The sequence below is a fragment of the Aquabacterium sp. A3 genome, from assembly GCF_038069945.1.
GTDB lineage: Bacteria > Pseudomonadota > Gammaproteobacteria > Burkholderiales > Burkholderiaceae_C > Aquabacterium.
This window is the reverse complement of record NZ_JBBPEV010000002.1, coordinates 1-55,933: the sequence shown is the minus strand read 5'-3', so window position 1 is coordinate 55,933 and position 55,933 is coordinate 1. Positions and strand designations below refer to the sequence as shown.

The following is a 55,933-nucleotide window of genomic DNA, read 5'->3' as shown; positions in this document are numbered from 1 at the left end:
GGTCACCACGGTGGGCTTGATCAGGATCACCAGCTCGTACTTGCTGCGGCTTTGCGACTTCTGGCGGAACAGCCCACCCACCAGCGGCGCGTCACTGAGGCCGGGCACGCCACTGCGGTCCATGCTGGAGTCCTGCTGCATCAGGCCGCCGATGGCGACGATCTCACCGTCGCGCACACGCACGATGCTGTCGGTTTCATTGATCGCACTCGATGCCAACGGCAGGGTGTAGCGGCCCAGGGTGCCCAGGTCGATGGGCTTTTGGTTTTCGGTGACCACGCTCACGGTGGGGTGCACGTGCAGCATCACACTGCCGTTGTCATCGATCTGCGGGGTCACGTCCAGCGCGATGCCGCTGAAGAAGGGCTGCAGCGTGACGGTGGGTGAACTGGTGGTGGTGTTGCCGGAGCTGGTCTGGTTGGTGGTGATGTTGGTGACGAAGAGTTCGTCACGCCCCACCTTGAGCACGGCCTTCTGGTTGTTGATGGTGGCGATGCGGGGGCTCGACAGCACGCGCACATCGCCCTGGGTTTCCAGGAAGGTCATGAGCGCGGCGAACGAGGCCGACTGGAACGCCAGGCCATAGAAGCCCTTGCCCAGCGAATCGGCCACCGCCACCGCATTGGGCGAAATGCCGCCCGCGTCGGTGACCAGGTCACCCGAGTTGCGCAAGGTCACGCCCGGGGCCACGCCAAAGGTGCCAATGGAGCCCTTGTGCCCGCCGTTGGACACCTGCCGGAACAGCGACCAGTTCACGCCGGTCTGCGACCCATCGGAGAGCTTGACCTCGATGATCTTGGCCTCCAGCATGACCTGGCGCTCGATGGTGACCTGCACGGCGCGCAGGTAGTCGTTGATCTGCCGCAGCTCGCCCGGCGTGCCGCGCACCACGATCACACCCGCACCGGCGTTGATGGTGACGTTGCGGCCCTCGCGCCCGCCCAGCAGGGATTTGAGGGATTCGGCCACGTCCTGCCAGAAGTTGGTGTCGGTGGTCATGCGCACGGCGGCGGTGTCGTTGCCACCCTCGCCCCCCGAGGCGCTGCCCGCCCCCGAGCTGCCGGCGCCCGCGGCCTGCAGTGAGAAGTTCGAGTTCACCCGCAGATCGGACGCCCCCTGGCGGCGACCGGGCAGGTAGCTGATGCGGAACATGCGTGTCTGCACCGTGTTGGGGTAGACAAAGACGCGGTTGCCCTTGATGCGGAAGTCGTAGCCGTAGAGCTCGCGCAGGGCCTCCAGGGCCTCGGGCACGGTGGTCTGGCGCAGCTTGAGCGTGACATTGCCGGCCACCTCGGGCGAGACCAGCATGTTGTACTGACCCGTCATGCCCATCTGCAGAAACACCTGTGCGGCGGGTGCGTCATTGACCGCGATGTCAAAGCGCTGATCCTGGTAGGGGGCCAGCGCCGGGTGCCCGCGTGAGGGGGTCGCGGTGGGGGTGGGTGATGGCATCACGGCAGGTGCCGTCGGCGCTGCGGGGGTGGCCGATGGCGCGGATGGCTGCCTGAGCTGCGGACCGGCATCCGCCACTTGCAGACGGCGGCGCCAGGCCTCCCAGCCACCCGCACGCTCCACCTCGCTGGCGGTGGCCGTGGTGGCCGTGGTGGTCGCCTCATCAGGCACGGCCGACTGCACGGGCACCGAGGCCAGTGTCAGGCTCATGCGGCCAGCCGCTGCCCACGCGGTGTGGATGCCGGCGCCCATCAGCAGGGCTGCCACGCACGCGAGTGCGGGCAACGAGGGATGACGAACGGGCTTGCTCATGGTTGGTCCTTTCGTGGCGTCGGGGCGCTCACGCCTCGCCACTGTTTCAAGGTCTCGTGTCCGCCCATCAACTGCAGGCGCACGATGCCGGTGGCGCCTTTGAGCACCACACTTTCTGATTCGATGGCCAGCAGCGTCCATGCGCCCAGGCGGTCACCGGTGTGGTGGATCTGGTCGTTCAACATGGCACTGCCGCGTCCGCTGGCACCCACGTGCTGGATGGTCTGCAACCGAGGCAGGCGGCTGGCCTCGTCGGCCGGGTCGTCTGGCGCGGTGCCACCGTTGGCCACCGACACCTGGCCCGGGCCCGGCTTGCGGAAAGCGCCAGGGGGGCGGGTGGGGTCGGCCAGGCTGCTCAGCGGGTCGGCGATCGAGCCGGTGCTCAGCAGCAGGCCCGATGGCAGCAGGGCCACCACCAGCAGGCCCACCAGGCGCCCCCGCCATGGCCGTGAGTGCAGTTCGCGACGGCTCATGGGGCGATCTCCAGGGCATCTCGGTCAGGGCTGTAGGTGTGCACGGACACACTCAACTCGGGCGGCGCGGGCGCCTTCACGTCCAGCTCCAGGCCATCCCACATCAACTTGCGGGGCATGCCTTCGACATCACGCACCCAGCGCAGCAGCTCGATGTAGGGGCCCGCCACGGTCATCTCGATGCGGTGGCGGTACAGCATGGCCGGCAAACCCATGGTCACCGACGAGGGGTTGCTCACCAGCGGCACCTCCTCAGGAGCCTGCGTGCGCATGCGGATGAGGCGCAACTGCCCGTTTTGCTCCAGCAGTCCACGCAAGAGCGCCGCCATTTCGTTGGCGGGCACCAGCAAGGCCTGCTGACGCGTCAGCTCGGCCCGGCCCTCTTCCAGGCGGGCCTGCACCTGAGGAATTTCTTCTTCGGCCTGCTTTTGCTGGTGCAGGTTGTCCATCACGCGGCGCTGCATGTCGGTCTGCAAGGCCTCCACGGCGGCCTGCGCCACCTGCTGACGCTTGCGCACCTCTTGCAGTGCCTTGAAGCCCGGCGTGAGCCACACGGCGTCAAAGATCATCCAGATGCCCGCCAGCAGCGCGACGATGATCAGCCTGCGTTCATTGAGCAGGCGCGCGTCAAACAGGCGCCTGCCCTGACGCCACTTCATGGTCGCCAACGACCACCACTGGGTCCATTCAGGATTCATTGCGCCTCCTCGCGAACCCGTCGCCCCGTCGGGCCTTCAGCGGCCAGTTGCCCGCGCAAGACGAAGTCGGTCAGGCCCAGGGGCGCGTCGGTTTCTTCGGCCACGGCCTTCAATTCCAGCTGGGCAAATCGGCGCCCCTTGAATCGCTCTTCTTCGTTCAAGCGCGCCAGGTAGGGTGGCAGCGTGGCGGGGTCGCTGGTGCGGCCGCGCAACTCCAGCTGACGACCGTCACCCTGGATGCTCAAGCCCGTGATCCACAACTGCGCCTGGGCCTGCCGGCCGAGCGCCATCAGGTAGTCCGAATAGCCGGTGGACGCCTGTGCGCCAGCGCCCTTGAGCACCTCGCGCATCTGGCGCTGGATGGTTTCCTGCTGCTTGAGGCGCTCCAGCCGGGTCACCACGGGTGGCACCTTGAGGGTGCCCAGCTGGGTCTGCAGCTGCGCCAGTTGCGCTTCGCTGGCTTGCGCCTTGCCCAGCGCCTGATGCTGCATCCAGGCCAGCCCGCCACTGGCCAGCACGCACAGCAGCAGGGCCGCGCCCGTGAGCTGCAAGCCCGTGCGCGCGCCCCACGGCACGGTCTGGCTGCCACGCAGCAGGGGGTCGATCAGCATGAGCTGCTGGCGCTCGTGCACCGTGGCCCAGCCGCGCATGGCGGCCCCCACGGCCATCAGCTCGCCGGCCGTGGCCCGTCGCGCCAGCAAGGCGCCGTCGCCTTCTTCGTCCTCATCCAGGGCCGACAAGTCCAGGTGCCGGCCCAGGTCCAGGGCCTGCACAGGCAGGTAAATCAGCTCGGCCAGGATGCCCAGGGTGTCTTCGTCGGTGCCGGGTGGCAAGGCCACCGTCAGGCCCGACAGCGGTGCCTGGCTGTGCACGCGCTCGTGGGTGTCCAGGGTGCGCAGCACCTCCAGCGCGGCCCGGCTGAGCGCCCCCCCACGCGAGTCGTCCTGCGCCGTGACGGCCGACAGCGCCACCTCGATGTGGCGCATCATGATGAGCTCGCCCTGGAAGGTGATCACCAACAAGGCCTGGCGCTCGCCAAAGGCCAGCAGGGCGTGGGATTTGCCCTCTTCTTCGGCCAGCGCGCAAATGTTGCGCAAGGCCGTTTCGGGCACCTCCATGGCCGCCCAGGCCATGCCCTGGTCGTCGGCCGCGAGCATCAGCTCACCGAAGGCCTCCTGCGACATCAGCACCGTCAAGGTCTGATTGGATTGGCGAATCTGCGTTTCGGCGGGCAAGGCCAGCACATCCACCACGGCGTCATCCACCGGGAACTCGACCTGCTCGCGCAGGGACCAGCGGATGGCGTCCTTCCATTCTTCTCGGGGCACGTCCGGGGCCTCGGCGGCCACGATGCGGTAGCGGTCAGGGGCCGCCACGGCCACCAGCGAGGCGTCGCGCACGCCCCGGCCACGGTGCACGGTTTTCAAGGCGGCCGACATGGAGTCGGCGTCGGCGCGCAAGAACCAGTCCACACGGGGTCGTCCGTCGGCCGCCAGGCTGACGCGCGCAGCCGTGGCCACGGCCCCTTCCTGGGCCACCGCCAGCCAATGGCCTTTTACCCGCGATGGACGACGAAACAACATGCAGTGCTCCCGCATTCAGACAGTTGTCATGCTGACAGAGCGCCTTCCACGAGGTGGAAGGAATAACTGCAGGAACGTGTCTTAATTCTCGGAAGTGCGGACGCGCCCGGACGGCTGTGTGCAGCCAGACACAGCGGGTGCTCAGCTGAGCAGGCGGGAGGGATCGGCCTCGAGCTTGGTGAGCGCCTGGCGCGTGGCCCGGGTGGTGAGCGACTCTTCTTCCATGGGCCACAACAGCCCGGCCTGCAAAAAGGCCCCCAGCCGTTGCAGCTGGAACAGCACCGCCGGCCCGGAGGGCCGTGCGAACAAGGTGAGCTGCTTGCGCAGGCCCCGCCACGCCAGTTGCACGGGTTCGTGGCGCCCGCGGTAATCCAGCGTGAACCAGGCCCCCACCTGCAACTCACGGGCCCAACCCTGCATGGCCGGGGTGGGCATGGAGCCCCCCTGCGCCACCACTTCCAGGCCGTCAGAGTCGTGTCCCGAGAGATCGCGCAGCAGGTCGTCGTCCAGTTCGACGTCGTCCAGGTCGGGCAACAGTTCGTCCAGGGCCTCCAGGCTGGCCATGACCTCCTGCAGCACACCGGCCGGCAAGGCGGCCGAACGTGCGGCGAAAGCCGCCGCCAGCGCCGTGTTGAGCGCCTGGATTTCCTGGTCCTGGCGCGGCAGGGCCACGCCGGCCTGCGCCATGCCATCACGCAGGGTCTTGAGCAGCGGGGGCAGGCGGCGCAGCACCTCGGCACGCTCTTCCCGCGAGGTCTTGGCGCTGGCCGACCAGATCAGGTCGCCCGCCGCCTGCTTGAGCGTCTTGGTGGTCTCGCTGGCCGGACCATGCCGCACCGCGCTGTGGGCCATCACATCGGCCCACACCTGGAACAGAAAATGGCGCACGCCGTCGTGCACGGGCAGGCGCTCCAGCATCTTGCGCAATTCGATCGTGTACTGGATGGCCCAGGTCTCGCGCTGCTCCACCTGCTGGGCCAGCGACACGCCTTCGCGGCTGGCCAGGTTGTGCTCGCGGAAGTAGCCGTCCAGAAAACGTTCGAACTCATTGAGCACGGTCTGGAACACACGGCGCCCGGTTTCGGGGTAGGCCTCAACCACCTGCACCACGCGCTTGATCTCTCGGTGCAAGGCATCGTCATCGTGCTGGGCCTGGGCCACAAAGCCCATGACGCAGGCGCCCATGCGGTCGATGAGCACCCGCGCTGGATGGGTGACCGAGGCGAAGAAGTCGGGCTCACTGACGGCCACGCGCAAGACCGGCATCTGCAAGCGCGCGAACCAGACGCGGATGGCGGCCGGCAGCCGCTCTTCGGTGAGGATGGACTGGAACATGAGGGCCACGACTTCGATCGTGGCGCGCTCGGTCGGGCTGGCGGCGGCGCGCTTGAGCACCTGCTTGCCGGCCTGCAGGTGCTGCAAAGCCTGCTGAACACCTTCGCGGTCTTCTGACCAGGGCTGGGCCGGGGTCGGAGCGACGCCCGGCGCGTAAGACACCGGGGCTGGCCCGACGGGCCCTTGAACCCGGCCGCCCATGGCCTGCTGAAGACCGGACGACACGGTGACGGCCGCATGCGGCTCCATGGCCGAGGGGTCGATGGCCGTGGCGGCAAAACCCGGCACATGGCGGGCCACCACCTGGGCCAACTGCCCCAGCACATGCGACGGCGCGCCTTGCGCTGGCCGGCCGAGCCCGGGCGTCTGGGTCAGCAGGCGGGTTTCATCGTGCACTGGCGCGTACCCGGAGGTGGGTTGTGCCGGCACCTGGGGCGCCGCGCTGGCGCCGCTGCGGCTCACCGGGGCGTCAGCCGCCCGCCGGATGAAGGGCCGCAGGTTGATCTCGGGCCGCACACCGCGGGCGTGCAAGACCGTGTTGGCCTGGTGCAGGGCCGCTTGCACCCAGGCCGGTGCCTCGTTGGACAGCACCGGGTGGGCGGTGCGCCAGTGATCCTGGGTGAGGCCCGAGGCCAGCCAGGCGCGCTGCACCAGCCGCCACAGCCAGGCCTGGGCGTAGACCTCACCGGTCGCGGCCGACGGGCCGGCCAACGCACGGGTGTGTGTCAGGCCTTGCAGGCGCGCGCTCAGATCGTGCCACTCGCCCTGCACCGTGTCCTGCACGGTCTGGGCCATCTTGCCGGCCTGCAGATCCTGCTCCACCTGCTGATCGTCCACCAGGGTCAGCGGCAGGTCCATGGTGCGCTCGGGCAGGACCTCGGGTGAGAGGCCACGCTGCACGCGCTGAACCGCCTCGTTCAGGCCCGCCTCCAGGGCCTCGCGCCAGGCCGCCTGCGCCTGAGGCCAGTCCAGCACCAGGTCACGGCGGCTGAGCGCCAGGGCCGGCGGCGCCTTGGCACCCGCCAGCGCGCGAGCGCCCTCCAGGCAAGCCTGCTGAAAGCCGGCCACCCCCTGAATCAAGGATTCAAGGTAGGCCAGCGCAGCCGTCTGCGCCAGAGAGCGATCGGGACCGGAAGCCATTGGCTCCGACTCTACACCACCGCGCCAGCGTTCGGATCGTTGGGATCGCCTTCGTTCTTGGTGGCGGTGACCAGGTCTTCACGCTTGATGCCCAGCCACATGGCGATGGCCGCGGCCACGAACACCGACGAGTAGATGCCAAAGCAGATGCCGATGGTCAGCGCCAGGGCGAAATAGTGCAGCGTGGGCCCACCAAAGATCAGCATGGTCAAGACCATCATCTGGGTGGAGCCGTGGGTGATGATGGTGCGGCTGATGGTGGACGTGATGGCGTGGTCGATGACCTCGGCCGGCGTCATCTTGCGGAACTTGCGGAACGACTCGCGCACGCGGTCGAAGATCACGACCGACTCGTTGACCGAATAGCCCAGCACGGCCAGCACGGCGGCCAGCACCGACAGCGAGAACTCCCACTGGAAGAAGGCAAAGAAGCCCAGGATGATGACCACGTCGTGCAGGTTGGCGATGATGCCGGCCACCGCGAACTTCCATTCGAAGCGGATGGCCAGGTAAATCATGATGCCCACCACGGTGGCCAGCAGGGCGTAAGCACCATCGCGCACCAGCTCGTCACCCACCTGCGGGCCCACGAACTCGCTGCGCTGCAAGGTGATGGGCTGAGCCTCACCGGCCTTGCACTGCAGGCCAGCGGCCTGCTGACCGTCGGGGGTGGCTTCGGCACGCGCCATCTGGCCCTGGGTGGCCTGGCACAGCGCGCCAAACACCCGGTCCACCACCTGGGCCTGGGGCACGTCTTCGCGCAGCGGCACGCGGATCAACACATCGCGCGAGGTGCCGAAGTTCTGCACCTGCACCTCGCCAAAGCCCAGGGGCTCGATCGCGGCACGGGCCTTTTGCAGGTCGGCCGCCTCGGCGTACTGCACTTCGATGAGCGAGCCGCCGGTGAACTCGACCGACAGGTGCAGCCCGCGGGTGGCGATGAAAAAGACGGCCGCCAGGAACGCGATCACCGAGATCGCGTTGAGCAGCAGGGCGTGGCGCATGAAGGGGATGTCGCGCCGGATGCGGAAAAATTCCATGGTGATTACTCCTGCGGCTTCCAGACGTGGCCAATGGACAGGCCCTTGAGCTTCTTCTGTCGGCCGTACCAGAGGTTGACCAGGCCACGCGAGAAGAACACCGCCGAGAACATCGACGTGAGGATGCCCAGGCAGTGCACCACCGCAAACCCACGCACGGGGCCCGAGCCGAAGGTGAGCAGGGCCACGCCGGCGATCAGGGTGGTGACGTTGGAGTCCAGGATGGTGGCCCAGGCGTTGTCATAGCCGGCACGGATGGCCGTCTGCGGGGCTGATCCGTTGCGCAACTCTTCACGGATGCGCTCGTTGATCAGCACGTTGGAGTCGATGGCCATGCCCAGGGTGAGGGCGATGGCCGCGATGCCCGGCAGCGTCAAGGTGGCCTGCAGCATGGACAGCACCGCGATCAGCAGCAGCAGGTTGACCGACAGGGCCACGGTAGAGAACAGGCCGAACAGCATGTAGTAGATGACCATGAACACGGCCACGGCGGCAAAGCCCCACACCAGGCTGTTGAAGCCCTGGGCGATGTTCTCGGCGCCCAGGCTGGGGCCCACGGTGCGCTCTTCGATGATCTCCATGGGCGCGGCCAGCGAGCCGGCACGCAGCAGCAGCGCCGTGTCGGCGGCCTCGGTGGTGGTCATGCGGCCCGAAATCTGCACCCGGCCACCGCTGATCTCGCCGCGGATGACGGGCGCGGTCACGACCTCGCCCCGGCCCTTCTCGAACAGCAAGATCGCCATGCGCTTGCCCACGTTCTCTCGGGTGGCCTCGCGGAAGATGCGCGCGCCACGGCCATCGAGCGTGAGGTGCACGGCAGGCTCCTGGTTCTCGTCAAAACCGGCCTGGGCGTCGGTCAGGTTGTCACCCGTGAGCACCACCTGCCGTTTGACGATGATGGGCGTGCCATCACGCTCCAGAAACCGTTCGGTGCCGAAGGGCACTGGGCCGCCGGTGAGCGCGTTGCGCGCCTCGGCGCCGTCGTCGACCATGCGCACTTCGAGGGTGGCGGTGCGGCCGATGATGTCCTTGGCGCGTGCGGTGTCCTGCACGCCAGGCAGTTGCACCACCACGCGGTCAATGCCTTGCTGCTGGATGACGGGCTCGGCCACCCCCAGTTCGTTGATCCGGTTGTGCAAGGTGGTGATGTTTTGCTTGAGCGCCTGGTCCTGGATGGCCCGCGCCGCCTGGGGCAGCAGGCTGCCCACCACGCTCAGGTCATCGGCCGGGCCGACGTCGTTCCAGCTCAGGTCGCCCAGGGCATCGCGCAAGGCGTTGCGACCGGCCTCACGCGTGGCCTCGTCGCGGAAACGCACCACGATGGTGTCGCCCTCGCGGCGGATGCCGCTGTGGCGGATGTCCTTGTCGCGCATCAGCGAACGCACGTCGCTGGTGACGGTTTCCAGGCGCTGGGTGATGGCGCCCTTCATGTCCACCTGCATGAGGAAGTGCACACCCCCGCGCAAGTCCAGCCCCAGGTACATGGGCCGAGGCTCGACAAAGGCCACCCGGGCCGCACGCAGCCAGTTGGGCGTGCGCGAGACCAGGTTCAACGCCACGATGTAGCCCGGATTGGCTGGATCGGGGTTGAAGGTGCGCTGAATCACGTCGCGCGCCTGGATCTGGGTGTCGGTGTCCTTGAACCGCGCCCGCACCGACGTGCCCTCGAACTCGACGAAGTCGGGCCGGATGCCCGCGGCGTTCAGGGCCGATTCCACCCGGGCCACGTCGTCCGCATGCACCTTGACCGTGGCCTTGCCACTGGAGAGTTGAACGGCGGGCGCCTCACCAAAGAAGTTGGGCAGCGTGTAGACGAAGCCCACCACCAGGGCGATGGCGATGACGAGGTACTTCCACCAGGCGTAACGGTTCATGGCTGCTTACTTGCTGAAAGTGCCCTTGGGCAGAACCTGGACGATGGCGGCACGCTGCACCTGCAGCTCCACGCCGTTGGCCACTTCCAGGTGCACCTGGTTGTCACCCAGCTTGGTGATCTTGCCCAGCACGCCGCCCTGGGTCACCACCTCGTCGCCCTTGGCCAGGGCGTCCAGCATGGCCTTGACCTCTTTCTGGCGCTTCATCTGAGGCCGGATCATCACAAAGTACAGCACCACGAACATCAGCACGAGGGGCAGCATGCTCAACAGGCTGCTGGAGGTGCTGGCGGCCGGCGCGGCGGCCTGGGCAAAAGCGTCAGAGATGAACACGTTGTCTTTCCTTCAAACAAAGGGCCGAGGCCCTGCACAGGGCGCCGGCCAGTCTAGCCACCGGATTGTATGCCCCACGCCGGGGCCGTACCTCAGGGGCTCAGAGCACGTACCTGACCAGCGGATGGCTGGTCAGGGCGCGGTACAGGTTGTCGAGTTGCTCGCGGCTGGTGGCCGTGACGGTGACCGTCAGGCCCAGGTAATTGCCCGAGCTGGATGGCCGCCGCTCCAGGGTGTGCGGCTGGTAGGCCGGGTCGTGGTGCTGGGCAATGGCCACCACCGCCTCGATGAACTCGACCTGATGCACCCCCATCACCTTGATGGGAAAGGCACAGGGGTACTCGATGACGGACTCGTCGGCACGGGACGGGGCGCCGGACGACGGCGGCGTGGAGGATGGGTCTGCGCTCATGGCGGGCTTTCGTGTCACTGGATGCTCAGGCGCAAGGCATCCCAGGCGCGCCCCAGCCATCCGGCCTCGGGCACGGCCTGCAGGGTGTGCAATGGCCAATCCTGCCAAGGTTGTTCCCCCAGGCGAATCTTCAAGGTGCCAACCGCCTGCCCCTGGCTCAGGGGGGCGATCAGCGGGTCATTGCGCGTCACGACGGTGCGCACCTGGCTGGCCTGGCCTCGGGGCACCACGGCCACGATGGGCTGGGTGCGGCCCAGGCCCACGGTGTCGCTGCGCCCTTTCCAGACCGGGGCCTGGGTGACGGCCTGACCGCCATCGAACAGCTTGACCACATCAAAGGCGCTGTAGCCCCAGTTGAGCAGTTTCTGGCTTTCGCTGGCCCGCGCTTCGGTGGACGAGGTGCCCACCACCACGCTGAGCAAGCGGCGCTCGCCGGCCGGGCCGGTGCGGCGTGCCGTGCTGATCAGGCAGTAGCCCGCCGCGTCGGTGTAGCCGGTCTTGAGTCCATCGACCGTGGGGTCGCGGTACAGCAGCAGGTTGCGGTTGGTCTGGCGGATGCCGTTGAAGGTGAACTCCTTCATGCTGTAGTACGGCATGGCCTGCGGGAAGTCGGCGATCAGGCGGGCCGCGATCACCGACAACTCACGCACGGTGCTGACGTGTCCGGGCGCGGGCAGGCCTTCCGGGTTCTTGAAGGTGGTCTGCTTCAGGCCAAACTGCGCGGCCTGGCGGTTCATCATGTCCACGAAGGTTTCCACCGAGCCGGCCACGGCCTCGGCCAGGGCCACGGTGGCGTCGTTGCCGCTTTGCACGATCATGCCCTTGAGCAGGTCGTCCACCTTGACCTGGCTGTTGACCTTGATGAAGCTGCGCGAGGCCCCGGTCATGCCCGTGCGCCAGGCGCGCTCGGACACGCTGATGGGCTGGTCCAGCGACAGCTTGCCCGCCTGCAGGGCCTGAAACACCAGGTAGGCGCTCATCAGTTTGGTGAGCGAGGCCGGCTCGACCACCTGATCGGCATCCCGGCTGGCCAGGGTCTGGCGGGTGGTGAGGTCTTGCAGGATGTAGGCGCGCGCCGCCACCTCGGGCGGGGCGGGCATGCCCACCGGGGCCTGGGCAAATCCGCCCAGGTCCAGGCGCACGGCGGCGGCCGAGGCCTGGGTCGCCGGTGCCGTGGTGGGCGCGCTGGTTTGTGCACCCACACCCGCAGACATCACCCCGCTGAGCGCCAGCGCCAGCGCGGCAGAAGAAAGAAAAGAGGGGGACGACCGCAGGGGTCGTCGGTCAAGGGTCACAGCCATGAGCACAATCAGGTTGAAGCGGGCGACGCTGCCGGTGGCCAGGCCTGGGCGGCCATCAGGTGCCGCAGCACCAATTGACGCAGCAGGGGCAACTGCCCGTGAAAGAAATGACCCACGCCGGGCACCACGGTCACCGGCATGGACTGAGGCCGGGCCCAATCGAGCACGGCAGACAACGGTACAACGTCGTCATGCTCTCCGTGGATGACACAGGCGGACGCCAGATGGGGCGGCACGGGTGGCACATCAAAGCGAGAGGTGGCCGGCCCCACCAGCACCAGCGAGGACGGCGGATGGGTGCTGGCCACCGCCTCAGCGGCGCGGGCCGCCACAAAACCGCCGAACGAGAAGCCCGCCAGGGCCCAGGGCCGACCCGCCAACTCGGGCAGACCCAGGTGGTGATTCAGCACGGTCAGCAGGTCGTCGGTTTCGGCCAGGCCGCCATCGTGTTCGCCGGCTGAGCGCCCCACCCCGCGAAAGTTGAAGCGCACGGCGGCCCACCCGGCCTGCGCGTGGGCACGCACCAGGGTGTGCACCACCTTGTTGTCCATGGTGCCCCCCATCAGGGGATGGGGATGGGCGACCACCGCCACGCCTCGCGGCGTGCCGTCGGGCAGCTCCAGCACACACTCGATCGCGCCGGCGGCGCCGTCGATCAGGAAGGAATCGGGGCGCCCGATCATGGACGGCCTCGGTCAGCGACCCACATCGTCGGGCAGCACCAGGCGCTGCACCACCTCACCGCCCAGCAAATGGCGATCAACGATCTCGTCGATGTCGGCGTTGTCCACGAAGGTGTACCAGGTGCCTTCCGGGTAGACCACGGCCACGGGCCCGCCCGAACAGCGGTCCAGGCAACCGGCCTTGTTGACCCTCACCGCACCGGGGCCGTTGCGGCCAGCGGCCGCGACCCGGGCCTTGCAATGGTCGAACCCGGCCTTGGCGGCGTGGTCGGCACAGCAGGCCTCACCGTTGGGGCGCTGGTTCAGGCAGAAAAAAACGTGGCGTTCGAAGTAGGACATGGTGGGTTCATTCTAGACCGGTGCCACCGTCCGGGCCGCTGGTGGGGACTTGGGTGGGCGCGCCCAGTTCGGCGCGGCGGCGCCACAGGTGGGCCAGCAGCCAGACCATCGCCAGGTACGGCCACAGCAAGCCCACCCAGCGCGCCAGGCCGTGAAACCGGATGAAGCGCCCCTGGGTCCACTGGGCGAGGTTGGCCGCCTGGTAGGGGTCGGTGGGGGCCAGGTGGATGAGCACCACCAGCGCCCCGAGGGCCACGAGCCCCAGCGCCGCACTGAGCCTGCGCGAGCAGCGCAACAACACCACACCGCCCAGCGCCCCCAACAGCAAACCCAGGCAGCTGGGCAAGGTCAGCCAGGTCAGGGCCTGCGGGGGCCCGTAATTGAGCGCGCTCGACAAGGTGCTCACGCCCATGCCGGCCACCACCAAGGCGGCCATCAGCCCCAGACGCCAACTGCGCTGGGCCACGAGCGCACACACCACACACAGTGGCGCCCACTGCCCCAGGCCCACCACCGCCGATTCGAAGACGGTCCGCCAGGGCGTGCCCAGCCAGGCCGCATGGGTCTGGCTCCAGATGAGGATGGGATCGTCGGGCAGCAACCAGCCCTGCCAGCTCACATCCTGCGTCCACTCCAGCCACAGCAGGCGCAAGGGGGGCCAGACCTGCCCCTGCCCCAGCGGCACGGGTGGCGGGTACAGCAGGCCCAGCGGCCAGACCCACAGCAAAGCCGGCCCCCAGCTGGAGCTGGAGCGAAACCAGCGCTGAACCAGGCGGGCCCACGCGTCCACCACCCCCAGGGCCTGCAGGGTGAGCGCCGCCAGCACCCCCCAGGCCGAGCCCAGGGTGTTGAGCACCCAGTCGCTCATGGACGGGATGCGCGAGGGCACGGCAAACTGGATGAGCTCCAGCGCGTACGACAAGGCACTGCAGCCCAGCACCGTGAGCAGCCCGGCCAGCAGCGCCCCCCGGGCGACACGCAGGTGCGCCAGGCACAAAATGAAGCCCAAGGGCACGTAGCCCAGGATGTTGCCAGCCAGGTCGGTGGCGGCCTCGTGCCCCAGTTTGGGCAGCACCCAGCTGAACACCTGCGGGTCAGGCCAGTGCCATCCGCTCAAGGGATACAGCGTGGCGTAGGCCACGAGCGCGATCGCCACCCCGCTGAGGGGCCACGCCACGCTGCGCTGGCCAGCCATGGCGCGATCAGCCCACCGTGGGCTTGAGCACCACGAGGATCACGATCAGTGCAAACAACAGCACCGACACCTCGTTGTACACACGGAACCAGCGGTGGCTGCGCCGGTTGGCCATGCCCTCGAAATCACGCAGCAGGCGCTTGCAGTGGTGGTGGTAGCCGATGACCACGATCACGGCCGTGAGCTTGATGTGCAGCCATATCTGGCCCGGGCCCTTGCCCACGCCAAAGTACAGCCACAGCAGCAGCCCGAACACGAGGGCCGGCACCATCAGCAGGGTGCTGAAACGGTACAACTTGCGCGCCATGAGCAGCAGGCGCTCGCGCTCGGCGTGGCTGTCCGACGGCACCATGGCCAGGTTGACAAACAGGCGAGGCAGGTAGAACAGACCGGCAAACCAGCTGGCCACAAAGATGATGTGCAGGGCCTTGACCCACAGGTATGCGTTGTCCATGGAGAGATTATGGAGCGCAAAAAAAGAGCCCCGGCATACGCCGGGGCCTGCAAGCCTTGACGCTGTCATCACGTAAGGCACCTGCTCAGGGAGGAAAAGCAGGGAATGAGGCCTTGCGGCGTATCATTCAGGATCGATTATAGGCGGGATGCCCCAGGTGGGGTAGCCCTCCCAACCGGAAAAACCCCTTTTCAGGTGGTTTTTTTGCCGGCTTTGCATTCCTTCACAGATTTCGCAACTTTGGAACCTGCATGCCCCCCGCCGTACCCTCTCAGTACCCTGCCCACCGTCCTCGCCGGCTGCGCCGCGATGCTTTTTCACGACGCCTGGTGGCCGAGCACACCCTGTCGTGCGCCGACCTGATCTACCCCGTCTTCATCCTGGACCAGGCCAGCGGCAGCGAGCCGGTGGCGTCCATGCCCGGGGTGTCGCGCCTGGGGCAGACGGCCCTGTTTGAGGTCGCCGAACGGTGTCTGAGCCTGGGGGTGCCGGTGCTGGCGCTGTTTCCGGTGATCGACGGCGCACTCAAGACGCCCGATGGGCGCGAGGCCCTCAACGACGAGGGGCTGGTGCCGCGCACGGTGCGGGCGCTGAAGGAACGGTTTCCTGAGCTGGGCGTGATGACCGACGTGGCCCTGGACCCCTACACCTCCCACGGCCAGGATGGCTTGCTGGACGACACCGGCTACATCCTGAACGACGAGACGGTGGCGGTGCTCACGCAGCAGGCCCTCACGCAAGCCCGCGCCGGGGTGGACATCGTGGCCCCCAGCGACATGATGGACGGTCGCATTGGCGCCATCCGTCAGGCGCTGGAGGGCGCCGGCCAGGTGCACACGCGCATCATGGCCTACAGCGCCAAGTACGCCAGCGCGTTTTACGGCCCCTTCCGTGATGCAGTGGGCTCGGCGGGCAACCTGGGCAAGGCCGACAAAAAGGTCTACCAGATGGACCCGGCCAACAGCGACGAGGCCCTGCGCGAGGTGGCCCTGGACATCGCAGAAGGCGCCGACATGGTCATGGTCAAGCCCGGCATGCCTTACCTGGACATCGTGCGCCGCGTGAAGGACGAATTCCGCGTGCCCACCTTCGCCTACCAGGTCAGCGGCGAGTACGCCATGATCAAGGCGGCGGCGGCCAATGGCTGGCTGGCCCATGATGCGGTGATGATGGAGTCGCTGCTGGCCTTCAAGCGGGCAGGCGCCGACGGCATCCTCACGTACTTTGCGCTGGAAGCCGCCGGGCTGCTGCGCCAGGGTTGAGCCGGTGCGCATCTTCCACATCCACGACCGATTCACCGAACTGCCCGACTGGCCGGCCACGCCGCCCACGCAGGGCTTTTTGTGGGTCACCACCAGCCGCCGGGTGTTCGAGGTGCGGCTGACCGAGATCCAGCAGCAGCTCACGGCGCTGGCCGGCGGCGCCCTGCTGGACCTGCACGTGGCCGACCTGATCAACGCCCAACTGCCCTCTCAGTTTGATTACACCTCGTGGTACGACGTGATGGTGTTTCGGCGACTGGCCGCTGGCGCCGGCACCGAGCGGCTCTTCCTGGATGACGAGCGCGGCACCCCGACCAGTGCGCGGCAGGCCATGGCGTCCATCGACACCAGCCCGGTGGGTTTTGCCCTGTTCGATCGGGTGCTGTTGACGGTGCATCCGGCCGACTGCTCGGTGCGCAGCTTCTTTGAAGCCCGGCTGGCCTCGCTGGCGCAGAACGACAACGCACCGGGCTGGCGCCAGGAAGGGCGCGGCAGCACCAGCCGCCTGCCCCCCAACTCGGCCGACCTGATGCTGCGCATCATCAACCACATGGTGGACGGCTACCTGGACCTGCGCCGCCTGCTGACGCGCCAGTTCGGCTATTTGCAGCAAGAGCTGCTGAGCAACCGCCAGCAGTTCCGACACTGGCAGGCGCTGCTGGACTCGCGCAACACCTTGCACCTGCTGGAAGACATCTGCGAGGACCAGCGCAGCGCGATCCAGGAGTGGCTGGATGCCCTGGCCGACTGGCCCGTGCCGACCGACCCCCACGGCGCGCGTGAACGCGAAGTGCTGGGCGTGCGCTCGCGGGATGTGCAAGAGCACATCGAGCGGGTGCTGGCCCACGTGCGGCGCCTGGAGAGCTCGGCCGAAGGTGCGGTGCAGATGCACTTTTCTGCCCAAGGCTCGCGCACCAACGAAATCATGCGCACGCTGACGGTGCTCACCGCCATCTTCTTGCCGCTCAACCTGATCACCGGGGTGTTCGGCATGAACTTTGACGACATGCCCCTGATCCACGAGCAAGCCGGCTTCTGGCTGGCCGCCGGCCTGATGGGTGTGGTGGTGGCGGTGCTGGTGTGGGTGTTCAGGCGACGCCGCTACATCGGCGAGTGAGGCTGCTCAGCCTGCGGCGGCGTCCACGGACGCCAGCACCTCGCGCGCCAGGCACAGGTCATCCCACACCAGGGCCTTGTCGGCCGGATTGCGCAACAGGTAGGCCGGGTGGTAGGTGACCACCACGGGCACCCCGCTGTCCAGGCGGTGCACCTGCCCACGCAGGCGACCGATCGGTGCATCGGTCTTCAACAGGGTTTGCGCCGCGAACCGGCCCATGGCCAGCACGATGCGGGGCTGGACCAGCGCCAGTTGCCGCGACAGGTAGGGCGCGCACTGCGCCACCTCCTGCGGCTGCGGGTTGCGATTGGCCGGTGGGCGGCACTTGATCACGTTGGCGATGTAGACCTGCTGCTCGGGCCCTGACGCCCCGCGGGTCAGTCCCACGGCCTGCAGCATGCGGTCGAGCAGCTGCCCGGCCCGACCAACGAAGGGCTCGCCTTGCCGGTCCTCCTGCTCGCCCGGGGCCTCGCCCACCAGCATCCAGTGCGCACGTGGATGGCCCACGCCGAACACCGTCTGCGTGCGACTGGCCGACAAGCCACAGGCCTGGCAGGCCTGAACGGCGTCACGCAAGGCAGGCCAGTCCAGGTGGAGGGCCGGGGCGGCCACAGGCACCGCCACCGAGGCCGGGGCTGGCGCCGGTGGCGCAGCGGCCGGGGCTGCAGGCCGTCGGGCGGCGGTGGGTTCGGGCGGCGTGGGAGGCGTGGGCGGCTCGGGCGACGTGGGCGGCGTGGGCTCGGACGCCCTGGCCACCGGTGGCTCGCCCACCGGGGTCTGGGGCCAGAAGGGCGGCACCCCCATCTCGCGCAGCATGGCCAGTTGTTGCTCAGTCCAGCGCATCGGGCCCTCCTGGCAGGACACGGCGCATCACGATGGCGTCTTCACGCCCTTGTTCGGCCGGGTAGTACTGCTTGCGCAGCCCGACAGACTCGTAGCCCAGTTGGGTGTAGAGCGCGCGGGCGCGGACATTGCTGGGCCGCACCTCCAGCCAGATGCGCGCGGCCTGACGGTCATGACAGCGCGCCTCCAGGATGGCCAGCAGCGCCCGGGCCAGGCCCTGCCCGTGCCAGGCTCGCGCCACAGCGATGTTGAGCAGGTGAACCTCGTCGAAGCCGTCCATGGCCACACACACGGCCACGATCTGGCCGGACTCGGCCTCGCAACGCACGCGGGCCCAGTAACCCGCGCGGATGGACGAACGGTAGTTTTCGGGCGTCCAGGCGTGCAGGGCATGGGTGCAGGCGTCCTGCTCCATGGCCACCACCGCCGCGATGTCGGCCTCGACCAGGGGGCGGTCCACCCAGCGCACATTGGAAGGAGCACGGTCCATGGTTCGGGCCCCGGGTCAGGCGGCGGCCTGGCGCGACTGCAGACGCTCGGCCGTGGTTTGGGCCACCTTGTCGCGCACATAACGTGGCAGCAACAAGGCCGCATCGGTGGTCTGGTCGCGGCGCCAGGCCTCGCCGGCCAGCGCGATGAGCGCCGCCCCGGAGGGCACCGCCTGGTCATCCAGGTGGGCACCCCGAGCCAACAACGTGGGGCTGAGGGATTCGGGCCACACCGCCAGGCCGCTGCCCACCAGAACCAGGCCGGGCTCGTCTGCCGTGGCCACCGCCCAGCGCCGGGCCGGCTCGTCTTGTGGCCACAGCGCGGCGGGCACCACCTCGTGCCAGCGCTGGCCGTCCCACTCGTACGCGGCCACGTATAACTCGGCCATGCGGGCATCCTGCAGCACCCACACGCGCTGCCCTGCCGCCACCCTGGCGGGGTGGCGCTGACGCGCGTCTTCGGCCACGGCCATGAGGGTGTCGAGCCCCATCACGGGGCACGCCAGGCCCAAGGCCAGGCCCTGAGCCACCGAGCAGGCGGTGCGCAGGCCCGTGAACGCGCCCGGCCCCAGGCCGCACGCCAGCGCCTGCACCTCGCCCCAGGCACGCCCATGGTCGGCCAGCAATTGCTGCATCGACGGCAACAAGGTGGAGGACGCCTGGGCGCCACCGGGCAGGCTCACGCTGTGCACCTGCGCCCCATCGTGCAGCGCCAGGTGCACCCGATCGGTGGCGGTGTCCATCGCCAACAAAACGGGCCAAGCCTCAGGCACCAGGTCATTTTCCAACATGGGTCGCAGTGTAGCCGCGCTGTCGTCACCGCACGCGCGGGCTGGCGTACGATGACACGATGATGAGTGCTGCGCGCGCCTTGCCTTCCTCGCCTTCTTTGCCTTCCCCGCCATCCTCTGCGTCGGGCCGGCCGATGGCCGGACGGCTCATGCATCCGTTCAGGGGTGCGTTCTTGGGGGGACTCACGGTCTTGCTCATGGGCTGCGGCCTGGGCGGCCCGGCCCGGGCCCAGGCGCCCGCCTTGCCAGCCTTGCCCGCCTTGCCAGCAGGGATCCCGATGTCGGCGGTGTCGGTCTGGGTGGCGCCCGTGGGCGACACGCTGCCGCTGCGCACCGACACCCCGGTGCGGGTGGCCCTGAACGATCAGGCGCCGCGTGCCATGGCCTCGCTGATGAAGCTGTTCACCACCGGCGCGGCCCTGATGCACTGGGGCCCCGCCCGCCGCTGGCGCACCGAGGTGGGCCTGGGGGCCGCACTGCCCACCCAGGGGCCACAAGCTGGTCACCTCCAAGGCCCGCTGTACTGGCGCGCCTCGGGGGATCCCAGCCTGGACGCCACGCGCCTGCTGAGCTGGCTGAGCAGTTGGCGACAGGCCGGGCTGCAACACCTGGAGGGCGACATCGTGGTCGACCGCAGCGTGTTTGCCCGCCCCGAACATGACCCGGCCGCCTTTGACGGCGAGCCCTGGCGGCCCTACAACGCGGGCCCGGACCCCCTGCTGATTGCCCACCAGGCCACCACCCTGGTGCTGCGCCACGACCCCGACCAGGGCTGGCAGGCCCAACTCAGCCCACCGCTGGCCGGGGTGGAGGTGGACACCTCGGGCTTGCGCGCTGAAGCCGCCCCCCGCGCTTGTGGGGCCTGGCGCGGCCGCCTGAGCGTGACGGCAGGCCCGGCCCCACAAGCCACCGCCCCGCAGGCCACGGCCACCACCGCCCTGCCGCCCTGGGTGCTGAAGGTGCAAGGCCCCCTGCCTGTGGCGTGCGAGCAGGTCCAATGGCCTTTGCTGTGGACAGGCCACGGCCCGGGCGACCATGCAGAGCGGGTGATCAGGGCCCTGTGGACACAGTTGGGCGGCACCTGGCAAGGGCGCCTGGTGAGCGGTTCGTGGCCCGCCCAACTGCCGGTGTGGCAGGCCTGGGAGTCGCCCCCGCTGACCGACGTGGTGCGTGACATCAACAAGTACAGCAACAACGTGATGGCCCGGCAGTTGATGCTGAGCCTGCCAGAGCGCCCCGGCCTGGGCCTGAGCGACGCGCGGTTGATGTTGGCGCAGTCGGTGAGCCGCGACGTGGCAGCGTGCGGCCCCGACACCCTGGCGCTGGACAATGGGTCGGGCCTGTCGCGCACCGAGGGCAGCTCCGCCCGGTGCATGGGCTTGTGGTTGAGCCGTCTGTGGCGCAGCCCCGTGATGCCGGAGTTCATGGCCTCGTTGCCGGTGCCCGGGCTGGACGGCACGACGCGACGCTGGTCGGGCGCCGCAGGCCAAGCCCACGTCAAGACAGGATCGCTGGACGGGGTGGCCGGCGTGGCCGGCTACGTGCTGGGCCTGTCAGGGCAGCGTTACGTGGTGGTGGCGGTGGTGAACCACGAACAGTCCAGCAAGGCGCGCCCCTGGCTGGACGCCTTGCTGAACTGGGTGCGCAACGATCAGAACTGGTCGGCGGCCCGGTTGAAGGCCAGTGAGCCGATGTAGCTTTGCGCGCCCGGGCCCAGGTGACGGGGCGTCGCCCAGATGTACGCCGACGGGGTGATGCCGGACTTCAGGGTGAAGGACGTGCACACACGAGGCATGTCGTCCAGGCTGGTCTCAGGCACCAGGGTGTTGGTGGCCGGATCAAACAGCAGCGCTGGGTCACAGGCCGCAACCTCGTTGGTGTAGCCAGAGGTGGTGGTGTCCACCAAGGCGATGTCGTTGGTGTCCACCCCCGCCACCGAGCGGCCCAGGCGGCTGATTTCAGGGTTGACGTACACGGCCTGGTTCAGGGCCTCGCTCAAGTCGTTGAGCACCGACCCACGACCTTCACTGATGGCAAACGGCGAGCGCTTGAGGTTGGGGGTTTTGACCAAGATGACCTTGGCCCCGGTGTCGGTGACCGACTTGATGGCGCTGGCCAGGGCACGCCCGCGCTCGGCCAGGACGGCCTCGGCGGCCTGGATCGAACTGTTGGTGTACCCGGCGGCCTTGACGATCTCGTACTGTTCGATGATGTCGTTCTGGCCGACCATCACGGTCACCAGCACGTCTTCTTTCATCTGACCGCGGCGAGTCTGCAGCGCAGAGATGACATCGGCCACTTTGGCGCCGGCCTCGGCGTAATTGGTGGCGCCAGCACCGTCAGAACTGCAGTCGGTCTGTGCGCCGAAACCCAGGCCAAACGAACGGGCCACGCCCTTGACCCACACCGAACTGGCTGCACAGTCGTAGACCAGGGCAAACACACGCTGGGCCGCACGCGCTGTCCCACCGTCTGGCGTGAATGTGCCCTCCTGGAAGGCCCACACCGTGCGAGGCGCATCCGCATCGGTGCCCACCTCATAGCGCAAGGTCTGAGTCGTGCTGGGCGAGAACGCCCCGACCTCGGTGATCACGTCGGCCGAATCAGGATCGTCACAGGCCGTCGCAGCCTCACACACCCGCAAGATGCCCCCCACCACGGTGTCCACCGCCCAGGTGATGGGCTGTAACGTTTTGTCCGGGCTGCCGCCACCGGCCACCGTGATGGTGGTGAATGCGCTGTGCTCGTCGCCAAACACCAGCATGGCCTTGGGTTGGTACTCTTCGGCACGGTCGCCACCACCGCAGGCGCTCAAGCCCAGAGTGGCTGCGGCCAGGGCGGTCAGCGCCAGGCGGCGCAGGGTTGGGCGGGAAACGGCAGAGGCGGCAAGCAGCATGAGGGCTCCGAACAAACAGGCAGGCCCTGGTGGCGGGCCATCGGTACAGGCTTCGATACAGGGCGTGAGTCTGCCACGACTCGGCTCAGGCCGCCGCCGCCCGACTCAATCGGTCACGGACGCCGTCCCAGGCGGGGTCGGTGGGCGGGGCCTCCACCCAGATGTCACCCACGGCATGGGCGTCCATGTCGCGCAGGTCGGCAAACAACTCGTGGGCCGCCGTGATGGCATCCCCCGGCATGGCCCGGTGCAACACGCCCGGGTGGGGTGCGCGGTGCGCCCACAGGCTGCGTGAATACACCGCCACCACCCAGCGGTGGGACTCTGCCGGCATGCGCGGCAGTTCTGTTTCCAGCACGTCCAGGGCCTCGTTGAGCTCGCCTTCGGTCATCAGTCGCACCTTGGCGCGTGGCGCGTAATGGGCCATCAGGGTGCCTGAGGCCTTGGGGGCGCTGGGATCGGGCGCCTCGGGGCGGGACCACTGCACCGGCTCACCGGCCACCGCCTCGATCTCGGCCAGCGTCAGGCGCCCAGGGCGCAGCAGCACGGGGTGGCCGCGCGAGCAGTCCACGATGGTGGATTCGATGCCCACCTCGCAGGGGCCGCCATCCAGCACCCAGACCTCGTCCAGGCCTGGGCCCGCCTCTTGAAACTCGTCGACCACATGGTCGGCACGGGTGGGACTGATGCGCCCAAAGCGGTTGGCGCTGGGGGCGGCCACGCCCAGCACATCGCGCGCGGCGCAGGCCTCGAGCAACTTCAGCGCCACCGGGTGGTCCGGGCAGCGCAAGCCGATGGTGTCGTGGCCACCGGCCGCCGCCGTGGCCATGTCGGCCGCGCGCGGCACGATCACGGTCAGGGGGCCAGGCCAGAAGGCCTCGACCAGGCGCTGCGCCACCGGCGGGAAAGCCGAGACAAAATGCAAGGCCGCGTGGCGATTGGGCACGTGCACGATCAGCGGGTGGTCGGTCGGGCGCCCCTTGGCGGCAAAGATGCGGGCCACGGCGGCATCGTCATCGGCGCGGGCGCCCAGGCCATACACCGTCTCGGTGGGCAGGGCCAGCAGGCCGCCCTCCACCAGGCGTTGGGCGGCCTGCTCGATGGCGTCGGGCTGCAGCAGGGGGTCGAGCAGGCGCATGGGCGGGGCCTCAGAGGGTCTGACGACTCAGAAGGGCTCGATGCCCAGGATGGCTGCGGCCTTCAGGGCCGTGGCACGGGCCGCCTCAGGCGTGTCGCCGGTGATGGTGAGGTGGCCCATCTTGCGCGCCACGCGGGCTTCGGTCTTGCCGTACAGGTGCAGGTGGGTGCCCGACAGGGCCAGCACCGCCGCCCAGTCCGGCTCACGCTGCTCGGCCACGCGCTGGCCATTCACCACCGGGAACCACAGATCGCCCAGCAGGTTGAGCATCACACAGGGGCTGTGCAGCACGGGCTCGACCAGGGGCAGGCCGGTCATGGCGCGCACCTGCAGCTCGAACTGCGAGACGTCGCACGCATCGATGGTGTGGTGGCCACTGTTGTGTGGGCGCGGGGCCATTTCGTTGGCCACGATGCGGCCATCGGTCAGCACGAAGAACTCGATGCACAGCACGCCCACGTAGTTCAACGACGTAGCGATCTGGTGAGCAAACTGGTAGGCCTGCTGCGACACGGCTGCCGTCACGTTGGGCGCAGGCACCTGGGTGACGGCCAGGATGCCGTCGCGGTGCAGGTTTTGCTGCAGCGGGAAGTGCACCACCTGACCATCGCGGCCACGCGCCACGATGACGCTGACCTCGTAGGCCAGGGGCAGCATTTTTTCGAGCACGCAGGGCACGTGCTTCAGGTCGGCCCAGGCCGCCTCCAGCTCGGCGCGGGTCTTGACGCGCACCTGGCCCTTGCCGTCGTAACCCAGGCGGGCGGTCTTGAGGATGCCGGGCAGCAGGTCGTCGGTGATGGCGGCCAGTTGCTCGGGGGTTTCGATGAGGGCGTGCGGGGCGCAGTCCACGCCGCAGCCCACAAAGTGCGCTTTCTCTCGGGCGCGGTCCTGGCACACGGCCACGGCGCTGCCGGCGGGCGCCACGGGGCGCGTGGCGGCCAGTTGGTCCAGCGCGGCAGCGGGCACGTTCTCGAACTCGGTGGTGATGGCGGCCGACACGCGGGCCAGCTCGGCCAGGCCGGCGTCGTCCAGGTAGGGCGTGCGGATGTGCTCGTGCGACACCAGGCCCGCCGGGCTGGTGGCATCGGCGTCGAGCACGGCGGTGCGGTAGCCCATGCTTTGGGCGGCGTGCACGAACATGCGGCCCAACTGACCACCGCCCATGACGCCCAGCGTGGCGCCCGGCAAGATCAAGTCCTTGGCGGCGCTCATGCCTTGGGCTCCATCGACAGGTCATTCGTCATGGCGCGGGCGACCTCAGTCTGGCGGGCCCGGAAGGCCTCCAGCCGGGCGCGCAGGGCGGGGTCACTGCCGGCCAGCATGGCCACCGCAAACAAGGCCGCATTGCCCGCACCGGCCGTGCCGATGGCGAACGTGGCCACCGGGATGCCCTTGGGCATCTGCACGATGGAGTGCAGCGAGTCAACCCCTTGCAGGTGACGCGAAGGCACGGGTACGCCCAGCACGGGCACCGTGGTCTTGGCCGCCAGCATGCCCGGCAGGTGGGCGGCCCCGCCGGCACCGGCGATGATGGCCACCAGGCCGCGATCGGCAGCGGCTTCGGCGTAGCGGAACATGTCGTCGGGCATGCGGTGGGCCGAGACCACCTGCGCCTCGAAGGACACGCCAAACTCGGTCAGAATGTCGGCGGCGTGGCGCATGACGTCCCAGTCGCTGCTGGAGCCCATGACGACCCCGACCTTCACGGTCTGTTGTTCAGTGTTGGTGCCCACGGCATTCGTCACGGCTGCATCCTTCGTTCGTCGAACCACGTCAAAGATCGGATTTTAGGGCCTCCCCCCAACCATCGCGCCCGCGCGCCACCTGTCTGCCCACCATGATCGACATCACCTACGAAAACTTCCAAACCGAGCTGATCGACGCCAGCGTCCATGTGCCCGTGCTGCTGGACATCTGGGCCGAGTGGTGCGGCCCCTGCAAATCGCTGGGTCCGGTGCTGGAGTCGCTCGAAGCCGAATATGGAGGCCGCTTCATCCTGGCCAAGGTCAACGCCGACCAGTACCCTGAGATCGCGCAGCAGCTCTCCAAGATGTTCGGCGTGCGCTCCATCCCGCTTTGCGTGATGTTCAAGGACGGCAACCCGATCGACGGCTTTGTGGGCGCGCTGCCCGCCGAGCAGATCCGCGGCTTTCTGGACCAGCACGTGGCCAGCGAAGACGCCCTGGCCTCGGCCGATGAAACCCTGGAGGCCGAAGCCGCGTTGGCCCAAGGGCACCCGGAGTCGGCCCGCGCCCTGCTGGAAGACGCCCTGGCACGCGACCCCGCCAACGACGAAGCCCGCTTTGACCTGATCAAGCTGCAGATCGCCGAGGGCGACCTGGAGGCCGCCCAGGCCACCTACGCCCCGGTGGCCGCCCGCGCCGAAGGCCCCGTGCCCGAGCTGCGCGTGAACGCCTTTGGCCGCTACATCCAGGCCTTTGCCGCCGCCCGCGAAGGCCGCGCCCCGGCCGCACTGGCCGAAGCCATTGCCGCCAACAAGCGTGACTTTGCCGCCCGGTTTGAACTGGCCCAACTGTTCTGGGCCGCCGGCGAGTTCACCCAGGCCATGGACGAACTGCTGGAGATCATCATGCGCGACAAGGCCTGGAGCGACGAGCTGGCCCGCAAGACCTACGTGGCCATCCTGGAGGTGATGAACAAGCCTCAGCCCAAGGCGCCTGCAGGCAAGGCCGCCGCACCCGCTGGCGCCGCCGATGGCAAGCCCAAGCTGGAGATCGCCGGCAAGATGGAAACCACCCCGGCCGACCCGGTGATCGAGCAGTACCGGCGCAAGCTGAGCATGGCGCTGTTCTGACCCTCCAGCGCTGTTGGGGTGACACCTGTGATTCACGAGACGCGCATCGACCTGCCCGTCACCATCCGGGGCGAGCAGCCCTTCCTGCACTGCCGCTTGGCTGGCCCCGTGGGCGCGCCCCTGCTGCTGTTCCTGCACGGCTTTCCCGAAGGGCCCTTCATCTGGGATGAAGTGATCACCCACTTCGCCACAACTCACCGCTGCGTGGCCCCGGCCCTGCGCGGCTACCCCGGCTCGCACACCCCGACCGAGGTGAAGGCCTACCGCGCGCACGAGGTGGTGGCCGACCTGCTGGCGCTGATCCGCCTGCAGGCCGCCACCCCGGACACCCCGGCCGCTGCCGTCATCGGCCACGACTGGGGCGGCGCCATCGCCTGGACGCTGGCCTCGATGGCCCCCCAGTCGCTGCAGCGCCTGCTGATCCTGAATGCGCCGCACACGGCCACCTTCGTGCGCGACCTGAAGCACTGCCCGGCCCAGCAGGCCGCCAGTGCCTACATGAACGACCTGCGCGCACCGGGCGCGGAGGAGGCCCTGAGCGCGCATGACCATGCCGGGCTGCTGGCGCTGATCGAGCGGTTTGGCGCGGGCGGGGTGATGTCGCCCGCGCTGGTCGACCGCCTGCGCACTCATTGGGCACCGTCCCGCGGCGACTCGGGCAGCCCTCACCCGCTGACCGGCCCGCTGAACTACTACCGGGCCTCGCCCCTGGCGCCTGGTCACAGCGCGCTGGAGGCGCTGCACATCAGCGATGACAGCGTGCGCGTGGGCGCGCCCACCACCGTGCTCTGGGGCGAAGCGGACACCGCCCTGCTGCCAGGACTGCTGAACGGACTGGACACGCACGTGCCCGATCTGCACGTGCAGCGCCTGCCCGGTGTGGGGCACTGGGTGGTGCACGAAGCGCCACAGGCCGTGTGCGATGCACTGCAGGGTTTGTTGCGCCGCTGAAGCCCCATCCCTTCATAAAGCCAGACCATGCCATCACCCACCGCCCTGCCACCGTTGATCGATGCGGCTGCGTTACAGGCCCTGCTGCAAGGGCCTGGCCAACCCCTGCTGGTGCTGGACTGCCGCTTTCAGCTGAGCGACACCGACGCTGGCAGGCAGGCGCATGCCCAGGGCCACATCCCGGGCGCGCTGTACGCCCACCTCGACGAGGACCTGTCGGGCGCCAAAACCCCGGATGGCCGCCAGGGCCGTCACCCGCTGCCCAGCCCCGAGGCCTGGCAGGCCACCCTGCGCCGCTGGGGCGTGCGCGCCAACACCCGCATCGTGGCCTACGACGACATGGGCGGCGCCATGGCCGCGCGCCTGTGGTGGCTTGCGCACTGGGCCGGCCACCCTCACGTGCAGGTGCTGGACGGCGGCTGGCCCGCCTGGCTGGCCCAGGGCGGCACCGTGAGCCACACCCTCGCCGCCACCCCGGCCCCGGGCGACGTGGTCGTGCACATCAAGCCCGAGATGGTGCTCACCACGACCGACGTCGAAACCCTGCCACCCCATCAATGGCTGCTGGACGCCCGCAGCCCCGACCGCTTCCGCGGCGAGAACGAAACCCTGGACCCCATCGGTGGCCACATCCCTGGCGCCACCAACCGGTTCTTCCAGCTGAACCTGCACAACGGCCACTTCAAGCCCGCCGATCAACTGCGCGCTGAATTCGAAACCCTGCTGGCGGGCCGCCCCGCCCACTCGGTGGTGCACCAGTGCGGCTCGGGCGTGACCGCCTGTCACAACCTGCTGGCCATGGCCCACGCGGGCTGGCCCGTGGGCCGGTTGTACGCCGGGTCATGGAGCGCCTGGTGCCACCGTCAGGGATGACCCGTGGTGCACCCAGCACACCCGTAAGACCAACGGTCGCCAAGGCGTGACGAACGGTTCACCACCCCCCCGTTGGTATGGGGGGCTAGGGCCATCCCGCCTGCCCACATCCTGAAAACGTGACGAAGATCACACCCTGCGACCACTCACATCGAGCCGCACACCACCATAAACACCAGGCGAGCTGATCATGAAATCGTGTATTCACGGGAGCATGGCATGCACCGCATCCGTCCTATTCAGCCCGCGCACCTGTTCGCGGCCGGCTTCACCCTCATCGAAGTGATGATCACGGTGGCCATCGTGGCCATCCTGGCCAGCGTGGCGTATCCGGCGTACACCGACTACGTTCGCCGCGGCCAGTTGCAAGAGGCCTTCACCAACCTGGCGAACTACCGCATCCGCATGGAGCAGTACTACCAGGACAACCGCCGCTACACAGACAATGCAGCGGCTGTGACCTGTGCCGGGGCCGCCGCCGCCGCGCTGACCGCCGCAGAGCTGGGGGGGCGCATTGACAACTTCACCTACAGCTGCGTGGCCGCCGGCAACGGGCAGACCTACACGCTGACGGCCGCCGGCAACAGCGGCAGCGTCATCGGCTACGACTACACCATCGACCAGAGCGGCGCCCAGGGCACCACCCAGTTCGCCGGGGCCAACGTGGCCCTGACATGCTGGGCATCCAAGTCGGCTGCCGACTGCAATTGAGGTGGCTATGAAGCGCGGATTCACCCTCATCGAGCTGGTGGTGACCATGGCCGTGCTGGCCCTGCTCACCTTGGCCGCCACGCCCAGCATCTCCGACTGGCTGCGCAATGCCCGCTTGCGCAACGTGACTGAAACCGTTCAAAACGGGCTGCAGCAGGCCCGCAACGAAGCGGTTCGCCGCAATCGCCAGATCACCTTCTGGCTGGTGAACCTGCCCACGCCGGGCACCATGGACGCTGACTGCACCTTGACCAACGGCGGCGATGCCAACGGCTGGGTGATCAGCGTGGACAGCCCTGCGGGCGAATGTGGCACGGCCGATTCCCTCACGGTGTCGCCCATGATCGTGGCGCGCGGCAGCTTGGGCCAAGGCGGCGGTGCCATTGGCGTGACCGCCAGCAACAGCGGCTCTGGCGCCGCCGCCAGCAGCGTGACCTTCGATGGCCTGGGCCGCGTGGTGACCAGCGCCGCCAATCCGGCGGCCAACCTCAACCGCGTCGTGGTGGCCTACAGCACCGCCAGCGAAGGTGATCGCCCCCTGCAGTTGGACCTGGACGCCAGCGGTGGCATGCGGCGCTGTGACCAGTCGATTCAGGACGCCGACGACGCCCGCGCCTGCCCCGGTGCCGGAGACCCGGATGACGACGTGGACGATGGCGGTGGCGACGGTGGTGGCGATGGCGCAGGTGCCGGCGACGGCACAGACCAAAGTGCCAACACGGGTAGCGGGGGCTGACATGAATCATTCCATGCGATCAATGCCAACCACGGGCCGCAACACACCAGGCCGTACCCACCAAGGTGGTGTCATGCTGCTGGAGGTGCTGGTCAGCGTGCTGATCTTCAGCTTTGGTGTGCTGGCCCTCGTGGGCCTGCAAGGCAGCATGACCAGGGCGCAGACAGAAGCCGAGTTGCGCGCAGAAGCCAGTTTCCTTGCCAATGAAGCCCTGGGCTTGATGTGGGGCGACATCAAAAACCTGGGCAACTACGATGAAGCGGCCTGCAACAGCCACGACCCCTGCGTGACGTGGCAACAAAAGGTCAGCACCCGCCTGCCCAGTGGCTTGGGGCAAATCAACATCTTGCCGGCGGCGAGCGGACAAGGACGGATGGCCGAGATCGTCATCACCTGGACCCCCGCCAACGGCACGCCGCGCCGCCACCGGATCGCCTCTCAGATCAGCACCTCATGAGGCCTGCCATGCTTTCAGTCACCCCCACACCGCCTCAACGCGGCATGACCCTGATCGAGCTGATGGTGGCCATGGTGCTGGGCCTGGTCACCACCCTGATCGTGGCGCAGGTCATGATCAATGCAGACAGCCAGAATCGCACCACCACCAGCGGCTCTGACGCGCAGATCAATGGCGCCACGGCCCTGTACATGCTGAGCCAGACGATCCAGTCGGCGGGCTATGGCCTGATCGGTCACAGCGGCGACCGCGGCTGCCCCATCAATTGGCCTGGCGCCCCCAATGCCGCCGTCAACGGGGTCTTGAGGCTGTTGCCCGTCGAGATCATCACCCCGGCGGCCGAGGCGGGCAAGGCGGTGGGCGAGCGCAACATCATCATCCGCACATTCTCCAGCGGCGCAGGCGGTTACTCTGCCCCACGAGGACTGAATGCCATCACCACGAATGCCAGCAATGGCTTCGTCGTGGGCTCCACCCTGGGCCTCGCAGCCAACACGGTGATGATGGCTGCACGCCGAGACTGGAGCGGCAACGCCGCCTGGTGCCTGGCTTTCACTGCGGGCACCTTGAACGAAGCAGACCGCAAGATCACCCCCAGTGTGGAAAGCCTGGGTGAGGACACTGACGCGGCGACCCCGCCAGGCGGCTTCAGCGATGACGTCACCAGCCTGGTCAACCTGGGCGATTGGCCCGACCTGCGCGAATACCGGCTGGACCCCACCACCAACGTGCTGCAAATGCGCCGCTTTGACCGCGCGACCCTGAACTGGGTGACCGAAGAGGTGGCGCGCGGCATTGTGCGCATGGTGGCCTATTACGGCATCGACGACAACAGCGACGGCGCTGTCGACCGTTACACCCCGACGGCACCCAACGATGGCGCGGCGGGATGGGGCCGGGTGATCAACTTGCGGCTGGCCATCGTTGCACGCAGCGACCGCGTGGAACGTCCGGAAAACATCGATGGGCAGGTGCGCTACGCCACCAGCACCCCCCTGCAATGGATCGTGGGCACAGCCGGCACGATCGTCGGCGCTGCGTCATGCACTGAAACCGAGGATGAAGACGGCACGGTGGTGGGCTCGGTGCAGCAATGCCTGTCGATCAGCCTGGGCGCCGACCAGGCCAACAACGGTGTGCTGGCGGCTGATCCTGATGACTGGCGCAACTACCGCTACAAACTGTTCGACACCGTGATTCCCCTGCGCAACCAGGTCTGGAGCCCCGCATGAGCAAGCCCGGCAACACACGCTCGCAACGCGGCCTGTCCTTGATTTTTGCACTGCTTGCCCTGGTGGCCTTGTCGGTGGCTTCGGTGGCGCTGATCCGGTCGATCGACACCAGCACCCTCGTATTGGGCAACCTGGGCTACAAACAAGAAACGACCGCCCTGGCTGAACAAGGCACCCAGGAGGCCATTCGGTGGCTGGACCAGCAGGCCGCCAATGGCACCGCACTGGAGGGCGCCATTGACGGTGCGGCGCTGTACGCAGCCACGGCCACGGCGATCCAGACACCTGAGGCCCAACTGCCGTTGGTGGATTCCGCTGATCGAGACGACGTCGAGCCCGACGCCCCTGGCAACGGGCAATGTGCGATCACGGTGGCCGAAGGGGTGGCCGCAGGCAACCCATGCCCCCCTGGCAACGAGTTGTTCATCTTCGGGCCAGCCCCCAATGGGCAAGGCACCATCATGCTGGGCAATGTGCGCTACAGCATCACCCGGCTGTGCCGCAACGCAGGTGCGGCGACGGGCAATGACTGCGTGCGTCCCGCGTCACAAGCTGCGGGCGAGGCCCAGGACAAGAGCGCGGTGGATTACAGCCGGCCAGAACCGCTCACCGCCACGGCCGAAGGCATCCTCTACCGCGTCGTGGTACGCGCCCAGGGGGCGCGCGACACCACCACCTACACCGAAACGATTGTTCAGCGTTGACACTGCCGGAGTACACCCATGTTGACACGCCCTCTTGCACGACACCTGATCACCCTCCTCCTCGCGGCGAACGCAGGCTGGGCCAATGCCGACACCGACATCAGCCAGACGCCGCTGATCACCAACGAGGTGCAGGACAAGCCCAACATCATGTTCGTGCTGGACAACTCGGGCTCGATGCGGTGGGACTACACACCTGACGCCCTGGCGCCTTTCAACAACGCCTCGCAATGCGAAGCCAGCAGTGATTTCAGGATGTACGGCTGCCGCAGCAGTCAGTGCAACAGTTCAGCCTACAACCCGAACACGACATACGACCCACCGGTCACCCCCGACGGTCGCAACTACCCGAACATGCCGATCAGTGCCGCGTGGTCGGATGGCTTTCGTCCAGCCTTCAGCAGCAACACAGTCAACTATGATGGCGCGATCGACACGCGCTTGCCAGACGGCAGTGTCACTGTGACGGTGACATTGAGCAGCAACCTGGCCGTGGGCACGCGTGTGGCTTTCCTCAGCCGCAGCAACCCCGCGCTGTGGCTGAGTGGCACCGTCACCAATGCAGCCAACAAGGTCAACACATTCGTGCTGACTTTTTCGTCGATGCACGACGGCAGCAAATCAGATTGGCGACTGGGCATCCTCAGCACGCAAAACCTGAGCAGCTCCTACTACTTCAATTACACAGGCAGTCAACCTCGGCTGAACTGGACGTACAACAGCGAAGGCAACCTGACCAGCAACACCTTCTCTCAGGAGTGTCGCACCAACGCCCAGGCCAACAACAATCAAAGCAACACCACGTTCACGCGGGTCAACGTCTCTGGCCTTGAGACCGAAGCGCAGCAAAACTACGCCAACTGGTACAGCTACTACCGCACCAGAATCCTGGCCATGCGCAGCGCGGCGGGCAGGGCCGTCGAGGCCATGGACAGCAACTATCGTGTGGGCTTTGGGACCTTGAACGATGCATCGGGCAACTTCAACGGTGGCGTCAGCAACGAACTGGGAGAGTTTGCCAACATCGCCGACTTCGACAGCGCGCAACGTGTGCTGTTTTACAGCAACCTGTACAGCGCCAACGCGACGGGCTCAACGCCTTTGCGGCGGGCCTTGGCCAAGGCGGGCCGCTACTACGGTAACGAACTGAGTGGGCAGACGGATCCGGTACCAGCCGCCACCTTGTCCTGCCAGCGCAACTACACCGTACTGACCACCGACGGTTACTGGAACGACACCAGCGACCCTCAGCGCCTGGATGGCAACGCGATCGGCAACTGGGACAGCAGCGCCAACAGACCGGTGTTCGACGGTGGCGTCATCAACACCACCGTCACCCGAACTTACGCGTTCACATCGTCCGTCAAGATCAGCAACTTCGGGTGCGGTTTCTTCGGCTTTTCTCCCACTTATCGCCACACACTCGAAGAAACCGTCACCACAGTCACCGGCTCTACCACCACCACCACCACCAACACTGGCCCGTGGGACACCTGCTCCAGCACTCCCCCTGCCACGCCAGCGTCGACCACACAAACCGTCACGGCCGAAAGCACCAACACCCTGGCCGACGTGGCCCGGTACTACCACCTCGCGCCGTTGGCCCGCGACGCCGTGGGGCCCGTGTCAGGAGCAGGGGTGCCGACCTTGCCCCTCATGACCACCTTCACGCTGGGGTTTGGCGTGAGTGGCACGTTGCGCTACGACCCCAACTACGAGAGCCAGACCTCAGGCGACTTTGCCGACCTCAAGAGCGGCGCCAAGAACTGGCCCAAACCCACCTCTGGCAAGGCCACCACCATCGACGACCTGTGGCACGCCGCAGTCAATGGCGGCGGCGTCTACTACGCAGCCAGCGATCCAGGCGACCTGGCCGAATCGTTGAAGTCAGCTTTCGACGAGATCAATCGACAATCAGGCGCTGGTGCCTCGGCCGCGTCCAGCTCTCTGCGCCCGGTGCTGGGCACCGACCAGATTTTTGTGGGCTCGTACCGCACAGTGGACTGGGATGGCAGCTTGAAGGCCTTCACCCTAGAAGAGGACAAGACCACCTTCAGTGACAACCCGGATTGGGATGCCGCCACGCTGCTGGCAAGTGTCAGTGCAACCTCACGCGCGATTTACTACATGGGCCGCTCGGTCGACGCCGGCGGCACGGAAAGCCGCGCGCTGACATCGTTCACGTATGACAACCTCAGCGCCGACGCCGATGCCGCCACGCTGACAGCCCACTTCAACAACCTGTGCGGCAAGCCCAGCATCCCCACCCAATGCGCAGACCTGGATACGAATGAGCGCGAGACCGCCAGCGGTGCCAACTTGGTCAATTTCATCCGGGGAGATCAAAGCCTGGAAGGTACGCTTTACCGCGATCGCGAATCGGTGCTGGGGCCCATTGTGGATGCCTCTCCTGTCTTCGTGGGCAAGCCTCCCTTCACCTACACCGACGATGGCTACAACAGCTTCAAGGCCAACCAGAACAGCCGTTGTCCGGTGGTGTATGCCGCAGCGAACGATGGCATGTTGCACGCGTTTTCCGCCAAAACGGGAACGGGCTCCACGTGCCAGGCCGGCGGCACCGAGCTGTGGGCCTACGTCCCGCGCGCCATCATGGGCGAGCTTTACCGCCTGGCCGACACCGAATACAGAAGCAAGCACCGCTTCTTCGTCAACGGCACCCCGGTGGTGGGTGACATCAGCCTGAGTGCCGAAGCCTCAGGCACGGACGAGCCTGAGTGGAGCACCATCCTGGTGGGTGGCTTTGGCGCCGGTGGCCGCGGCTATTACGCGCTGGACATCACCAACCCCAGCAGCCCCAGCAGCCTGTGGGAATTCAGCGATGCCGACATGGGTCTGAGCTATGGCAACCCAGTGATCACCAAAGTGCCTGACGCCGAAGGCACGCCGACCTGGGTGGTGGCGTTCACCTCGGGGCTCAACAACAGCGGCAATGGCTACCTGTACATCCTCAACGCCCACAGCGGCCAGGTCATGTACAAGATCCCGACGCTCGTGGACGGTGCCGCGGTGGGCAGCAGCGGCTCCCCCAGCGGGCTCAACAAGCTCAATGCGTGGATCGAGCGCCCCAGCGACAACACCGCCGCACGTTTTTACGCGGGCGACATGCTGGGCAACCTGTGGCGCTTCAATGCCGGCACCGCGGAAGACCTGGCGGCGCCCGGCCCCTCGTCCACGGACACCCGCTCCTTCCGCGTGGCACGTTTTGTGGCCAATGGCCAGGGCCAGCCAATCACCGTGCGCCCCGAGTTGGCCAAGATCGAAGGGCAGGCTGTGGTGCTGGTGGGCACCGGCCGTTACCTGGGCCTGAGCGATGCCGCAGACCTCAGCAGCACCCAAAGCGTGTACGGCATCAAAGACCCGCTGAGCAGCACCACTGGATGGGGTGATGTACGAGCCAACGCTGGGGCGCTTGTACAACAGACACTCACCGAGGTGCAGGCCAATGCCACAACGGGCGCACCGGCCAGCCGAACGATCTCGGCCAACACGGTGGACTGGGGACAAAGCGGCGTGGCGGGCTGGTACTTGGACCTGCCGAGCGCCGGTGAGCGCGTGTTCGTGCCCATGAGCCTGGCATTTGACACACTGACCCTGGCCACGCTGGTGCCTTCGCCCTCAGCTTGTTCCGGCAGTGGTTACTCGTGGCTGTTCGATCTGAACATCCGCACGGGCAGTTACGTCTCGGAGCGCGCCGGTGATCAAGTGGCCGCCACCAAGTCGGATAAAGCCGTGATGGGCATCAGCACCCTGCAGGTGGACGGTGAAACCAAGACCCGGCAGGTCATCACCAACTCGGATGGCACCGTGACCCTGAGAGACCACGTGACCGCTCCCAGCAGTGCCGGCGGCCTGCGCCGCACCTCGTGGCGTGAGATCGTGCCCACGCCGCAGTGATGCCTCATGCCCACCAAGCAGCAAAGCCTGCTGGCGGTGATGGTGGCTGTGGTCACCACAGCGCACCTGTGGCTGCTGGCCGCCGGCTCAGGCACGGGGGGCGTGGGCCACGGGCTGACCTGGCAGCAGGGTGGGGCCCGCGCGATGTTGCCGCCGACGCAGCCCACGCCGTCCGCGCCGCCCACGTGGCAAGTACGGCAGGTGAGTCTGGTCCGCCCGAGCTCACCGTCGGCCCCGGCATCGCCCCCAACATCGCCAGAGCCCACTGAGCCCACTGAGCCCGTCACGACGGCCGATCCGCCGATGAACGCCGCTCAGCAAACGTCAGGCGGCTTCAACGACTACCTGCCCCGGCACCTGCTCACGGTCGGGCCGCGTCCCGAGACGCCGGTGATCATCGACTACCCCGCGCACTGGAATCTGCCTGGGCGCCGCAGCGGTCGGCTGGCCATCTACATCGACGAACACGGCACGGTTCGCCGCGTCGAGGCCCTGGACAGCGCGCTCGTGCCGGCCATGGTGGAGGCCGCTCGCTCGGCCTTCCTGTCCGCACGCTTTCTGCCTGGCGAACGATCCGGACAGGCGGTGCGCACGCGCATGGAAGTCGAAGTGGATTTCGACGCGGGGCCATGACCCCGCCCGATGCGCTGTGGTGCATGAGCACCATCCCCACTTGCGCCTGAGCGCACCCGTCCCGCATGATGACCGGGCAGATCCCGAGAGGTTCGTCATGAAAGTCGCTGCCATCCAGATGGTGTCCACGCCGGACGTGCACGCCAACTTTGAAACCGCCCGCGGCCTGATCGCCCAGGCGGCGCAGTCCGGTGCCGAACTGGTGGCGCTGCCCGAGTACTTCTGCCTCATGGGCCTGCGCGACGCCGACAAACTGGCCATCGCCGAGCCCCTGGCCGATGCCGCCTGGCCGGCCACCCCCAGCACCCCCATGCAGCACATCCTGGCCGAAACGGCGCGTGAGCATGGCGTCTGGCTGATCGCCGGCACCTTGCCACTGCGGGCAGACACGGCGCTGGACGATGGTAGCCGGGTCTACAACAGCACCCTGGTCTACAACCCCCGTGGCGAGCGGGTGGCGCGCTACGACAAGATCCACCTGTTCTGCTTCGACGACGGACAACGCCGCTACGACGAGGCCACCGTGCTCATGCCCGGCGCCCAGCCGGTGGCGTTCGACCTGCCCTCACGCGATGGCCACACGTGGCGGGTGGGCCTGTCGGTGTGCTACGACCTGCGGTTTCCAGAGCTGTTTCGCGCCCTGGGTCGCTCGCAACCGCTTGACCTCATCGTGTTGCCTGCGGCCTTCACCGACACCACCGGGCAGGCCCACTGGGAGTTGCTGCTGCGCGCCCGCGCCGTTGAAAACCTGTGCCATGTGCTGGCGCCCGCGCAAGGTGGGCTGCACGCCAGCGGGCGGCGCACACACGGGCACAGCATGGTGGTGGGCCCCTGGGGCAAGGTGCTGGCCGTTCAAGCCCAGGAAGGCCATGGCGTGGTGCTGGCCGACATCGACCAGGCGCGGCAATCGGCCGTCAGGCACCAACTGCCCGCCTTGCAACACCGCGTGCTCTGAACGCCAGGCTCAGGCGGCATCGGGGTCGTCGGGGGCGAACAGCTGCAAGGCCCGGTTCTGCATGCCATCCCGAAAGTGCTTGCGCTCAAACAGCTTGGTCTGCGCTTCCAGCGGCAGGTCGGTGATGCGCAGCACGTTCAGGCGAATCAACGCGTCGATCAGGTCTTCCAGCACCCGCACCAGGTCGGCGTCCAGGGCGGCAAAACCGCGCGCACCATCGGCCTTCAAAAAGGCCTGTACCTCGGGGTGCTCCAGCCCCAGGGGCTCGCTGCCCGGCACCGGCTCACGGTGCAGGCTCACGACATGGCCCTGTGGATCGCAAATCGCATGAATCATGTGGTGATATCGGCCAAGACCTGTCAGGCCTGAAGCGCAGAAATGGCTGGCATGGCCCATCATAGACCCCCACCAGCCCTCGCCCTGCCTGCACCCTGCCCTCCATGCCCGCCACGCCGCCACACATCCTGATCGCCTGGGAGCTGGGCCAGTCGTACGGCCACATCGCGCGCTGCCTGCGCCTGGGCCGCGCCCTGATGCACCGGGGCGCACGGGTCACCCTGGCGCTCAAGACCGTGGCGCTGCCCCAGGCGCTGCGCTGGGACGACCCGCTGCAGATCATTCAAGCGCCGCGCCACGCACCGGCACGAACCAGCGCACGGCCGGACAACCACGCCAGCATGCTTTTGAGCTGTGGTTTTGACCAGCCAGACGATCTGGCGGCCCGCCTGAAGGCCTGGCTGAGCATGATCAACGGCCTGGCGATCGACCTGGTGGTGACCGACCACGCCCCCACCGCGCTGCTGGCCAGCCGACTGGCCGGCCAACCCAGTGTGGTGCTGGGCAATGGCTTTGCCGTGCCCCCGGCCCAATGCCCCTGGCCCGCCTTCACCCCTTGGCATGCCGTGCCTGAAAGCGAGCTGATGGCCAGCGAAACCCAGCTGGACGCACGCATTGCCCAGGCCCTGACGGCCTTGGGCTGGACAGGCCCGGCGGTGTCCATGCGCAGCGTGTACGACCACGCCCTGTCGCTGCTGGACACCTTCCCCGAGCTGGACCAATATCCTCAGCGGCCCGACCGCCCCCAGCAGGTGTACGTGGGCCCCATCACCGGCCTCTCACAAGCGCAGCAGGCCCGATGGTCGAACGCTGCCGGGGCCAAGGTGCTGGCCTACCTGCATCCACACACCGCGGGCTTGTCCGAGTTGCTGCACGCCCTGGCCGCCTTGCCGGCCGAGGTGCACTGCGTGATCCCCCGTCAACAGGGCCAGGCCCCTGCCACACCACCGCCCCGTCCTGGCCTGCACCTGCACACCCAGCCGCTGCACCTGCCCGAGTTGCTGCCCCACACCTCGCTGGCCATCACCAACGGCAACAGCGGCGTGTCCACCCAGTGCCTGTTGGCGGGGGTGCCGGTGTTGAGCCACCCCCGACACGTCGACCAGGGGCTGTTTGCGATGGCCATCGAGCGGCTGGGCGCCGGGGCGGTGGCCCCCGAAGGCCTCTCGGTGGATGCTGCCCGGCAATGGCTGCAGCAGTGCCTGGACGACACCCACCACCGCCGTCAGGCCCAGGCGTTTGCGCAGCGCCACGCCAACCATGACCCCGACGAGGCCCTGTCGCAGACCGTGAGCCGCATCTTGCAGGCGCTGGCCTGAAGCGGTGTGACTGGCCTCGGCAGCCCCGCCCCCTCAGCGCCGCTCGGAGGCCCTCAACTGCGCCAGGATCTGCCGTTCGGTGTCTGACAGCGCTGCCGCCTCCATGAGGCGAACGCGGTCGAGCACCTCGATGCGCCCGTAGGCCACGCGCACCAGACCCTGCGAGGCCAGGGCGCTGACCGCCTGGTTGGTCGTCTGCCGCGACAGCGACAGCATCATGCCCAACTGCGTCTGGCTGATGGGCACCACCCACGGCCCCACGTCGGCCACCTGGCCCGAGGCCTCCACCAACCACACCAGGCGGCGCGCCAGGCGCACCTCCGAGGGCAGCAGGGCCATGTCTTCCATGTTGATGAAGGCCAGGCGCATGCGCAAGGCCATCAGCACGCCCAGCTCGCGCCAGAACAGGGGCTGGCGGGCCAGCAAGGCCATCAGGTCGGCATGAGGGATGTGCAGCACCCGCACCGCCCCTTCAGCACAGGCGTTGTGGGTGCGCGGCAGTTGATCAAACGCCGAGATCTCGCCAAACCAGGCCGGTGCGTCGATCAAGGACAAGATGGCCTCTTTGCCCGCCTCGGTCACGCCAGAGATGCGCAGGCTGCCTTCCAGGATGGCGTACAGGCCATCTGGCGGATCACCGCGAAAAAACAGATGCTCACCCGCCTGCAGTCGGCGCTGCACGGCCACGGCCAGCAGTTCGGCCTCGAATTCAGGCGGCAGGTGGCTGAACCACGGGTCGCTGCGCAACTGCGCCAGGATCGCCGGGGTCAGCCACGAGCGCGCGGCCGGTGGGTGCGCGGGATGGGGGCCGCTCACAGCGAACCGTAAGAGTGCAGCCCCGACAGGAACATGTTCACCCCCAGGAAGGCGAACGAGGTGACCAGCAGGCCCACCAGCGCCCACCAGGCAGCGAACTCACCACGCAGCCCCTTGACGAGGCGCATGTGCAGCCAGGCGGCGTAGTTCAGCCACACGATCAGGGCCCAGGTTTCCTTCGGGTCCCAGCTCCAGTAGCCGCCCCAGGCCTCGGCCGCCCACAAGGCCCCCAGGATGGTGGCGATGGTGAAGAAGGCGAAGCCCACGGCGATGGCCTTGTACATCACGTCGTCCAGCACCGACAGGTCGGGCAGGCGGGGCGCAATACGCTGGCGGGCCATGATGATGGCCGCCACGATCAGGGCCGACACACCAAAGTACACCGCCCAGTAGCTGCTCAGGGGTGATTCGCCCTCAGGGCGCGAACGGAACACCAGCGGCTCGAAGCACAAGATCACGCCCATCAGCCACAAGGGCAGCAACTTCACCCACGAGGTTTCCTGCGCACGCACCTTGATCAGGTAGGCAAAGGCCACCATGGCCGCCAGGGCGAACGTGCCGTAGCCCACGAAGTTGGCCGGCACGTGCAGTTTCATCCACCAGCTCTTGAGGGCCGGCACCAGGGGCTGGATCTCGTGTGCGCCGCGCTCCAGGGCGTACCACAGCAAGAAGCCCACCGAGGCGCTCACCACCAGCATCACGAAGGCCCCCAGAGAGCCCAGGTCGCGCCCCATGCGGGCAAAGCGGTCTTCGTAGTACAACCAGTAGGCGGTGGTGAGCCACGCAAACAGCACAAAGACTTCGTAGAGGTTGCTCACCGGGATGTGGCCGATGTCCGGCGCGATCTGGTGGCTTTCAAACCAGCGCACCATCGAGCCCGTGACGCCAAAAAACACGCTGGCCCAGGCCATGCGCGAAGCCAGGCGGGTGGGCGTGTGGCCGCCCGAGATGGCACCGATCCAGTAAAACACCGTGCTCATGAACACCAGCAGGCTCATCCACAAGATGGCGCTCTGAGACGACAGCAAATACTTCAACAAGAACAATTGCTCGCCCACGGCCAGATCGGCGCCGTGGTCGTCCAGCGCCCGGCGATACAGCAAGATGGCCACCCCCGTGGCCAGCCCCACCCCCACCATCAAGGGGCGAAGCGGGCGCCAGAACCAGCCCAGCGCGATCAGGCAGGGCACGGCCCCCACCAGGATGGCCTTCTCGTACACGTCCATGTGCAGGTGCAGCAGTTGCCACGCGTAGGCCCCCGTGCCCACCAGCAACAGCGCAAACAGCCAGTCCCAGACGTCACGCCCGGCGGGCAGGCCCGGGGCCACACGGGCGGTGGTGGTGGTACTCAGTGACATGGTTCGATTCCTGACAAGATTCAAAGACGATCCGGGAACACGGCCGCGTGGCTCAGGCGGTGGGCGCCGCCAGGGCCTGCTTCAACTCGGCAAACTCCTGGTCCACATCCAACGTCTGGCGGGTGGACGACAGAGCCATGCGCCAGCGTGTGCGGCCCGCGCCATCATCAGACACCCACACCCACACCCGACGCTCACGGATGTAGAGCATCGCAAACACGCCGATGATCAGCAAGAGGCAGCCCAGATAGACCACATTGCGCCCAGGTGTGCGCGTGACCTGGAAGACGCTGGCCTGCCGGTGCTCGAACGAGCCGAGCGTGAAGATCACCGGCTCGGGAAAGAACGCCGCATCCGACAAGGACAGCACCGCCTGGGTCAAAAAGCTGCGCGTGCTCTCATCGGCCATGCTGGCCGGCGGCAGGTCGGCTTCAGCCCGGCTCATCTGGTAGAGCTCCAGCAACGAGCCGTTGAGGATGCGGATCAAGGTGGCCGCCGTGGCTTCGCGCTGCGCTTCGGGCACCGCCGCCTCGATGAAGGTGGACAAGGCCGCCAGCCCGCCCGTGGGTGGCTCGGGCTGCCCTGGCTGGGGGGGCACCGGATACACCGCGCCAGAGAACAACTCCAGCGCGCGCCGCGCCGACATCTGCAACTGCTCGGCCACCTCCGGGCGACCTGCCGGTGCGGCGCCCAGGGCAAACCGGCGGGCCGCTTCATCGCGCCGGCCGGCATCACCCAGCGCCGCACGCAGGCGCAGCCACCCGTCCATGCGCATGTTCTCGTCAGCCGGCACCCGCAGGTAGCGGAAAGACTCGGCCGGGGTGTCGCGCACCCCCAGCAAAAACACCGCATGCCCGTCCAGCGTCACGGGCATCATGAAGTTGTGGAATTCGCGGGCCTGCCCGGCCTCGTCACGCAGCTTGTAGCTGACGGCGGGCCCCAGGTTGAACAGCTTTTTGTCGCCCGGCTTCTTGGCGCCCGACCCCAGGTGCTTTTCCAGCCCCGTCGCCCAGTCCTCGGTGGCCGCCGATGCCGCCTGGGCCGCCTCGTCTTCAGGCAGCACGCGCTGCGCCTGGCTGAGGTCCTCCACGTTGATGAGCTTGAGGTCGGACACCTCCAGGCGCTTGCCTTGCCCGCCCCACCAGGCGTCGGGCATGCGCACGGCCGGGCCGCGCACCTGCGCGTCCACCGGCGGCGGCGCGCCCAATGAGCGGCCATCCAGGCGCACAGGCTGCAAGGTCACCGACGAGCCCCCGTCTTCGAAACTCGACTGGAACAAGGTCACCCCGTCGTACACCAGCGGATGGTTGACCTCGATGGTGAAGTCCTGCGGCGACGGCTTGGCCGGGTCGTGGATGCGCACCTCGCTGGCAAAGCGCTTGGGCATGCCCGTGCTGTAGTACTCGACGATGAACTTCTTGAGCTCAACGTCGAACGGCAGGGGCTGCAGCAGCATGCCATCGCTCATCTGCACCACGGCCGCGTTGGTGCGCTGCCCCTCGGGCACGAACAGGTTGGCGCGGTACGAGGGGTTGTCCACCCCCAGCTTGCTGCGTTCAATGTCGTCGCCCGGCCCCTGGAACACGGTGAGGTCCTTGGCCCAGGCCTGCCACTTGATGAGCAGGTCGCCATCGAACAGCCCGCCCAGGCAGATCAGGACGATGGCACCGTGCGCCGCCAGGTAACCCAGCTTGTTGGCCGCGCCCTGTCGCGCCCCGAACATGATGCCGGCCGCCCCGCGGGCACTGGCCTCGCGGCGCTCGGTCTTGATGGACCATCCACGGGCCTGCAACAGCCCTTGCACCCGTTGGCGCCCATCGTCCAGCGAGCCCGGCATCTCGCCTTCGGCGTGGTGATGGAAGGCCAGCAAGGCCTGCTCGCGCACCTGCTCTTTGTGGGTGCGCCAGTCGGCCAGGATCTTGGGCGTGTTGCGGGCGATGCACAGGCTGGTGGACACCACCAGGAAGGCCAGGATGACCAGGAACCACGGCGCGCTGTAGATGCGGTACAGGCCCAGCACCCCAAACACCTCGGCCCAGAAGGGGCCGAACTGCTCCACGTAGTTGACCAGCGGCTCACCTTGCAGGATGACCGTGCCGATGGCCGAAGCGATGCAGATCACCGTCAGCAGGGCGATCGCAAAGCGCATCGAGGCCAGCAGCTCGATGGCTTCGCGCCCGGCGTGTCGGCCAGGCAAGGTGGTGGTCACGGAAGCATCACTCATGTGCGTGGGCATGGCGCCTGGTGGCCAAAAAGTAAAAAGGCGGACCACCCTGCATCAGGGGCCCGCCTGTCTGTGTGGTGTCATGGACAACCGGGGCTCTGAGTGCCCCGGCTGGTCGGCCATGCGTCTCAGCGCAGGCCGGCAATGTAGTCGGCCAGCGCGTGGATTTCCTTGTCGCTCAGGTTGGCCGCGATCGCCGTCATCTGGGCGTTGTTGGTGCGCTCGCCCTGACGGAACGCCACCAGCTGGGCCTTGGTGTAGTCATAGTGCTGACCACCCAGGCGGGGGTATTGCGACGGAATGCCCGCGCCGTTGGGGCTGTGGCAACCCGCACAGGCCGGCACGCCCTTCTTGGCGATGCCACCGCGCCAGATGCTTTCGCCCTGCTTGACGGACTCGGCATCACGGGCCTGGCCCGGCACGGGCTTCTTGCTGGCAAAGAAGGCGGCGATGTCGATCATGTCCTGGGTGGACAGCGGGGCGGCCATGCCATTCATCACGGCGTTCTTGCGCTTGCCTTCCTTGAACTCGGTCAATTGCTTGACCAGGTACTCGGGGTGCTGACCTTGCAGGATCGGGTTGGCAGCCAAACCACGGCTGCCGTCTGCGGTGTGACAGGCCATGCAGACGGCGGCCTTGGCCGCACCAGCCGCCAGATCAGGCTTGCTCTGGGCATGGGCCACGCCAGACATAGACAGGGCCACCGAGGCAAGGGCAATCAGGTGAGAAAAGCGCTTCATGGCGTAGGGGCAGTGTGTGTGGTGGGGAGCAACCTTGAATTGTCTTGGCAGACAGGTTCAAGGCCAAACCCAAAGATTTTACAATGCCCCATGCCCCGTCCTGCAAACCCCCGCCCCAAATCCAATCCGCGACACTCCGAGCGCAGCCAGACGCCACCGGCGCCCGCCCTGAACAGGGGCGATGAAGCGACCGCCGACCCGGCCCGTCTGGCGCTGGCCTGGGCGCACACGGCCCGCTTCCTCACCACGGCGGCCCAGCTCAACCAGCTGCCGGTCAATGAATTGCCCGAAGTCGCCTTCGTGGGCCGCTCCAACGCGGGCAAATCCACCGCCATCAACACCCTGGCCCAGCAACGCCAACTGGCCTACGCCTCCAAGACCCCGGGGCGCACCCAGCACATCAACCTGTTCGAGGTGGGCCCCAAAGACGCCCCCAACCTGGTCTGGACCGACCTGCCCGGCTACGGCTACGCCGCCGTCGAGCGCGAGGCCAAGGTGCGCTGGCAGCAGGTCATGGCGCGCTACCTCGAAATACGCCGCAACCTGACCGGCGTGGTGCAGATGGTCGACTCGCGCCACGGTTTCACCGAGCTCGATCTGCAACTGCTGTCCTTCGTGGCGCCGCGCGTGCGCTCGGGCGAGGTCAAGCTGCTGGTGCTGCTCACCAAGGCCGACAAGCTCAACAAGAAAGAGCAGGCCGAATCGCTGGCCAAGGCCCAGGAGGCCCTGGGTACCGTCGTGACGGACGAGGCCGATGTGGGCATCACACTGTTCTCGGCCCTGAAAAAAATCGGCGTGGGTGACGTGGCCCAGGTGCTCCAGGGGTGGGCCGCAGACGCCATGGCCGCACGCGCGTCCCTGGCGATGCCCGATGAACTGCCCCCCGACCCCACTGGCGAGCACCCCGAACACCTCGAGGGCCTGAACGATCAGGCCTGACGGATCGGTCAGGCCAGCGTCAGGCGGGTGAGTGCCTCGCGGTACTTGGCTGCGGTCTTTTCGATCACGTCCTGCGGCAGGGCCGGCGACGGCGCGGTCTTGTCCCACGGCTGGCCATTCACCGTGGCCTGCTCCAGCCAGTCGCGCACAAACTGCTTGTCGTAGCTGGGCGGGTTCTGGCCGGCGGCGAACGCGGCCTCGTAGCCTTCCACGGGCCAGAAGCGCGATGAATCGGGCGTCAGCACCTCGTCCATCACGGTCAGGGTGCCATATTCATCCAAGCCGAACTCGAACTTCGTGTCGGCGATGATGATGCCCTTGGTCAGCGCGTAATCGGCGGCCTTCTTGTACAGCGCGATGGCCAGGTCGCGCACCTTGGCGGCCATGTCGGCGCCGATGATCTCGGCCATCTGCTCGTAGCTGATGTTCTCATCGTGGTCGCCCACCTCGGCCTTGGTGGCCGGGGTGAAGATGGGCTCGGGCAGCTTGCTGGCGTTCTTCAAGCCGGCGGGCAGCTTCACGCCGCACACCATGCCGTTGTCCTGGTATTCCTTCCAGCCGCTGCCGGCCAGGTAGCCGCGCACCACGGCCTCCACGGGCAGGGGCTTGAGCTTCTTGACCAGCATGGCACGGCCTTCCACCTGCGCACGCTCGGCCGGGGCCACCACGCTCAGCGGGTCGTCGCCGGTGAGGTGGTTGGGCGCCACGTCTTTCAGCAGCTCGAACCAGAACAAGGCCATCTGGGTCAACAGCGCGCCCTTGCCCGGGATGGGCTCGCCCATGATCACGTCGAACGCGCTGATGCGGTCAGACGCGATCATCAGGATGCGGTCGTCGCCCACCGCGTAGTTGTCGCGAACCTTGCCACGCGCCAGCAGCGGCAGGGAGTTGAGGGCGGAGGTGTGCAGAGCGGCGGTCATGGGCAAGGCGATCAACAAACAGGCCGTTATTGTGCCTTGGCCTTGTTGGCAGCCATGGCCCGCGCCTGATCGGCTTTGCGATCGGCCGCCACCTTTTGCGCACTGGGCCGCTGCTCAATGAGCTTCACGTAGCCCTTCCAGTCGATGCCCGCCGCAGCCACCAGGTCTTCGCCGTACACCAGCTTGCTGGCCAGCGCCGCCAGGGGCAGGCTCACGTACACGGCACAGTCGGCCATGGTGAACTCATCGCCCGCGGCATAGGGCGCAAACTGGGCCACCGACGCGAAGGCCTCAAGCTTTCGCGCCAGATCACCCCTCACCCGCTCGGTGAACTTCTCAGGCAGGCTGCCGCCAAAAAAGGCCTGTGGGTACAGCTGGCGGGCGCACAGCTCCACGTGCAAGTCGCAGTAGGTGATCAGCTCGCGCACCTTGGCCGCCTGCCAGGGGTCGGCGGGCACCAGGGCGGGCGTGGGCCAGCGGGCCTCGATGTAGTCCAGGATCACCTGGCTTTCGCACAGGAAACCATCTTCGGTTTCGATGTAGGGCACCTTGCCCAAGGGCGACTTGCCTTCCTTGCCCTCGACGCCCCAGTGCACCAGCACCTCTTCAAAGGGCACACCCTTTTCCAGCAAGGCCAGCTTGACCTTGTTGTAGTAATTGGACAGGGGAAAACCGTAAAGCTTGAGCATGGGCAGAACTCCTTGGCGTGAACCGGGACGACATCCAGAGGATCTGAAGCATACCCGCCCACGCTGCGCCCATGAAAAAACCGGTGCGCCCCGAGGGGCTGCACCGGCTGTTCAGGGCGCCAAAGGCGATCAGGCCACCAGCTGCGCCAGCTTGCCCGAGGCGTAGGCTGCGGCGATGTCGCTCAGGCTGATGGGCTTGATCTTGCCGGCCTGGCCTTCGCAACCAAACTCGATGTAACGCTGCTTGCACACGGCCTTGGCGGCTTCGCGGGCAGGCTTGAGCCATTCGCGGGCGTCGAACTTGTCCGGGTTCTCGAACATGAACTTGCGCACGGCACCGGTCATCGCCAGGCGGATGTCGGTGTCGATGTTGATCTTGCGCACGCCGTACTTGATGGCTTCCTGGATTTCTTCCACGGGCACGCCGTAGGTTTCCTTCATCTTGCCGCCGTACTGGTTGATGATGGCCAGCAGCTCTTGCGGCACCGACGAGGAGCCGTGCATCACCAGGTGGGTGTTGGGGATGCGGGCGTGGATTTCCTTCACGCGCGAAATGGCCAGGATGTCGCCCGTGGGCTTGCGCGAGAACTTGTAGGCGCCGTGGCTGGTGCCGATGGCGATCGCCAGGGCGTCCAGCTGGGTTTCACGCACGAACACGGCGGCTTCTTCGGGGTCGGTCAGCATCTGGCTGTGGTCCAGCTTGCCTTCGGCGCCGATGCCGTCTTCTTCGCCAGCTTCACCGGTTTCCAGGTTGCCCAGGCAGCCCAGCTCGCCTTCCACGGTCACGCCCACCTTGTGCGCCATGTCCACGACCTTGCGGGTCACGTCCACGTTGTAGTCGAACGAGGCCGGGGTCTTGCCGTCTTCCATCAGCGAGCCGTCCATCATCACCGAGCCAAAGCCCAGGTCGATGGCGCCGGCACACACCTTGGGGCTGGTGCCGTGGTCCTGGTGCATCACCAGGGGGATGTGGGGGTAGGCTTCCACGGCGGCCTGGATCAGGTGCTTGATGAATGATTCGCCGGCGTACTTGCGGGCGCCCGCCGAGGCCTGCAGGATCACGGGCGCGCCCACCTCGTCGGCGGCGGCCATCACGGCCTGCACCTGCTCCAGGTTGTTCACGTTGAAAGCCGGAATGCCGTAGCCGTTTTCGGCGGCATGGTCCAGCAGCTGGCGCATAGATACGAGTGCCATGGTGACCCCAATACAGTTGTGTGAGAAAACAGTGGGCGCAAAAAACGCGCCTGGGCGGCGCGTCGCTCCCGATCGGGCGGTATTTTAACGAGACACGGCGCCCCAGGGCATCCCCGGATGGGGGGCGCCAGGGCCCACCGCCTCGCGGCGGCGTTCAGCCCACTTCGCAGACCTTGAGCATGTTGGTGCCCCCCGGGTGGCCCATGGGCTCGCCACAGGTGATGGCGTAGGTGTCGCCGGGGCGCAAAATGCCCTTGGCCACCAGCACCGCCTCGGCCTGGCGCAGGGCCTCGTCACGATCTGAAAAACTCGGAATCAACAAGGGCCGCACATTGCGGTACAGGGCCATCTTGCGCAGTGAGGTGGGCTGCGCCGTCAGCGCAAAAATGGGCACATGGATGTTGTGCCGGCTCATCCACAGCGCGGTCGAGCCCGACTCGGTCAGCGCGATGATGGCCTTGCAGCCCAGGTGGTAAGCGGTGAACAGGGCCCCCATCGCGATCGACTGATCAATGCGGGCAAAGCGCTTGTTGATGAAATCGGCGTCGAGCGACACCCCTTCAGCCCGCTCGGCCTCCTGCGCGATCGCGGCCATCTGCTCCACGGTTTCCACCGGGTATTTGCCTGCTGCCGTCTCGGCGCTCAGCATGACCGCATCGGTGCCGTCCAGCACGGCATTGGCCACGTCCGACACCTCGGCGCGCGTGGGCACGGGGTTGACGATCATCGACTCCATCATCTGCGTGGCCGTGATCACCACCTTGTCCATCTCGCGCGCCATCTTGATCATGCGCTTTTGCAGGGCCGGCACCGCCGCGTTGCCCACCTCCACCGCCAGGTCACCCCGCGCCACCATGATGCCGTCCGAGGCCTTCAAGATGCTGTCCAGGTTGGGGATGGCCTCGGTGCGCTCGATCTTGGCGATCAGCGCCGGGCGGTGGCGCCAGGGCTCGCCGGCCACATTGGCCAGCTGGCGCGCCATCTCCATGTCCGTGGCGTTCTTGGGGAACGACACCGCGATGTAATCGCACTGGAAGCTCGCCGCGGTCCGGATGTCTTCCATGTCCTTGGCCGTCAGGGCCGGCGCGGTCAGGCCACCACCCTGCTTGTTGATGCCCTTGTTGTTGGACAGTTCGCCGCCCAGCTTCACCACGGTGTGCACGGCCTCGCCCTTGACGGCCTCCACCGTCAACACGATCAGGCCATCGTTGAGCAACAGGGTGTCGCCCGGCTTCACGTCGCGCGGCAGCTCTTTGTAGTCCAGGCCCACGCCGTGCAGGTCACCCGGCTCGGTGCGGCTGGCGTCCAGCACAAAAGGCTGCCCCGGCTCCAGCATCACCTTGCCCTCGGCAAACTTGCCCACCCGGATCTTGGGGCCTTGCAGGTCGGCCATCACGGCCACCACCTTGCCCACCCGCTCGGCCACCTCGCGCACCAGCTTGGCCCGATCGATGTGGTCTTGCGCGGTGCCATGCGAGAAGTTCAGCCGCACCACATCCACCCCCGCCTTCATCATGGCCTCCAGCACGGCGGGCGTGGACGAGGCGGGCCCCAGGGTGGCGACGATCTTTGTGGCTCGTGGCATGGCAGGATCTCAGCGGTGACTTGTTGTGCCCACAGTGTCACACCAAAACTTTGCGGCAGAAACGCCGAAAAGACGCTGAGGGCCCCAGCACTGCAGCGGGCACACAACGACCCTTACACTTCAACGCAGTCATTGCAACCAGAAGTCATGTTGCCGCCCATCGTCTTTGCACACGCCAACAGCTACCCTGCCAGCACCTACCGCGTGCTGTTCGAGCGCTGGCGGGCGGCGGGCCACGAGGTTCATGCCATCGAGCAACTCGGGCACGACCCGCGCTACCCTGTCACCACCGACTGGCCCCACCTGGTCGAACAACTGCGCGATTTCATCGAGCGGGAGGTGCGGCAGCCCGCCTACCTGGTGGGTCATTCGCTGGGGGGCTATCTGAGCATGATGGTGGCCAGCCGACACCCGCACCTGGCGGCCGGCGTGGTGGTCATGGACTCCCCACTCCTGACGGGCTGGAAATCGGCCGGGCTGGGCATGGCCAAGCGCTTCAAGGCCATGGACCGGGTCATGCCCTCTCGCGTGTCGGCTCAGCGCACGCATGAATGGCCCAGCCTGCAGGCGGCCCAGGCGCATTTCCGCACCAAACCCTTGTTCGCGGCCTTTCACCCCGACGTGCTGGCCGACTACGTGGCCCACGGCACCGTCACCCACGCCGACGGCGTGTCTCGGCGCCTGAGCTTCGACCGCGACATCGAATCCGCCATCTACCGCACCGTCCCCCACCGCTTGTTGCACAGCTTTCGTCGCCGACCCATCCGCTGCCCCATCGCCTTCATCGGCGGCACCCACTCGCGCGAGTTGAGGCAGGTGGGGCTGGCCGGTATCCGACAACTCGTGGGGTCAAACATCAGCTGGATCGAAGGCTCTCACCTGTATCCTTTCGAGCAGCCGCACGTCACCGCCCGTGCCGTGCTGGGGTGGCTGGACACCTTCGAAAAAGCCGGCCCCCCTTCGTCCGCCCATCCTCGCTGAGCGCCGTGCCCCACACACCACCCGCCGTAGAAGACCTCGACCCTCAGATCCCGTTCGTCACGGTCACGAACTGGGTGCGTGCAGCGCGCCTGTGCGGCATCGACATCGAGCGCCTCTTCCGCGATGAGCACATCGACACCGTCGAACTGCACCCCGAAACGGCCGTGGTCAAGCGCAGCACCATGCAGCGCCTCATGTGGCGCTGCGTCGAGGCCTCACGCGCCCTGGAGGGCCCCCGGCATTTCCCACTGGTCCTGGGCGACACCTTTGCCTTCGAATACCTCTCGGATGTCGAAACCTACATCACCACCAGCGCCACCTTGCGTGACGCCGCGCGCGCGCTCGAATGGATCCCGCCGCTGGTGAATCCCTACATCGGGTTTGCGCTGGCCGAGCATGGCCCTGACGCCCGCATCAGCCTGCGCTACCGGCTGGCAGACGCCTCACCCGAGGAGGGCTGGCCCTTTGCCGAAGCCATCTTTGCCTCGGTGATCAAGTTCAGCCGGCTGCTGCTGGGTGACGAGGCCTTGATCGGCCGCATCACCTTCCGCCATGCCCCGCACGCCCAGGCCGCCCAGGTAGAACGACATTTCGGGGTGCCGGTCGAATGGGGCGCCGAGCTCGACGCCCTGTGGTTTCAGCGTCATTTGCTGGACATGCCCTTGCGCGGCGCCTTCCCGACCCTGCACGCCCAGGCCGCCGAGCGCCTGGCCCGCAAGGTCGCGGAACGCGGCGACCCGCTGACCCCGACGGCGTCGCCTGCGCTGGTCAGCCGCATCGAACAGGTCTTTGCAGACAAGCCCCGCCTCATGGGGCTGGGGCTGGACGCGCTCGCCCAGGAGCTCGGCCTGCACGCCCGCACCCTGCAGCGCCGGCTCAAAGAGCTGGGCGACAGCCATTCCGCCATCCAGTCACGGGTGCGCTACCGCCTGGCCCGGGAATGGCTTCAGAACACCGCCCTGAGTGTCGAAGACATCAGTGACCGGCTGGGATTTTCAGACCGACGCAGCTTCACCCAGGCGTTCGCGCGCTGGTCGGGCGTCACGCCCAGCCAGTACAGGCACCATCCGCCATCCCCCTGACGGGACATACCCGCGTTTACCCTGAATGCAGGTGTCGCCAAATTTACCTTGGCTGTCGCGGCAGGACATGGTGGGTTGGGGCGTGCTTGCCTACAGTCCACCCATGCGGTGCCGCGTGCACCGTCGGCATGGCCGAGGAGACCCCGATGAGCAACAACCAGATCACCCCGCCTCACATCGTTCCGCGCGAAAAGCTCGATTTCGGGCTGGACGGCGACATCCCCAAGTACTGGCTGGACAACGACCCCTTCAAGACACGCTTCTTCGACGCCTTGTCCACCCTGTTCCCCGTGGGCGAAAAGTTCTTCATCACCTGCGTGCGTGACTTCAAGGACCGCATCACCGACCCGCAGCTCCTGCAAGAGATCAAGGATTTCACCCGCCAGGAAGCCCAGCACGGCATGCTGCACACGCAGTACAACAACCGCCTCAAAAAGCAAGGCATCGACGTGGACGCCATCCTCGAAGGCCAGGAGCGGCGGCTGTTTCAGATCATCCGCAAGGTGTTCTCACGCGAGTTCACCCTGGGCATCACCACGGCCTCGGAGCACATCACGGCCATCATGGCCGACTGCTTCGTCGAACGCCCCCACATCTTTGCCAACGCCGACGAGCGCATCCGCGCGCTCTACGTCTGGCACGCCATGGAAGAGATGGAACACAAAGGCGTGGCGTACGACGTGCTGGTCGACCACGCCAAGGCCAGCTACTGGACGCGCATCGGCTCGATGCTGCTGGTCACCATCCTGTTTCCTTACCATGTACTGCGCATCATGAAGCACATGCTCCAGGTCGATGGCTTCAGCCGCTGGCAGCGCACCAAGATCTGGGCCAAGGGCCTGTGGTGGCTGTACAAGCCGGGCGGCATCTTCATGCCCATGATGGGCAAGTACTTCAGCTACCTCAAGCCCAACTTCCACCCCTGGCAAGAGCCCGTGGTGCCCAGCTACGAGCCCTGGCTGCGCCTGCTCAAGGAAACCGGCAACCCCGTCGAAGCCGGCAATCTGCTGGCAGCCCGACACCTCGCGGGCGCGCAGGCCTGAGGCGCCGACACATCCAAGGAGTTGACCATGGCACACACCATCACGCCACGAGAAAAGCTCGACTTCGGGCTGGACGGCGACATCCCCAAGTACTGGTTTGGCGGAGACCCGTTCAAGACGCGCCTGTTCGACGCCATGTCCACCATCTTCCCCGAGGGTGAACGCTTTTTCATCTCCTGCGTACGTGATTTCAGAGACCAGGTCACCGACCCCCAACTGCGCCAGGACATCAAGGACTTCATGCGCCAGGAAGGCCAGCACGGCATCGTCCACGGACAGTACAACGAGCGGCTCAAACGCCAGGGCATCGACGTGGACGCCCTGGAAGCCTTCGAGCGCAAGATGCTGTTCGAGTTCGAGCGCAAGTACCTGTCGGCCGAACAGACCCTGGCTGAGACCGCCGCCGCCGAGCACATGACGGCGATCATGGCCCATGGCTTTTTCGCCCGCAAAGAGGTGCTGGAGTCCGCCGATCACCGCATGCGCGCGCTGTATGCATGGCACGCCATGGAAGAAGTCGAGCACAAGGCCGTCGCCTTTGACGTGATGCAGAAGGTGGCCAAGGTCGGCTACTTCCGGCGGGTCATGGCGCTGGTGCTGGTCACCGTCGGCTTCAACATCCACTGCCTGCACACCACCAACTACATGCTCAAGGTCGATGGCTTCACGGGCTGGCAGCGCCTCAAGCTCATCAGCAAAGGCCTGTGGTGGCTCTTCAAGCCCGGCGGCCTGTACACCAGCATGGCCGGTCATTTTTTTCAGTACTTCAAACCCGGCTTTCATCCCTGGGACGAAGGCCAGATGGACAGCTACCGCCTGTGGCTCGACACCTTCAACCGCACCGGTGACCCCGTGCAGGCCGGAGAGGTGCTGCACGCCGCAGCGCCCTGAGCTGCCGCCGCGTCCAACGCGGCCCACCAACGGAGCCCATCTACGCAGCCCACCAACGCCAAAGCCCCGCCAGAGCGGGGCTTTTTGCATTCGGCAGACGAGCAGCCGGGCGATCAACCCGCCGCGCGTTTGCTCAAGATCTCGAACGCAGGCAGCGTCTTGCCTTCCAGCACCTCCAGGAAGGCTCCGCCACCGGTCGAGATGTAGCCCACGTCCTTGTCGATGCCGTACTTGGCGATCGCGGCCAGGGTGTCGCCACCACCCGCGATGCTGAAGGCCGCCGACTCCGCGATGGCCTGTGCGATCACCTTCGTGCCCTGCTCGAACGCCTCGAACTCAAACACGCCCACCGGGCCATTCCACACCACCGTGCCCGCCGACTTCAGCTGCGCCGCCAGCTTGGCAGCGGTCTTCGGGCCGATGTCCAGGATCATGTCGTCATCCGCCACATCGGTCGCGGCCTTGATGGTGGCCGGCGCGTCGGCAGCGAAGGTCTTGGCCACCACCACATCCTCAGGAATGGGCACATTCGCGCCACGGGCGGCCATGCTGTCGATCACCGCCTTGGCCGCCCCCACCAGGTCAGGCTCGGCCAGTGACTTGCCGATCTTGAGGCCGGCGGCCAGCATGAACGTGTTGGCAATCCCGCCCCCCACGATCAGCCCATCCACGTTCTTGGCCAGCGACTCCAGAATCGTCAGCTTGGTCGAAACCTTCGAGCCGGCCACGATGGCCAGCAAGGGGCGCTTCGGCGCTTCGAGCGCCTTGTTGATGGCGTCGATCTCCGCAGCCAGCAGCGGGCCTGCGCAGGCCACCTTGGCGAACTGCGCAATACCGTAAGTCGTGCCCTCGGCGCGGTGGGCCGTGCCAAACGCATCGTGCACAAAGATGTCGCACAAGGCAGCCATCTTCCTGGCCAGTTCCTCGTTGTTCTTTTTCTCGCCCTTGTTCAGGCGGCAGTTCTCCAGCAGCACCACCTGGCCCGGCTGCACGGTCACGCCGTCCACCCAGTTGCTCACCAGCGGCACCTCACGACCCAGCAGCTCACCCAGGCGCTTGGCCACCGGAGCCAGAGAATCCTCAGGCTTGAACTCGCCTTCGGTCGGGCGCCCCAGGTGCGAGGTCACCATCACGGCAGCGCCAGCCTTCAAGGCCATTTCGATGGCCGGCACCGAAGCGCGAACCCGCGTGTCTTCCGTGATGTTGCCGGCATCGTCCTGCGGCACGTTCAGATCCGCGCGGATGAACACGCGCTGGTTGGCCACCTTGCCCTGGGCCACGAGGTCTTCAAGTCGGAGGATGTTCATGATGAGGCTTGCATCGAAAGACAAACCTCTGATTGTAAGAAGGTATCGGCCCCCCGGGGCGGCAGACTGCCATGCCGACAGCCCCCCATCCAGGGCCCAGACCACCGACACATCACGGACACACGGGGGATAAGGCGCCGTCAGTGCGACGGCTTATCAGACGCGCCGCCCCCGTCAGCCGCCGGATCTTCGCCGTCTTCGGCCGGCGGCTGAGCGCGCCTGGCCTTGGGGTCGGGGCGGGGCACCACCGGCGCAATGCCCTCCAGGCTGTTTTCGCGCATGTACTCGTCCATCTCCCGCCAGCCTTCGTACATGGCCGACTTGTCTGCACGGGGATTCAGGGTGTAGCAATCTTCGATGGCACGAACCGCATGACGGCAGGCCCCACCAATGGCCTTGGCCTCGGCCACCTTGCGCTCAGTCTGCTTTTGAGGCGTTTCAATGCCCAACTGGTCGCAGCCGGACACCAGCAACGTCAACATCAGACAAGCCAAAGCCGTCCAACGCGGCCAGATGCGAACGCCTTCGCCCACCGAGGGGGCCTGCGGCTGTCGTTCTGTCGAAAGATTCACATGCGAGGCTTGCATCCCACTGTCCCTGTTCACCACCGAGCGATCGCGCGCCCGTACTGATTTCGACAGATGGAATCAAAACTTGAACCTGCCGACGGCCAGGCTCAGTGAACGACGCGGTCCTCGTCGTCAACGAACAATTCGTCCAGGATCAGGGCGTCAGGCTCCTTGCCCATGCCCCAAAACACCATGAGCAAGACCACCTTGAAGTCCTCGAGGGCCACCGGCCCGGCAGGCAAGGCCGACACACGGTCCAGCACCACCTCGCGCAACGTGGCCGACAACACCCCAGCCGACGCCAGGAACTGAAGAAATCCCAAGGCGTCCGGACCCAGGCGCTCAAGCTCCATCTCGGAAAACACGCGTGCGCTCTGGGCCTTGGGCGCCACCGGCGCCTCCAGCGAAGCGAGTTGCAATCCGTCCAGCCAGGCCAAGGCCTCACTGATCTCGTCTTGCTCGAAACCTACCGCGGACAACTTGCGCATCAACTGCCCCGCATCGGGGCACGCGTCAGGACGCCAATAATTCTCGTAGAGGTAGACCAGCACATCGAACATCAAGACACTATACCCGATCAGGCCTGTTGGCGCATGAGAAAGACCATGTCCCGGCACGTGAGAAGTTGGACCGAGCAAAGCAAAAGGCCCCCACCGTGAGGTGAGGGCCTTTTGGGGGTAATTAGCCTGACGATGACCTACTTTCACACGGGAATCCGCACTATCATCGGCGCTGAGTCGTTTCACTGTCCTGTTCGGGATGGGAAGGAGTGGGACCAACTCGCTATGGTCATCAGGCT

54 protein-coding genes and 1 rRNA gene (1 of these 55 cut by a window edge) are annotated in these 55,933 nt (G+C 67.0%); 20 read left to right on the top strand and 35 right to left on the bottom strand.

Annotation, left to right across the window (positions count from 1 at the left end; genetic code table 11):
* The 14 genes from mshL to WNB94_RS09400 all read right to left on the bottom strand — a co-directional run.
* Positions 1-1,764: the 5' portion of a pilus (MSHA type) biogenesis protein MshL gene (gene mshL / locus WNB94_RS09465; protein WP_341390073.1), read on the bottom strand. Its footprint begins 99 nt before the window's first position; 1,764 of the gene's 1,863 nt are visible here — the first part of the coding sequence; it begins with the start codon at positions 1,762-1,764; its stop codon lies beyond the left edge, outside the window.
* On the bottom strand, positions 1,761-2,237 hold the full coding sequence (locus tag WNB94_RS09460; protein WP_341390070.1) for a hypothetical protein: 477 nt from the start codon (positions 2,235-2,237) through the stop codon (positions 1,761-1,763). Before WNB94_RS09460 ends, mshL begins: the two co-directional genes overlap by 4 nt.
* Complete coding sequence (locus tag WNB94_RS09455; protein ID WP_341390069.1) at positions 2,234-2,935, bottom strand: hypothetical protein; 702 nt, start codon at positions 2,933-2,935, stop codon at positions 2,234-2,236. Before WNB94_RS09455 ends, WNB94_RS09460 begins: the two co-directional genes overlap by 4 nt.
* Complete coding sequence (locus tag WNB94_RS09450) at positions 2,932-4,518, bottom strand: PilN domain-containing protein (RefSeq protein WP_341390068.1); 1,587 nt, start codon at positions 4,516-4,518, stop codon at positions 2,932-2,934. The genes WNB94_RS09455 and WNB94_RS09450 overlap by 4 nt, the downstream gene beginning before the upstream one ends.
* Before the next feature lie 141 nt (positions 4,519-4,659).
* Positions 4,660-6,993, bottom strand: coding sequence for a DUF1631 family protein (locus WNB94_RS09445; protein WP_341390067.1), 2,334 nt, complete (start codon positions 6,991-6,993; stop codon positions 4,660-4,662).
* Between the two features lie 11 nt (positions 6,994-7,004).
* A complete protein-coding gene (secF, locus tag WNB94_RS09440; RefSeq protein WP_341390066.1) occupies positions 7,005-8,033 on the bottom strand; it encodes a protein translocase subunit SecF in 1,029 nt (342 codons plus the stop codon).
* Between the two features lie 5 nt (positions 8,034-8,038).
* Entirely contained in the window at positions 8,039-9,907 is a 1,869-nt protein-coding gene (gene secD / locus WNB94_RS09435) for a protein translocase subunit SecD (protein ID WP_341390064.1), read from the bottom strand.
* Between the two features lie 6 nt (positions 9,908-9,913).
* On the bottom strand, positions 9,914-10,240 hold the full coding sequence (gene yajC, locus WNB94_RS09430; RefSeq protein ID WP_341390063.1) for a preprotein translocase subunit YajC: 327 nt from the start codon (positions 10,238-10,240) through the stop codon (positions 9,914-9,916).
* A gap of 100 nt (positions 10,241-10,340) precedes the next feature.
* A complete protein-coding gene (locus WNB94_RS09425) occupies positions 10,341-10,652 on the bottom strand; it encodes a YbeD family protein (protein WP_341390061.1) in 312 nt (103 codons plus the stop codon).
* Between the two features lie 14 nt (positions 10,653-10,666).
* Entirely contained in the window at positions 10,667-11,866 is a 1,200-nt protein-coding gene (locus WNB94_RS09420) for a D-alanyl-D-alanine carboxypeptidase family protein (RefSeq protein ID WP_445819061.1), read from the bottom strand.
* A 95-nt stretch (positions 11,867-11,961) separates the two neighbouring features.
* A complete protein-coding gene (locus WNB94_RS09415; protein ID WP_341390058.1) occupies positions 11,962-12,636 on the bottom strand; it encodes an alpha/beta hydrolase in 675 nt (224 codons plus the stop codon).
* A gap of 12 nt (positions 12,637-12,648) precedes the next feature.
* Positions 12,649-12,975 carry a (2Fe-2S) ferredoxin domain-containing protein gene (locus tag WNB94_RS09410; RefSeq protein ID WP_341390057.1) on the bottom strand — a complete coding sequence of 109 codons (327 nt, stop codon included), beginning with the start codon at positions 12,973-12,975 and terminating at the stop codon, positions 12,649-12,651.
* A 7-nt stretch (positions 12,976-12,982) separates the two neighbouring features.
* Positions 12,983-14,170, bottom strand: coding sequence for a VanZ family protein (locus tag WNB94_RS09405; RefSeq protein ID WP_341390055.1), 1,188 nt, complete (start codon positions 14,168-14,170; stop codon positions 12,983-12,985).
* A 7-nt stretch (positions 14,171-14,177) separates the two neighbouring features.
* Positions 14,178-14,624: a CopD family protein gene (locus WNB94_RS09400; RefSeq protein ID WP_341390053.1), complete on the bottom strand. Its 447-nt coding sequence runs from the start codon at positions 14,622-14,624 to the stop codon at positions 14,178-14,180.
* Positions 14,625-14,875: 251 nt separating this feature from the next.
* Between WNB94_RS09400 and hemB the strand changes: the two genes are divergently transcribed.
* Together hemB and WNB94_RS09390 are read left to right on the top strand one after the other, a co-directional pair.
* A complete protein-coding gene (gene hemB / locus WNB94_RS09395; protein WP_341390052.1) occupies positions 14,876-15,886 on the top strand; it encodes a porphobilinogen synthase in 1,011 nt (336 codons plus the stop codon).
* 4 nt (positions 15,887-15,890) lie between these two features.
* Positions 15,891-17,003 (top strand): magnesium transporter CorA family protein, encoded by a 1,113-nt coding sequence (locus tag WNB94_RS09390; RefSeq protein ID WP_341390051.1) that lies wholly within the window; start codon positions 15,891-15,893, stop codon positions 17,001-17,003.
* A gap of 6 nt (positions 17,004-17,009) precedes the next feature.
* Here WNB94_RS09390 and WNB94_RS09385 read toward each other — a convergent pair whose 3' ends face one another.
* From WNB94_RS09385 to WNB94_RS09370, 4 genes are read right to left on the bottom strand one after another with little or no spacing between them, the layout of a single operon-like run.
* The gene (locus tag WNB94_RS09385) at positions 17,010-17,846 is read right to left on the bottom strand and encodes a uracil-DNA glycosylase (protein ID WP_341390049.1); all 837 of its coding nucleotides are present in this window, start codon (positions 17,844-17,846) and stop codon (positions 17,010-17,012) included.
* Entirely contained in the window at positions 17,833-18,336 is a 504-nt protein-coding gene (gene rimI, locus WNB94_RS09380; RefSeq protein ID WP_341390048.1) for a ribosomal protein S18-alanine N-acetyltransferase, read from the bottom strand. The genes WNB94_RS09385 and rimI overlap by 14 nt, the downstream gene beginning before the upstream one ends.
* A 15-nt stretch (positions 18,337-18,351) precedes the next feature.
* Positions 18,352-19,125 (bottom strand): tRNA (adenosine(37)-N6)-threonylcarbamoyltransferase complex dimerization subunit type 1 TsaB, encoded by a 774-nt coding sequence (gene tsaB, locus WNB94_RS09375; protein WP_341390046.1) that lies wholly within the window; start codon positions 19,123-19,125, stop codon positions 18,352-18,354.
* Between the two features lie 25 nt (positions 19,126-19,150).
* On the bottom strand, positions 19,151-19,276 hold the full coding sequence (locus tag WNB94_RS09370; protein ID WP_341390045.1) for a hypothetical protein: 126 nt from the start codon (positions 19,274-19,276) through the stop codon (positions 19,151-19,153).
* Between WNB94_RS09370 and WNB94_RS09365 the strand changes: the two genes are divergently transcribed.
* A complete protein-coding gene (locus tag WNB94_RS09365; protein WP_341390043.1) occupies positions 19,275-20,822 on the top strand; it encodes a D-alanyl-D-alanine carboxypeptidase/D-alanyl-D-alanine-endopeptidase in 1,548 nt (515 codons plus the stop codon). The two genes, WNB94_RS09370 and WNB94_RS09365, sit on opposite strands and share 2 nt — an antisense overlap.
* Here WNB94_RS09365 and WNB94_RS09360 read toward each other — a convergent pair.
* The 4 genes from WNB94_RS09360 to purE form a co-directional block, all read right to left on the bottom strand.
* Complete coding sequence (locus tag WNB94_RS09360; RefSeq protein ID WP_341390042.1) at positions 20,777-22,021, bottom strand: SGNH/GDSL hydrolase family protein; 1,245 nt, start codon at positions 22,019-22,021, stop codon at positions 20,777-20,779. The two genes, WNB94_RS09365 and WNB94_RS09360, sit on opposite strands and share 46 nt — an antisense overlap.
* 85 nt (positions 22,022-22,106) lie before the next feature.
* The gene (locus tag WNB94_RS09355) at positions 22,107-23,159 is read right to left on the bottom strand and encodes an L-threonylcarbamoyladenylate synthase (protein WP_341390041.1); all 1,053 of its coding nucleotides are present in this window, start codon (positions 23,157-23,159) and stop codon (positions 22,107-22,109) included.
* A gap of 27 nt (positions 23,160-23,186) precedes the next feature.
* Positions 23,187-24,371 (bottom strand): 5-(carboxyamino)imidazole ribonucleotide synthase, encoded by a 1,185-nt coding sequence (locus WNB94_RS09350; protein WP_341390040.1) that lies wholly within the window; start codon positions 24,369-24,371, stop codon positions 23,187-23,189.
* Entirely contained in the window at positions 24,368-24,904 is a 537-nt protein-coding gene (gene purE / locus WNB94_RS09345) for a 5-(carboxyamino)imidazole ribonucleotide mutase (protein WP_341390038.1), read from the bottom strand. The genes WNB94_RS09350 and purE overlap by 4 nt, the downstream gene beginning before the upstream one ends.
* 92 nt (positions 24,905-24,996) lie before the next feature.
* Between purE and WNB94_RS09340 the strand changes: the two genes are divergently transcribed.
* From WNB94_RS09340 to WNB94_RS09290, 11 genes are all read left to right on the top strand, one after another.
* A complete protein-coding gene (locus tag WNB94_RS09340) occupies positions 24,997-25,974 on the top strand; it encodes a tetratricopeptide repeat protein (protein WP_341390036.1) in 978 nt (325 codons plus the stop codon).
* Positions 25,975-26,001: 27 nt separating this feature from the next.
* Complete coding sequence (locus tag WNB94_RS09335) at positions 26,002-26,925, top strand: alpha/beta fold hydrolase (RefSeq protein WP_341390034.1); 924 nt, start codon at positions 26,002-26,004, stop codon at positions 26,923-26,925.
* Positions 26,926-26,952: 27 nt separating this feature from the next.
* Complete coding sequence (locus WNB94_RS09330) at positions 26,953-27,798, top strand: sulfurtransferase (protein ID WP_341390033.1); 846 nt, start codon at positions 26,953-26,955, stop codon at positions 27,796-27,798.
* Between the two features lie 219 nt (positions 27,799-28,017).
* Positions 28,018-28,509, top strand: coding sequence for a type IV pilin protein (locus WNB94_RS09325; protein WP_341390032.1), 492 nt, complete (start codon positions 28,018-28,020; stop codon positions 28,507-28,509).
* Between the two features lie 7 nt (positions 28,510-28,516).
* On the top strand, positions 28,517-29,245 hold the full coding sequence (locus tag WNB94_RS09320) for a GspH/FimT family pseudopilin (protein ID WP_341390031.1): 729 nt from the start codon (positions 28,517-28,519) through the stop codon (positions 29,243-29,245).
* Positions 29,246-29,258: 13 nt separating this feature from the next.
* Complete coding sequence (locus WNB94_RS09315) at positions 29,259-29,702, top strand: type IV pilus modification PilV family protein (protein ID WP_341390030.1); 444 nt, start codon at positions 29,259-29,261, stop codon at positions 29,700-29,702.
* An 8-nt stretch (positions 29,703-29,710) separates the two neighbouring features.
* On the top strand, positions 29,711-30,934 hold the full coding sequence (locus tag WNB94_RS09310; RefSeq protein WP_341390029.1) for a PilW family protein: 1,224 nt from the start codon (positions 29,711-29,713) through the stop codon (positions 30,932-30,934).
* Positions 30,931-31,638, top strand: coding sequence for a pilus assembly PilX family protein (locus WNB94_RS09305; RefSeq protein ID WP_341390028.1), 708 nt, complete (start codon positions 30,931-30,933; stop codon positions 31,636-31,638). Before WNB94_RS09310 ends, WNB94_RS09305 begins: the two co-directional genes overlap by 4 nt.
* A gap of 18 nt (positions 31,639-31,656) precedes the next feature.
* Positions 31,657-35,553 carry a pilus assembly protein gene (locus WNB94_RS09300; RefSeq protein ID WP_341390026.1) on the top strand — a complete coding sequence of 1,299 codons (3,897 nt, stop codon included), beginning with the start codon at positions 31,657-31,659 and terminating at the stop codon, positions 35,551-35,553.
* A 6-nt stretch (positions 35,554-35,559) separates the two neighbouring features.
* Positions 35,560-36,186, top strand: coding sequence for an energy transducer TonB (locus WNB94_RS09295; RefSeq protein WP_341390024.1), 627 nt, complete (start codon positions 35,560-35,562; stop codon positions 36,184-36,186).
* A gap of 97 nt (positions 36,187-36,283) precedes the next feature.
* Positions 36,284-37,141, top strand: a complete 858-nt coding sequence (locus WNB94_RS09290; protein WP_341390023.1) for a carbon-nitrogen hydrolase family protein — start codon at positions 36,284-36,286, stop codon at positions 37,139-37,141.
* A gap of 9 nt (positions 37,142-37,150) precedes the next feature.
* On the opposite strand, the gene WNB94_RS09285 is transcribed toward WNB94_RS09290, so the two are convergent.
* On the bottom strand, positions 37,151-37,369 hold the full coding sequence (locus tag WNB94_RS09285; protein WP_341390559.1) for a hypothetical protein: 219 nt from the start codon (positions 37,367-37,369) through the stop codon (positions 37,151-37,153).
* 212 nt (positions 37,370-37,581) lie between these two features.
* On the opposite strand from WNB94_RS09285, the gene WNB94_RS09280 reads away from it, so the two are divergent.
* Positions 37,582-38,796 (top strand): glycosyltransferase, encoded by a 1,215-nt coding sequence (locus tag WNB94_RS09280; RefSeq protein WP_341390022.1) that lies wholly within the window; start codon positions 37,582-37,584, stop codon positions 38,794-38,796.
* Between the two features lie 33 nt (positions 38,797-38,829).
* On the opposite strand, the gene WNB94_RS09275 is transcribed toward WNB94_RS09280, so the two are convergent.
* The 4 genes from WNB94_RS09275 to WNB94_RS09260 form a co-directional block, all read right to left on the bottom strand.
* Positions 38,830-39,612 (bottom strand): Crp/Fnr family transcriptional regulator, encoded by a 783-nt coding sequence (locus WNB94_RS09275; protein WP_341390021.1) that lies wholly within the window; start codon positions 39,610-39,612, stop codon positions 38,830-38,832.
* Entirely contained in the window at positions 39,609-40,970 is a 1,362-nt protein-coding gene (gene ccsB, locus WNB94_RS09270) for a c-type cytochrome biogenesis protein CcsB (protein ID WP_341390019.1), read from the bottom strand. The genes WNB94_RS09275 and ccsB overlap by 4 nt, the downstream gene beginning before the upstream one ends.
* A gap of 52 nt (positions 40,971-41,022) precedes the next feature.
* A complete protein-coding gene (locus tag WNB94_RS09265; RefSeq protein WP_341390018.1) occupies positions 41,023-43,194 on the bottom strand; it encodes a cytochrome c biogenesis protein ResB in 2,172 nt (723 codons plus the stop codon).
* A 128-nt stretch (positions 43,195-43,322) separates the two neighbouring features.
* Positions 43,323-43,934 carry a c-type cytochrome gene (locus WNB94_RS09260; RefSeq protein WP_341390017.1) on the bottom strand — a complete coding sequence of 204 codons (612 nt, stop codon included), beginning with the start codon at positions 43,932-43,934 and terminating at the stop codon, positions 43,323-43,325.
* 90 nt (positions 43,935-44,024) lie between these two features.
* On the opposite strand from WNB94_RS09260, the gene yihA reads away from it, so the two are divergent.
* Positions 44,025-44,873, top strand: a complete 849-nt coding sequence (gene yihA, locus WNB94_RS09255; RefSeq protein ID WP_341390016.1) for a ribosome biogenesis GTP-binding protein YihA/YsxC — start codon at positions 44,025-44,027, stop codon at positions 44,871-44,873.
* Between the two features lie 8 nt (positions 44,874-44,881).
* On the opposite strand, the gene WNB94_RS09250 is transcribed toward yihA, so the two are convergent.
* From WNB94_RS09250 to pyk, 4 genes are all read right to left on the bottom strand, one after another.
* Positions 44,882-45,793: a phosphoribosylaminoimidazolesuccinocarboxamide synthase gene (locus tag WNB94_RS09250; protein ID WP_341390015.1), complete on the bottom strand. Its 912-nt coding sequence runs from the start codon at positions 45,791-45,793 to the stop codon at positions 44,882-44,884.
* A gap of 26 nt (positions 45,794-45,819) precedes the next feature.
* Positions 45,820-46,482 (bottom strand): glutathione S-transferase family protein, encoded by a 663-nt coding sequence (locus WNB94_RS09245; RefSeq protein WP_341390013.1) that lies wholly within the window; start codon positions 46,480-46,482, stop codon positions 45,820-45,822.
* A gap of 129 nt (positions 46,483-46,611) precedes the next feature.
* Positions 46,612-47,676: a class II fructose-bisphosphate aldolase gene (gene fba, locus WNB94_RS09240; protein ID WP_341390012.1), complete on the bottom strand. Its 1,065-nt coding sequence runs from the start codon at positions 47,674-47,676 to the stop codon at positions 46,612-46,614.
* A 154-nt stretch (positions 47,677-47,830) separates the two neighbouring features.
* Entirely contained in the window at positions 47,831-49,261 is a 1,431-nt protein-coding gene (gene pyk, locus WNB94_RS09235) for a pyruvate kinase (RefSeq protein ID WP_341390010.1), read from the bottom strand.
* Between the two features lie 147 nt (positions 49,262-49,408).
* Here pyk and WNB94_RS09230 point away from each other — a divergent pair, with 147 nt between their 5' ends.
* The 4 genes from WNB94_RS09230 (at position 49,409) to WNB94_RS09215 (ending at position 53,258) form a co-directional block, all read left to right on the top strand.
* Positions 49,409-50,242 carry an alpha/beta fold hydrolase gene (locus WNB94_RS09230; RefSeq protein ID WP_341390008.1) on the top strand — a complete coding sequence of 278 codons (834 nt, stop codon included), beginning with the start codon at positions 49,409-49,411 and terminating at the stop codon, positions 50,240-50,242.
* 5 nt (positions 50,243-50,247) lie between these two features.
* Complete coding sequence (locus tag WNB94_RS09225) at positions 50,248-51,324, top strand: helix-turn-helix transcriptional regulator (RefSeq protein ID WP_341390006.1); 1,077 nt, start codon at positions 50,248-50,250, stop codon at positions 51,322-51,324.
* Positions 51,325-51,470: 146 nt separating this feature from the next.
* Positions 51,471-52,367 (top strand): metal-dependent hydrolase, encoded by an 897-nt coding sequence (locus WNB94_RS09220; protein WP_341390005.1) that lies wholly within the window; start codon positions 51,471-51,473, stop codon positions 52,365-52,367.
* 27 nt (positions 52,368-52,394) lie between these two features.
* Positions 52,395-53,258, top strand: coding sequence for a metal-dependent hydrolase (locus WNB94_RS09215; RefSeq protein WP_341390003.1), 864 nt, complete (start codon positions 52,395-52,397; stop codon positions 53,256-53,258).
* 113 nt (positions 53,259-53,371) lie between these two features.
* Here the strand turns inward: WNB94_RS09215 and WNB94_RS09210 are convergent, their stop codons facing one another.
* The 4 genes from WNB94_RS09210 to rrf all read right to left on the bottom strand — a co-directional run bounded on the left by WNB94_RS09210 (position 53,372) and on the right by rrf (position 55,931).
* A complete protein-coding gene (locus WNB94_RS09210) occupies positions 53,372-54,565 on the bottom strand; it encodes a phosphoglycerate kinase (protein WP_341390001.1) in 1,194 nt (397 codons plus the stop codon).
* Between the two features lie 140 nt (positions 54,566-54,705).
* Complete coding sequence (locus WNB94_RS09205; protein ID WP_341389999.1) at positions 54,706-55,047, bottom strand: hypothetical protein; 342 nt, start codon at positions 55,045-55,047, stop codon at positions 54,706-54,708.
* A 194-nt stretch (positions 55,048-55,241) separates the two neighbouring features.
* On the bottom strand, positions 55,242-55,694 hold the full coding sequence (locus WNB94_RS09200; RefSeq protein WP_341389998.1) for a Smg family protein: 453 nt from the start codon (positions 55,692-55,694) through the stop codon (positions 55,242-55,244).
* A gap of 124 nt (positions 55,695-55,818) precedes the next feature.
* Positions 55,819-55,931 (bottom strand): 5S ribosomal RNA (gene rrf, locus WNB94_RS09195).
* Between the last annotated feature and the right edge of the window lie 2 nt (positions 55,932-55,933).

What these genes read in the sequence shown, in the direction of transcription:
- WNB94_RS09460 (WP_341390070.1), bottom strand. Translation starts at nt 2,237, where the DNA reads ATGAGCCGTCGCGAACTGCACTCACGGCCATGGCGGGGGCGCCTGGTG.
- WNB94_RS09455 (WP_341390069.1), bottom strand. Translation starts at nt 2,935, where the DNA reads ATGAATCCTGAATGGACCCAGTGGTGGTCGTTGGCGACCATGAAGTGG.
- WNB94_RS09450 (WP_341390068.1), bottom strand. Translation starts at nt 4,518, where the DNA reads ATGTTGTTTCGTCGTCCATCGCGGGTAAAAGGCCATTGGCTGGCGGTG.
- WNB94_RS09445 (WP_341390067.1), bottom strand. Translation starts at nt 6,993, where the DNA reads ATGGCTTCCGGTCCCGATCGCTCTCTGGCGCAGACGGCTGCGCTGGCC.
- secF (WP_341390066.1), bottom strand. Translation starts at nt 8,033, where the DNA reads ATGGAATTTTTCCGCATCCGGCGCGACATCCCCTTCATGCGCCACGCC.
- secD (WP_341390064.1), bottom strand. Translation starts at nt 9,907, where the DNA reads ATGAACCGTTACGCCTGGTGGAAGTACCTCGTCATCGCCATCGCCCTG.
- WNB94_RS09425 (WP_341390061.1), bottom strand. Translation starts at nt 10,652, where the DNA reads ATGAGCGCAGACCCATCCTCCACGCCGCCGTCGTCCGGCGCCCCGTCC.
- WNB94_RS09420 (WP_445819061.1), bottom strand. Translation starts at nt 11,866, where the DNA reads ATGTCTGCGGGTGTGGGTGCACAAACCAGCGCGCCCACCACGGCACCG.
- WNB94_RS09415 (WP_341390058.1), bottom strand. Translation starts at nt 12,636, where the DNA reads ATGATCGGGCGCCCCGATTCCTTCCTGATCGACGGCGCCGCCGGCGCG.
- WNB94_RS09410 (WP_341390057.1), bottom strand. Translation starts at nt 12,975, where the DNA reads ATGTCCTACTTCGAACGCCACGTTTTTTTCTGCCTGAACCAGCGCCCC.
- WNB94_RS09405 (WP_341390055.1), bottom strand. Translation starts at nt 14,170, where the DNA reads ATGGCTGGCCAGCGCAGCGTGGCGTGGCCCCTCAGCGGGGTGGCGATC.
- WNB94_RS09400 (WP_341390053.1), bottom strand. Translation starts at nt 14,624, where the DNA reads ATGGACAACGCATACCTGTGGGTCAAGGCCCTGCACATCATCTTTGTG.
- hemB (WP_341390052.1), top strand. Translation starts at nt 14,876, where the DNA reads ATGCCCCCCGCCGTACCCTCTCAGTACCCTGCCCACCGTCCTCGCCGG.
- WNB94_RS09385 (WP_341390049.1), bottom strand. Translation starts at nt 17,846, where the DNA reads ATGCGCTGGACTGAGCAACAACTGGCCATGCTGCGCGAGATGGGGGTG.
- rimI (WP_341390048.1), bottom strand. Translation starts at nt 18,336, where the DNA reads ATGGACCGTGCTCCTTCCAATGTGCGCTGGGTGGACCGCCCCCTGGTC.
- tsaB (WP_341390046.1), bottom strand. Translation starts at nt 19,125, where the DNA reads ATGTTGGAAAATGACCTGGTGCCTGAGGCTTGGCCCGTTTTGTTGGCG.
- WNB94_RS09365 (WP_341390043.1), top strand. Translation starts at nt 19,275, where the DNA reads ATGCATCCGTTCAGGGGTGCGTTCTTGGGGGGACTCACGGTCTTGCTC.
- WNB94_RS09370 (WP_341390045.1), bottom strand. Translation starts at nt 19,276, where the DNA reads ATGAGCCGTCCGGCCATCGGCCGGCCCGACGCAGAGGATGGCGGGGAA.
- WNB94_RS09360 (WP_341390042.1), bottom strand. Translation starts at nt 22,021, where the DNA reads ATGCTGCTTGCCGCCTCTGCCGTTTCCCGCCCAACCCTGCGCCGCCTG.
- WNB94_RS09355 (WP_341390041.1), bottom strand. Translation starts at nt 23,159, where the DNA reads ATGCGCCTGCTCGACCCCCTGCTGCAGCCCGACGCCATCGAGCAGGCC.
- WNB94_RS09350 (WP_341390040.1), bottom strand. Translation starts at nt 24,371, where the DNA reads ATGAGCGCCGCCAAGGACTTGATCTTGCCGGGCGCCACGCTGGGCGTC.
- WNB94_RS09340 (WP_341390036.1), top strand. Translation starts at nt 24,997, where the DNA reads ATGATCGACATCACCTACGAAAACTTCCAAACCGAGCTGATCGACGCC.
- WNB94_RS09330 (WP_341390033.1), top strand. Translation starts at nt 26,953, where the DNA reads ATGCCATCACCCACCGCCCTGCCACCGTTGATCGATGCGGCTGCGTTA.
- WNB94_RS09325 (WP_341390032.1), top strand. Translation starts at nt 28,018, where the DNA reads ATGCACCGCATCCGTCCTATTCAGCCCGCGCACCTGTTCGCGGCCGGC.
- WNB94_RS09320 (WP_341390031.1), top strand. Translation starts at nt 28,517, where the DNA reads ATGAAGCGCGGATTCACCCTCATCGAGCTGGTGGTGACCATGGCCGTG.
- WNB94_RS09315 (WP_341390030.1), top strand. Translation starts at nt 29,259, where the DNA reads ATGCGATCAATGCCAACCACGGGCCGCAACACACCAGGCCGTACCCAC.
- WNB94_RS09310 (WP_341390029.1), top strand. Translation starts at nt 29,711, where the DNA reads ATGCTTTCAGTCACCCCCACACCGCCTCAACGCGGCATGACCCTGATC.
- WNB94_RS09305 (WP_341390028.1), top strand. Translation starts at nt 30,931, where the DNA reads ATGAGCAAGCCCGGCAACACACGCTCGCAACGCGGCCTGTCCTTGATT.
- WNB94_RS09300 (WP_341390026.1), top strand. Translation starts at nt 31,657, where the DNA reads ATGTTGACACGCCCTCTTGCACGACACCTGATCACCCTCCTCCTCGCG.
- WNB94_RS09295 (WP_341390024.1), top strand. Translation starts at nt 35,560, where the DNA reads ATGCCCACCAAGCAGCAAAGCCTGCTGGCGGTGATGGTGGCTGTGGTC.
- WNB94_RS09290 (WP_341390023.1), top strand. Translation starts at nt 36,284, where the DNA reads ATGAAAGTCGCTGCCATCCAGATGGTGTCCACGCCGGACGTGCACGCC.
- WNB94_RS09280 (WP_341390022.1), top strand. Translation starts at nt 37,582, where the DNA reads ATGCCCGCCACGCCGCCACACATCCTGATCGCCTGGGAGCTGGGCCAG.
- ccsB (WP_341390019.1), bottom strand. Translation starts at nt 40,970, where the DNA reads ATGTCACTGAGTACCACCACCACCGCCCGTGTGGCCCCGGGCCTGCCC.
- WNB94_RS09265 (WP_341390018.1), bottom strand. Translation starts at nt 43,194, where the DNA reads ATGAGTGATGCTTCCGTGACCACCACCTTGCCTGGCCGACACGCCGGG.
- WNB94_RS09260 (WP_341390017.1), bottom strand. Translation starts at nt 43,934, where the DNA reads ATGAAGCGCTTTTCTCACCTGATTGCCCTTGCCTCGGTGGCCCTGTCT.
- yihA (WP_341390016.1), top strand. Translation starts at nt 44,025, where the DNA reads ATGCCCCGTCCTGCAAACCCCCGCCCCAAATCCAATCCGCGACACTCC.
- WNB94_RS09250 (WP_341390015.1), bottom strand. Translation starts at nt 45,793, where the DNA reads ATGACCGCCGCTCTGCACACCTCCGCCCTCAACTCCCTGCCGCTGCTG.
- WNB94_RS09245 (WP_341390013.1), bottom strand. Translation starts at nt 46,482, where the DNA reads ATGCTCAAGCTTTACGGTTTTCCCCTGTCCAATTACTACAACAAGGTC.
- fba (WP_341390012.1), bottom strand. Translation starts at nt 47,676, where the DNA reads ATGGCACTCGTATCTATGCGCCAGCTGCTGGACCATGCCGCCGAAAAC.
- pyk (WP_341390010.1), bottom strand. Translation starts at nt 49,261, where the DNA reads ATGCCACGAGCCACAAAGATCGTCGCCACCCTGGGGCCCGCCTCGTCC.
- WNB94_RS09230 (WP_341390008.1), top strand. Translation starts at nt 49,409, where the DNA reads ATGTTGCCGCCCATCGTCTTTGCACACGCCAACAGCTACCCTGCCAGC.
- WNB94_RS09220 (WP_341390005.1), top strand. Translation starts at nt 51,471, where the DNA reads ATGAGCAACAACCAGATCACCCCGCCTCACATCGTTCCGCGCGAAAAG.
- WNB94_RS09215 (WP_341390003.1), top strand. Translation starts at nt 52,395, where the DNA reads ATGGCACACACCATCACGCCACGAGAAAAGCTCGACTTCGGGCTGGAC.
- WNB94_RS09210 (WP_341390001.1), bottom strand. Translation starts at nt 54,565, where the DNA reads ATGAACATCCTCCGACTTGAAGACCTCGTGGCCCAGGGCAAGGTGGCC.
- WNB94_RS09205 (WP_341389999.1), bottom strand. Translation starts at nt 55,047, where the DNA reads ATGTTGACGTTGCTGGTGTCCGGCTGCGACCAGTTGGGCATTGAAACG.
- WNB94_RS09200 (WP_341389998.1), bottom strand. Translation starts at nt 55,694, where the DNA reads ATGTTCGATGTGCTGGTCTACCTCTACGAGAATTATTGGCGTCCTGAC.